Source organism: Salipiger marinus (genome assembly GCF_900100085.1).
GTDB lineage: Bacteria > Pseudomonadota > Alphaproteobacteria > Rhodobacterales > Rhodobacteraceae > Salipiger > Salipiger marinus.
In genome coordinates, this window is the sequence record NZ_FNEJ01000031.1 from 1 (window position 1) to 49,109 (window position 49,109).

Genomic DNA, 49,109 nt, shown 5'->3' on the forward strand with positions numbered 1-49,109 from the left:
CCCAGGGCTGAATGCGGGCGCTGATGGTTGTAGAAGGTCATCCACTTCCGGATGGCCGCCTTTGTCTCCGAACCGGTCTCCCAGGCATGCAGGTAGACGCACTCGTATTTGAGAGTGCGCCACAGCCTCTCGATGAAGATGTTGTCGAGGAAACGGCCCTTCCCATCCATCGATATGCGCACGCTGGACCGGCGGAGCCGATCCGTCCAGGCAAAGGACGTGAACTGGGATCCCTGATCCGTATTCATTATCTCTGGCGGGCCGAACTTGTGGATGGCCTCGTTCAGCGCCTCGACACAGAAGTCGGCCTCCAGCGTGTTCGAGATCCGCCAGGACAGGACCTTGCGGGTGTGCCAGTCCATGATCGCCACGAGGTATAGGAACCCGCGCCGCATGGGCAGGTAGGTGATATCCGAGCACCAGACCTGGTTCGGGCGTTCCACCCGCAGATCTCTGAGCAGGTAGGGATAGGTCTTGTGGCCCTTCGTCGGCCTGCTCGTGTTGGGCTTCTGGTAAATCGGCATGAGCCCCATCAGGCGCATCAGTCGCCGGATGCGCTTCTCGTTCACCAGGTGGCCGTCGTTGCGCAGGTGCCAAGTCATTTGCCGGACGCCGAAGAACGGCGTCTCCAAGAACTGCTCGTCGATCCGCCGCATCAGGCCGAGGTTCTGTTCGGTCTCGCCCTTGGGCGTGTAGTAGAAAGACGAACGCGCGATCGACAGCAACTTGCACTGCTGGCCGATCGACAGATCCGGGTGGTCAGGCTCGATCATGCCGCGCCTCACTTCCCGCCCCAGGGCTTCAGCTTTCGTTCCAAAAAAGAGTTGGCCACAGCCAGCTCCCCGATCTTGGCGTGGAGCTCCTTCACCTGCTCCTCGTCAATCTCCGGCTTCTTGCGGCCCCCGCGTTCGAACACACCGGAGGCGCCTTCGAGCAGGGCTCGCTTCCATTGATGGATCATCGTCGGATGCACCCCGAACCGGCTTGCCAGTTCGGCTGCCGTCTCCTCGCCTTTCAGGGCTTCCAGCGCGACCTTCGCCTTGAACTCAGGCGCGTGCTGCTTGCGTTTCGACATCTCTGATCTCCTTCTCGTCGAAGATCAGCAGACTGCAAATCGTAGCTTATGTCAGTGTCCGAATTTCGGGGGGTATGTATAACCGCGGTCATTTCATCGGGTCCGTGGTCTACATCCAAACTGGCGACAGCTCTGCCGGCTTCACCCGCTGGCTGCTGATAGACGGACAGCAGCGCGTCACGACCCTCACGCTCCTGCTGACGGCATTGCGCGATCACATCCGAGAAACGGGATGGCAGGGCAGCGACGATGGCCCGACAGTGAAGCGGATTGACGCATATTTTCTGCGCAACCTCCAGGAAGAGGGCGAACGGGAGGTCAAGCTGAAGCTGCGCCGCCATGACGACGCCACCCTGCAAGCCCTTGTCAACGGACAGTCAGAACCCGCAAACCCATCGGCCCGAATACGCGACAACTATGACCTCTTCCGCGAATTGCTCGAAGATGCCGACCCTGAGGCGGTATACCGTGGCCTCAATCGTCTCTTGCTCGTGGACGTCACGCTCGACCGCGGCATCGACGACCCGCAGCTGATCTTCGAGAGCCTCAACTCTACGGGGGTAGATCTGAGCCCGTCAGACTTGATCCGGAACTTCATCCTGATGCGACTTCCCGAGAAGGATCAGACGCGCCTCTATGAAACTTACTGGAGGCAAATCGAAGAGCTGTTCCGTGGCAGCGAGCGGGTATTCGACAATTTTATCCGCGACTATCTCGCCCTTCGATCCCACTCCACGAAGCTTGAAAGGTCCGACCGAGTCTACGATGCATTTCGGCGCGAGTTCGCGGGTATCGGCGAGGACATCGCGGCGCTTGAGGGACTTCTTACGGACCTGTTGCGTCGCGGGCGGCAGTATGCCGCCTTTGCCGTCGGGGGTGGCCAAGATGCTCGCGGCCGGGTTTTTGCAAGCTTGCGGCGTCTCGCCGATGTTCCGGCCATTCTCGTAATGCGGCTGCTTGAGGCGCAGGAAACTTCGGGCACGCTCGGCGATACGGAACTTCTTGAGGCTGTCGCTCTGTTGGAGAGCTATCTGTTGCGACGTGCCGTAATCGGTGCTCAGACGCGTGGCTATGGGGTGGAGTTCGCAAAGCTGGCCCAAAAGATCGACCAAACGCATCCGCTTGCCTCGCTCAAGGCGGCGATGGCGCGGATGCCTGCCTCCTATGCATTCCCGCAGGACGAGGCATTCAGGACTGCGCTCGAGGAGGGTGACATCTACCACAAGCGGGTATGTTTCCACCTGCTGGAAGCGCTCGAGAACCGCGGCAGCAAGGAACTCAGTGATACCAGTAAATACAGCATCGAACATGTGATGCCGCAAAACGAAAAGCTGGTCGAGGCTTGGCGCGATATGCTCGGACCGGAGTGGCAACAGGTTCAGAACACTTGGCTGCATCGCTTGGGCAATCTTACGTTGACGGGATACAATCCCAGCTACAGTGATCGTCCATTCGACGAGAAGAAGACGATCAAGGGCGGGTTCCAGCAGAGTTCTGTCCGGCTCAACCAGGATATCCGCGACGAGCAGAAATGGTCCCCGACCGAAATGAAAGCCCGCGGCGAGCGCTTGGCGGATCGGGCCTTGAACATATGGCCACGTCTGGAAGCCGACGATACTGTAATCAGAGCGATGGAACTCGAGGAGCTGAAGGTCAAAGCGCAGCGGCGCAGCATCTCCCAGGTGCCAATGAGCCCAGATGCGGCAGTGCTCTTTGAAACCCTGCGTGCCCAGTTGAAGGCTTCGTTCCCTAACGTGATTGAGGCAGCTGAGCACAAGTCGGTCAGTTATCATGATCCGGAATTCTTCTTGGAGGTAATTCCGCGCAAGCGCGGCCTTGTTCTGGTCGTCGACCTCGATTTCAACGAGATGGAAGCGAATGATGGATTGGCCGAGGACGCATCTGATTGGAGCTTTGTCATGTATGCGAGCCATAGAGGCGGGGTTCTTGTTAACTTTCGAAACCCGATACACATCGACCGTGTCATGGCGATTGTTGCCCAGGCTCGCGCGCTGACATAACGAGTAAAGACGGCGCATGCATGTGGCAAATTTATACGAACGCCCGAGAAGCGGAGACAGCAGTCACCGCGTGACGGATGATGGAGCGCGCGAGGCTGACGGACTTCTTCTGGAAACAGGTCGCGAACGCCTAGCCGAAGAAAATCTGAGCGATCCAGAGCATCCTCGACAAATAGCTCAGGAAAAACCGAAACTCGAAGAAGGCCATCACGTCTTCGCTGAAAACCGCAAAGGGATCAGCTACGACAGTCTTTTCGGATCATACATCGATGGTGCACAGCGCATCGTTGTGACCGATCCCTACATCCGATATTTCTACCAGATCAAGAACATGATGGAGTTCGTGGAAATGGTCATCCGGCGGAAAGCGCCGGAAGATCAGGTTGCCATCCATCTCGTCACCGGTCCTGATGACGGCAACATTCACAAGCAACGGGAACTGCTCGAGAGCATCACCGAGGCCTGCGTGGGGTCCGGCGTAGATTTTACCTGGGCTTTCGATACCTCCGGAACGGCTCATGCCCGCGACATCGTCACCGATGCAGGTTGGAAAATTGTTCTGGATCGTGGGCTCGACATTTTCCAGGCACCCCTTCGTCGAGACGGGTTTAGCCTTAGCGATCGCCTTCAAGAGCATCGGATGCTGAAAGGGTTTTATGTGACCTATGTCAGGCTTGGATAACAGAATATTTACCACGATGTTTAGGTCTTAGGCGAACGCCGACAGGCGGATAAGTCAGCATGTAGTCTCGCGGAGAAGCATGCGGTTTACGTTGCCAGGGGCTTTTTCATCGCCGCAGTGGACATGTTGTTTGCCGGCTGCCTGTCGGCGATGGCGATTTGGGGATGGATCGAACTGGCGCTTCTCAGTGGCGCCGTTACAACGACGCACGCGGCGCCGAAGAGCCTGGAGGAAGCGACATACCAATCGAAAACCACTCGACAGTCGCCGCCGGATCTTCAAGCAGATCGGTGGTTGGCTGGTATCCTACGCCATGTCACTGCCACCGCAGACAAATTTTCTTAGATATACTTTGGGTGGGTGACACACCCACCCTCATATTTTATCATTCAACTTCAAAGATTTGACAGTTGAATTGGCTCCGGCGGTAGGGATCGAACCTACGACCAATTGATTAACAGTCAACTGCTCTACCGCTGAGCTACGCCGGAACTTGTGCGGGGTATCTAGCAATCGGGTTCGGGGGTGTCCAGAGGCTTTTTCGATTTTCTGACGGGGTTTTTGAAATTCCTGCGCCGCGCGGTCAAAGCCGCTGGAACCGGGCGGTTTCCGCAAGCGGGCCAAGGGGTTGGATCACGCCGCGCTGGCTGAGATCGACCAGATGGGCCAACACGTTGCGGGTGGCGGCGGGCAGAAGGGCGGGCGGCGTGTCGGTGTAGATCCGTGCGGCAAGCCCTGCTGCGGTGGCGGCGCCCTCGGTCAGCGCGGCAAGGATCGCCTGTTCGCGGGCGCGGCGGTGGCTGGCAAGCTCGGCCATGCGGGCGGCGGGATCCTCCACCGGGGCGCCATGGCCGGGCAGGAAGCGGGACCAGCGCCGCCGCCCCAGCCTATCGAGCGAGTCCATGAAGGCCGACACGTCGCCATCGGGGGGCGAGACCAGCGAACTGGCCCAGCCCATGACCAGATCGCCGGAGAACAGCTGCCCCTGCCATTCAAGGCTCAGATGGTTGCCGAAATGGCCGGGCGTGTGATGCGCCGTGATCTGCCAGTCCGGCCCCGTGGTCACCGCGCCATCGGGCAGCGTCTCGTCGGGGGCGAATCCCGCATCGACCCCTTCGCCGCCCCCCGCAAGTCCGGACGCGGCCAGCGCCTCCATCGCGGGGCTGCGGCCCGTCTGCGGCCCGCCAAAGGCCAGCACCGGCGCGCCGGTCGCCTCGGCCAGCGGGCGGGCCAGCGGCGAATGGTCCAGATGGGCATGGGTCACGAAGATATGGCTGATCCGTGCCCCCGGCTCCAGCGCGGCAAGGATCGCCTCCAGATGCGGCTCCGACAGCGGGCCGGGATCGATCACCGCGACCGCGCGGCGGCCCAGCAGATAGGTGTTGGTGCCGCGAAAGGTCATGGGCGAGGGGTTGGGTGCCAAGAGGCGGCGCAGCCCCGGCGCAAGCGGGTCGGGCTGGCCGGGACGGGGGCGGAACTCGGGCTGGGGATCGGTCATCTCTCGGCTGGGGCTCTCTCGGCTGGGGCGCGTTTCGGCATGGCGGCGCGGATCGGGTCAGGCTAGGGTTAGCGCATGTTCTTTCAATGGCTCAAACGCTATATGCCCCGGGGCATCTATGCGCGGGCGGCGCTGATCCTCGTGCTGCCGGTGCTGACGCTGCAGCTTGTGGTGTCGGTGGTGTTCATCCAGCGGCATTTCGAGGGCGTGTCGGACCAGATGACCCGGGGCGTGGCGCGCGACATCAGCTATGCGCTGAGCAATCCCGATGCGGCGGGGCCGCTGGGGCTGAGCCTGCGCGAGGTGCCGCAGGCCGTGGTGCCCGAGGCTGACCTGCGCCGCTGGTTCGATTTTTCCGGCATCGTGGTCACCCGCACGCTGCGCCGCTTTGTGGACGGGGTGGAACATGTGGCGCTGCCCAATGACACCGATGTGTCGGTGCTGGTGCGCGGGCCCGGGGGCAGCCTGCGCGAGGTGGAGTTTTCGCGCGCGCGGGCCTCGGCCTCCAACCCGCACCAGCTTCTGGTGAACATGGTGTTCTTCGGGATGCTGATCACGCTCATCTCCTATCTTTACCTGCGCAACCAGCTGCGCCCGATCACCCGGCTGGCACAGGCGGCGGAGGCTTTCGGGCGCGGGCGGCATGTGCCCTATTCCCCCGGCGGCGCGGTGGAGGTGCGGGCGGCGGGCAGCGCCTTTCTGGACATGCGCAACCGGATCGAACGGCAGATCGAACAGCGCACCATGATGCTGTCGGGGGTCAGCCACGATCTGCGCACGCCGCTGACCCGGCTGCGGCTGGGGCTGTCGCTGCTTGAGGACGAGGACCGCGAGCCGCTGGAGCGCGATGTGGAGGACATGCAGCAGCTGATCGACGCCTTTCTGGATTTTGCGCGCGGCAATGCCCAGATGGGCGAACCCGAGCCCACCGATCCCGTGGCGCTGGCCCGGTCGGTGGTGGAGGATGCGCGGCGGGCCGGGCGTGCTGTGACGCTGGTGCGGGTCGAAGGCGCGGGGCAGGTGGTGCTGCGCCCTGCGGCGCTGCGCCGCGCGCTGGAGAATCTGGTGAACAATGCCGTGCGCTATGGCAGCCGCTGCGAGGTGTCGCTGACGCTTACCGACAAGTCGCTGCGCTTCCGGGTGGAGGATGACGGGCCGGGCATTCCGCCCGAAAGCCGCGATGACGCGATCCGCCCCTTCGTCCGGCTGGATCCGGCGCGCAATCAGGACCGCGGCACCGGGGTGGGGCTGGGGCTGGCCATCGCCGCCGACATCGCCCGCGCCCATGGCGGGGTACTGCGGCTTGGCAGCAGCGACACGCTGGGCGGGCTGCGCGCGGATGTGGTGATCGCGCGCTAGGGTGATCCGGGCGCCTCGGCGCCCGGGCTCAGGCGTCAGGCGGGCCTCAGCTTTCGCTCAGCACCTGCGCCTGTGCCACCAGCAGGAATTCGCCCCGCTTGGCGCGCACCGTGGCCGGATCCACATGCCCTTCCAGATCGGCATTGACCTTGCGCAGCACATCTTCGTGGCCTGCTTCCTCCAGATCGGCCTTCACCACGGAGGCGGCATAGGCATCGGCCTCTGTTCCGGTCTTGCCAAGGATTTCGGCGGCCCAGAGACCCAGCAGCCGGTTGCAGCGCGCTTCGGCGCGGAACCGCAACCCCTCGTCATGCATGAACTTGTTTTCGAACGCGCTTTCCCGATCTTCAAATGTCGTCATCGCTCTCGCTCCCAATAGGCTGGTGGTGCTGATGCCCGACATTTGCCCATAGCGCAGGCGCAAGCGCAACCCTGCTGCGGTGTCCGCTTGCGGCAGACACGCCCTTGATTTATGAGGTCGGTCGACACGCAGCGGCCGCAGGGGCGGTCCCGAAAGGATTCTCATGGCACGGCGCAAGAAGATTTACGAAGGCAAAGCCAAGATTCTCTATGAAGGCCCCGAGCCCGGCACGATCGTGCAGTATTTCAAGGACGATGCCACCGCCTTCAACGCGCAGAAAAAGGACGTGATCGAAGGCAAGGGCGTGCTGAACAACCGCCTGTCCGAGTTCTTCATGACCGGGCTGAACAGCATCGGCGTGCCCACGCATTTCATCAAGCGGCTGAACATGCGCGAACAGCTGGTCCGCGCCTGCGAGATCATCCCGCTGGAAATCATCGTGCGCAACTTTGCCGCAGGCTCGCTGTCCACCCGTCTGGGCATCGAGGAAGGCACGCCGCTGCCGCGTCCCATCGTGGAATATTGCTACAAGGACGACAAGCTGGGCGATCCGCTGGTCACCGAAGAGCATATCGCCGCTTTCGGCTGGGCCAGCCAGCAGGACATGGATGACGTGCTGAGCCTTGCGCTGCGCGTCAACGACTACCTGTCGGGGCTGATGTATGGCGTCGGCATCCGTCTGGTGGATTTCAAGATCGAGATCGGCCGCGTCTATGACGGCGATTACCAGCGCCTGATCGTGGCGGACGAGATTTCGCCCGACAGCATGCGGCTCTGGGACATGGAAACCGGCCAGAAGTTCGACAAGGACGTGTTCCGCCGCGATCTTGGCTCGCTGACCGACGCCTATACCGAGGTGGCGCGCCGTCTGGGGGTCATGCCGAAGCAGGCCACGCATGTGGCCAAGCCGAAGCTCATCAACTGAGTCCCGCCCCGGCGGGAAGGACAGAGGGGCGGCGCCCCTTGGAAGAACGGAGAGACAGCCATGAAGGCACGGGTGCATGTGATGCTGAAGGACGGCGTGCTCGACCCGCAGGGCGAAGCGGTGCGCCATGCGCTTGGCGGCATGGGCTTTTCCGGCGTGGAATCGGTGCGGCAGGGCAAGGTGATCGAGCTTGATCTGGCCGATGGCACCGGCGAGGACACGGTGCGCGACATGTGCGAGAAGCTGCTCGCCAACACCGTGATCGAAAGCTACCGCATCGAAATGCTCTGAGATCCCGCGCTTCTGGCGCGAGATGGCCCGGCTGCAGCTCCCGCTGCGCCGGGCTTTTTTGTGGAGAATGCCGTCAAGCGCGGCGGGATTGACGGGCGATTCATCTTTTTGGCGGAACAGTGCGGGGCAATCCTGTCCCTGACGGAGCCTCGAGATGAAATTTTCGCTGAAATCCCTGAAGGCCCGGCTGGCGCTGGGACTGTCGCTGCTGCTGGTGCTGATTTGCGCCGCGCTTCTGGCGGCCTTCGACCACCTGACCCGGCAGAACATGGTCGCGGCGGCGCAGCTCCGGCAGGACACGTCGCTGCGGATCCTCACCTCCCGCTTCGCGGAGACCTATCCTGACCTTGTGGTGGAGCATGATGCCGAAGGCCGGGTCAGCCGCGTGATCTGGCCCGCGCTGCCGGACCTGAGCGATGCCAGCCTGATCGACCGGGTGGGGGCCATTTCAGGCGAAACCGCCACGGTTTTCGGCTGGGACGCGGCGGAGGGGGATTTTATGCGCCTCGTCACCAATATCGTGAAGCCGGACGGCACGCGCGCGGTCGGCACATGGCTTGGCAAGCAGAACCCGGTGCATGCGGCGATGCTGCGCAAGGATGTCTATCATGGCGAGGCGGTGATCCTCGGCAACCCGTTCTACACGATCTACCAGCCGATCGAGGATGCCACGGGCGCGGTGATCGGCATCTTCTATGCCGGGGTCGACAAATCTCTGGTGGATGTCCGCGTGGCTCGGCAACAGATGACCGGGCTCGTGCTGTCGCTGGTGGCGCTGGCGCTTGGCATTCCCGCGCTGCTGCTGCTGCTGCTGAGCAGCAGTCTGCGCCCGCTTTACGCCATTTCGGCCCGGCTCGAAACCATGGCCACCGGGGATCTGCAGGCGCCGGTGCCGCATCTGCAGCGCGGTGACGAGCTGGGTGCCACCGCGCGCGCGGTCGAGGTTTTCCGCCAGCGGCTCACCGAGGCACGCGCGCAGGATGCCGCCGTTGCCACCCGGCGCGCCGAACAGGACCGGGTCGTGGGGGCGCTGCGCGAGGGGCTCGCGCGGCTGGCGCAGCGCGATCTGGCGGCACGGATCGAAACGGAGGGCGGCACGCCTTTCCCCGAGGAATACGAGGCGCTGCGTCACGACTTCAACGCCGGGATCGCCAGCCTCGAAGCGGCGATGGCAGAGGTGGCGGCGGTGGCTGCCGGGGTGCGGGGCGCCTCCGAAGAGATCGGCACAAGCTCGGATGACCTTGCCCACCGGGTGGAGGAACAGGCGGGCACGCTGGAAAGCTCTGCCGCCGCGCTGGACCAGCTGGCGCGCACCGGGCAGGAGATCGCCGAAACCGCAGAGCGCGCCGACGGGCTGGCGCAGACCAGCCGGCGGCTTTCTTCGGAAAGCGAACTGGTGCTGCGCAAGGCCATCGAAGCGATCCGCCGCATCGAGGATGCCTCGGTCAAGATCAACCAGATCATCTCGGCCATCGACGACATCGCGTTTCAGACCAATCTCCTGGCGCTGAACGCCGGGGTGGAGGCGGCGCGGGCCGGGGAGGCGGGGCGCGGCTTTGCCGTGGTCGCCTCGGAGGTGCGCAGTCTGGCCCAGACCGCCGCCGAAGCCGCGCAGGAGATCAAGACGCTGATCCGCGACAGCAATGACGAGGTGCGCGAGGGCAGTTCGCTGGTGCAGCAGACCGGCGCCTCGCTGGGGCAGGTGCTGGAACAGGTGGACGGGCTGGGTGCGCTGATCTCTGAAATTGCGCTGGCGGTGCGGGGCCAGACCAACGGCCTGTCGGAGATCAACGAGGGGGTGCAGCGGCTGGAAACTATGACCCAGCACAACGCCGCCGTGGTCGAAGAACTGAACGCCGCAGGTCAAAGCCTCAATACCGAGGCGCACAGGCTGTCCGACACGCTGGCGGTCTTCCGCTCTGACTCCGCCACGTCCGGCGGCTGGGGGGCGCCGGTTGCGCCGAAAAAGCCGGCGCGCGCGCCGGAGAAAGTGGCCGTCGCCTCGGCACCTTCAGCCGCCGCCGCAGAGATCCGCCGCAGCAGCGGGGTCATCGAAGGCTGGGATGAATTCTGAGCCGCACTTCCCGCTGCTGCAGCCTGAGCGTGAGGCGATTCCGAGACGTGACTCATCGCAGCGGAGATGTGCCTCCGCAGCCGGGATGTGAATGTCGCCTCACGCTCCGCCACGGGCGCGTCCTGGCCAAGAGCGTCTGGCCGCTCTCTTGCCCGAATTGGCACGAAGATGTCCTTGGTAAAGCGCCAGATAGCCGGAGATGGTACGGAACTCACCTGAAAGGTCAGGCGCGGCTGACATGCACCCGCACCCTGACCGCGCGGCAGGCGGACGACCGTTGCCACCACGCGGATCACACGCGGCGGCGCCCGCCTTGTGAGCAACCGCAGGGCTGACCACGCTGCAGGCAGACAGAAGGCCAGGTGAGCCGGCGACATTTGGCGGGGACGTGCCCCCGAACGGGGCATTCCGTCCGCGGTTTGTGGTCATGCCCGACTTGTGGTCATGCCCGACGCTCGTTGCAGGAGAGGGGTGCAGAACGAACACATGACCACCCACTGCGGCTTCTGTGCGCGGGACTGGGACGCTTATGGTTTCGGGGATGAACCTGACAGGGACTGCGGTCTCGCCATGAAGGCGGGTGACAATGGTTCCGCCGCAGACGCTGCGGAGCGCCACGTAAGCGGACCGCAGCCCGCTATGCCGCACGGCTTTTGATGCAGCGGCTATACCTGAAACTTGGATTGCCCGACCTCAGTGATGGAGCAGCGCAGGCGGGCCGAGCTGAAGACGATTCGCCGCGCCGGAACCCCAAGGCCCGCGCCACGCTGTTCAATCCGTCAGATGTCAGCGAATTGGTTCTGCCCGCGTGACAAAAGACGCCACATTCTGGCGGCGGCAGTCCCGGCGCGGCGACAGGTGGCGGAGCGAGGGATCTGTTTCCGGATCAGGATCAATCCAGTGAGCCCGGCAAACACCGGGCCGAGGTTTCAACTGGATTCACGTGATTTTCATAAAAGACGCAGCACTGCAGGGTTGAAATTTGGTGAAAATCAGAAACGTCCCAACCGCCCAACCAGCGACAAACTTTTCGGGTTGCCATCGCAAAGAGGTCACGCTGCCTGCCATGCCGCCCGTTTTACGCCATTTTTTGCTTTGACCGGCGAACGGCTGCCTTTATTCACGGTCTCAAGCCCGTCACCGGGCGAAGAGATCTGGCCACGGGGGCGGCCGCCGAACTTGAAGTCATCCTCAGGGATGCGAGAGGACGCGACAGGGGGACACCCCCGCCGCCACCGGCAGGCAGCTTCGCCCGCAGATAACGCGCGGGCATCAGAGGTGCGGTGGTCTCACGCAGTCTTGCAGGCATGACGAGCAATGAAACCGTCGGCGCGTGGCGCCGGTGCCGCCTTGCGGCATGGGGCATGCCCCGTCTGATGTGAAAGGGTCGAACAATGGCTGATTTGGTTTTGGACTGGGCCGCTCTGGGTGGATTTGGCACCAACCTCGAAACTCCGCCCGCGGGGGGCGTGTCCACCACAGTGGATACGGGCGGCATCGCGGTGGACATCACCTTTACCGCGCAGGATGCGGGGGCCGAGGCTTTTACCGCCAATTATGACGGCTATGTGCCCGCGGGTTCGGATGTGGATCCCAATTCGCACCTGAAGCTTTACGGCGATGGCGGTGACGGCGGCGCGGTTTCCGCCACCTCGACCACGGTGATGGATTTCCGCTCCACCGATGCGCTTTATACCGGCTCGGTGCAGAACGTGTCCTTCCTGCTCAATGACGTAGATGGCGGCGCGGGCGCGGATCTGGGCGATCTGGCCGACGACTCTACCAGCGGCACCCCGACAGCAGGCACCTCGTTTCAGGACAATGTGACGATCCTTGCCTATGATGCGGAGGGCAACAGCCTGCCGGTCGATCTGCAGCCCTTCGGCAGCGCCTCGGTCAGCGGCGGCACCGCCACCGGCACCGAAGTGACCTCGTTCGACGCGGCGTCGGGCAGCCTGCAGGTGACCATTCCCGGCCCCGTGGCCCGGATCGAGGTGGTCTATGCCAATGGCGGCGACAGCGCGCAGGGCGTGCTGATTTCCGATGTCGCCTTTTCCACCGTCGATGTGGGCGATGGGGGCAACACGCCGCCGGTGGCCGTGGACGATCTGGCCGACACGCCGGTCGACACTGCCGTCACCATCGACGTGCTGACCAATGACAGCGACCCGGACGGCGATCCGCTGACCGTGACCGGCGTGACCCAGCCCGCCAATGGCACCGTCACGATCAACGAAGACGGCACGCTGAGCTATGTCCCCGCCACCGGCTTCACCGGCGAAGACACGATCACCTACACGATCACCGATGGCAATGGCGGCACCGCGACCGGCGAGGTGGTGGTGACGGTGGAGGATGGCGACGGCGCCAACACGCCGCCCGTCGCCGTGGATGACGACATCACCACCGGCACCGACACCCCGGTGACCTTCGATCCCACCGACAATGACACCGATCCGGATGGCGATCCGCTGACCGTGACCGATGTCACCGATCCGGACAATGGCACCGTCACCGTGGGCGACGATGGCAGCGTGACCTACACCCCCGATACCGGCTTCATCGGCGAGGACACGATCACCTACACCGTCGATGACGGCAATGGCGGCACCGATACCGGCGAGATCATCGTGACCGTGGGCGATGACACCGTGCCCGGCGGCAACACGCCCCCCGTCGCCGTGGACGATCTGTTCACCACCGATGACGAGACGGCGATCACCTTCGATCCGACGCTGAACGACACCGATGCGGATGGCGATCCGCTGACCGTCACCGGGATCGGCAGTTCCGAAAACGGCACGGTCGTGCTGAACGAGGATGGCACGGTCAGCTACACGCCCAATGGCAGCTTCACCGGGTTCGATTCCTTCAACTATACCGTCACCGATGGCAATGGCGGCACCGCCGAGGCCAATATCACGGTCGAGGTTTTGGATGGCGGCGTGGTGCCCTGTTTCACCCCCGGCACCCTGATCGCCACGCCGCAGGGCGAACGTCTGGTCGAGGATCTGCAGGTCGGCGACCGGGTCATCACCCGCGACAACGGCATTCAGGAAATCCGCTGGATCGGGCGCAAGGATCTGACCGGCTTTGATCTGGCGCGCAGGCCGCAGATGGGCCCGGTGCTGATCCAGAAGGGGGCGCTTGGGAAAAACATGCCCATGCATGACCTGCTGGTGTCGCCGAACCACCGCATCCTTGTCGCCAATGACAAGACCGCGCTTTACTTCGAAGAGCGCGAGGTGCTGGCCGCAGCCAAGCATCTCACCGGGCTTGATGGCGTGGACGAGGTGGGGACGCTGGGGGTCAGCTACATCCACTTCATGTTCGACCAGCACGAGGTGGTGCTGTCGAACGGCGTCTGGAGCGAAAGCTTTCAGCCCGGCGATTACACCCTGCGCGGCATCGACGAGGCGCAGCGCTCGGAAATCTATGAACTGTTCCCCGAACTGGAACAGGCCGAAGGTCTGCGCGCCTATGGCGCCGCCCGCCGGTCGCTGAAGAAGCACGAGGCACAGCTGCTGACCCGGTCCTGAGACCCGGTTGGTTCGATTAGGCAGCTCGTCCCGGTGCAACCGACCCTTGCACCGGGGCGGACAGGGAAGCGGAGCGGCGCAGGCCGCTCCGTTTTCTTTTGTGGCAGGAGGTCAGGAGGGCTGGCGCGCCTGCCATTCGGCCCATGCCTCGGGCGTGTCCAGATCGGTCAGCGCGTGGCGGTCGGGCAGCGTCACAAGGCGCAGGCGGTGCCGGTTCGCCGCCAGCACGGCGCGCGCGCCCTGATCGCCGGAGAGCGCCAGCATGGCCGGGAAACAGTCGGCGGGGAACAGCACGGGATGGCCGGGAATGTCCTTGTCGCTGCAGCCCTGCAGCAGCATCGGACGGGGCAGGGCCCGGAACAGCGCGATCAGCGCCTGCAGATCCTCGACGGTGAGGTCGGGCATGTCGGCGGGCAGGATCATTGCCGCGTCCATGTCCTCGGGCAGCAGGCCGATGCCCCGCCGCAGCGAGGCGGACATGCCGCTGTCAGCATCGGGCACAAAGACCAGCTGCACCGGCAGACCCGCCAGCGCGGCGGCGCGGGGGTGGTCGGGGTCGGGCAGGGTGACGGTCACATGATCCGCCGCCTGCAGCGCCTGCCGGGCCTGACGGCGCAGCAGCGGCTCGCCGCCGACCTGCATCAGCAGCTTGTCAGTGCCGCGCATCCGGCGGCTGGCCCCGGCGGCGGGAATCAGGACGGCAATCGCTCCCATGCGCACAGCTATAGCGTGTCCCGGGGGCGGGGTCTGCGGTTTTTGTCCGGAATGCGTGCCATCAGCAGCTAAAGCCGGGGTTTTTCCTTGACACTTTGGGTAACAGATTACCTCAAATCGAAAATAAACCAGAGACACGACAGATGCGGCGGCCCGGATGACGGGCTGGAAAGGACAGTACAGCCTATGGGACTAGCGCGACGTTCGGAGGACGAGCAGGAGCGGCTTGCCGAATTGCGCAGCTTCCGCATTCTTGACACCGGGCGCGAGCCCGCGTTCGACGAGGTGGTGGAGCTGCTGGCGGCCCAGCTCGACATGCCGGTGGCGCTGATCAGTCTGGTCGACGAGGACCGGCAGTGGTTCAAGGCGGCGCATGGGCTGGAGCTGGACGGCAGCCCGCTGGAGCAGTCGATCTGCGCCCATGCCATCCTGCAGGACGGGGTTCTGGAAATCGAGGACACGCTGCTGGATCTGCGCAGCGCCGACAACCCGCTGTGCTGCGGGCTGAGCGGGACGATGCGCTATTATGCCGGGGCGCCGCTGGTCACCCGCAGCGGCCACCGCATCGGCACGCTCTGCGTGCTGGACCATCATCCGCGCAAGCTGGCCCCGCTGCAGCGCCGCCTGCTGGAGGTGATGGCCGGGCAGGTGATGCGGCAGCTGGATCTGCAGCGCGCGCTCGCCAACAAGGAAGTGCTGCGCGAGGAAATCGACCACCGCGTGAAGAACTCGCTGCAGACCGTCGCCTCCACCATCCGGCTCTACCGCGGACGGTCGGGCAATGACGAGACCCGCGAGGCGCTGGACGCCATCGCGCGTCGGGTCGATTCCGTGTCGCAGCTGCATGCGGCGCTGAACCAGACCTCCAAGATGCATTTTGTGCGCATCGACACCTATCTAGGCCGCGTCGCCACGCTGCTGCAGCGCCACGCGCCCGAAGGCGTGGTGCTGCATGTCGAAGCCCCCGATCTGGAGGTGGAGTCGCGCGTCGCGGCCTCCATCGGGGTGATGGCCAGCGAATTTGCGGCCAATGCCGGGAAATATGCGTTTCGCGGCCAGTATGCCGGGGCAGAGGTGCGCTTCACGCTGGAGCGGCACGGCCCCAACGCGCTGGTCTTTACCTGCCGCGACAACGGCCCGGGGCCGGAGCCGGGGTCGCGGCTGGACGTGCTGGCAAGCTCGGCGCTTGGCGCCCGGCTGCTGGAGGCGGCAGCGCAGCAGGTGGGCGGGTTGCTGACGCAGGGGCGGGAGCCGGGCGGCTTCGTGCTGCGCGCCGAACTGCCCGTCGATCCCGCCGAAGAGGTGCCTTTTACGTCCGAATCGGGGTTTGCGGCCGCACCCGCAGCCGAGTGATGCGGTTGTTCTCGCGCTCCATGACCTCCATCCGGAAGCCGTGGAAGCTGAACTTCTGGCCCACGGTCGGGATCATCTGCGCCTCGTGAATGACCAGCCCCGCGATGGTGTTGGCCTCGTCATCGGGCAGCGCCCAGTCGGTGGCACGGTTCAGGTCGCGGATCGTGGTGCCGCCATCCAGCCAGAACCAGCCTTCCTCGTCGGCGCGCACCTGCTGTTCGGCGGCGGGGTCGTGTTCGTCGGTGATCTCGCCCACGATCTCTTCAAGGATGTCTTCCAGCGTGATGAGACCTTCGAGCGAGCCGTATTCGTCCACCACCAGCGCAAAATGGGTCCGGCGGCGCAGGAAGTTGCGCATCTGGTCGGCCAGCGTGGTGGTGTCGGGCACGAAATAGGGTTTCATCATCACGTCGGTGATGCGGAAATCGTCCAGCGCGTCAAAGCCCTGCGCGCCGGCCTTCGCCATGAAATCATACATCGCCCGCAGCAGATCCTTGGCATGGACGACGCCGATGATGTTCTCGTGCTCGCCGCGAAAGATCGGCAGGCGGGTGTGGCTGCTGTCCAGACATTGCTGCAGGATCGCGCGCGGATCGGAATCGGCATTGATCATCTCGATGCCGGACCGGTGCAGCATGATCTCCTCGACCGTGCGTTCGGCCAGATCCAGCGCGCCAAGAATGCGGTCGCGGTCCTCGCGGTCCACCACGCCTTCGGAATGGCCAAGCTGCAGCGCGCCCGCGATTTCTTCACGCACGGCAAGGATATGGCTGTCGGGGTCGGTCTTGACCCCGAACACCCGCAGCATCAGCCGCACCAGCGCCCGGATCGCGGCCACCACCGGAGAAAAGATCAGGATGACCACCCGGATCGGGGGCGCCACACGCGCCGCCGCCGCTTCGGGATTGGTGATCGCATAGGTCTTGGGCAGCACCTCGGCAAAGATCAGCACCAGAAAGGTCATCGCCAGCGTGGCAATGGCCACGCCGCTGTCGCCCAGAAGCCGGGTGAACAGCGCGGTGGCCAGCGAGGTGGCAAGGATGTTGACAAGGTTGTTGCCCAGCAGGACCGAGCCGATCAGCCGTTCATTGTCCTCGGTGATCTTCAGCGCCATCTCGGCGCTTTTGGAGCCACGGTCCTGCGCCGCGCGCAGCTTCCCGCGCGAGGCGGCGGTCAGCGCCGTCTCGGATCCGGAGAAGAAGGCGGAGAACAGGATCAGCACGAAGATCGCGCCGGTGGTCATCCAGAAAGTGGCGTCAAGCATCGCGGCGTCGGGCATGTCCATGGGATCTGTCTATTCCGTCTTTTTTCTAGATATGCGGCCCGGATCGGGCGGTTTCAAGCGCGCTTAGCGGTCGCGGGCCAGCGGGTGATGGTCCAGCACCAGATCGCGCAGCCGTTCCTCCAGCACATGAGTGTAGATTTCGGTGGTGGCGACATCGGCATGGCCGAGAAAGGTCTGGATCGCGCGCAGATCGGCGCCATTGGCCAGCAGATGGGTGGCAAAGGCATGGCGCAGCGTGTGCGGCGTGACCTTGGCCGGAGACACGCCCGCCGCCACGGCAATGTCCTTGATCAGCAGGTAAAAGGCGTGCCGTGTCAGATGCCCGGCCTTCCCGCGCGAGGCAAAAAGAAAGCCGGAGGCGGGCTTGCCCGCCAGACGCGCCCGGTCTTCCTGCCCGTCGCGGCAGGCCAGCCAGCCAGCCAGCGCCACGCGGGCAGGGGGGGACAGCGGCACCATGCGTTCCTTGCCGCCCTTGCCGCGGATCAGCAGCATGCGCGGATCGCCCCGCGCCGAGGACAGCGGCAGCGTCACCAGCTCGCTGACCCGCATGCCGGTGGCGTAAAGCAGCTGCATCAGGCAGGCATTGCGCAGGTGATCCTCGGGCGTGCGGCCATGGCTCTGTGCCGCGACCAGCATCTGGTCCACCTCCTCCACCGACAGCGTCTTGGGCAGGCGCTTGGCCCGGCCCGGCCCGGTGATCTGCACCGCCGGGTTGTCCAGACGCAGCCCTTCCTCGAAGGCGAAGCGGTAAAGCTGCTTGATGGAGGAGAGCCGCCGCGCGCGGGTCGACAGCGCCAGCCCCTCGGCTTCGCAGCCGATCAGATAGGCCTCGACATCGGCGCGCTGCGCGCTGGCCAGATCCAGCTGCCGCGCGGCCAGCCAGCCGGTGAAATCCAGCAGATCGCGGCCATAGGCCAGCTGGGTGTTGTCGGCAGCCCCCCGTTCGGCGGCCTGCGTTTCCAGAAAGGCCGAGACCCAGTGCGCGGCACTCATAGCGGCGCGCCTTCGTCGGAGAGGATCATCAGCTGGATCGCGGCGCGGCGCGCGGTGTCCTCCAGCCCCATGGCGCGGAACGTGGCCAGCGCATCGGTCAGATCGGCATGATTGCCCTCCGCCCCCGAGGCAAACAGCGCCATGGCGCGCAGGATGACCTCGCCCAGACGGCCCTCGCGCAGCTGGGTGGCGAGCGGTTCGGGCGGCAGGCTGTCTTCGGCCCATGCAGCGGCGATGGCCAGCCGCTGCGCGGTCTGCGGCGGGCTGTCGGGGGCGCGGCCCCGCGCGATGGCCGCGGCGTCGTGCAGCAGCCCCGGGGCAGGATCCATCCCGGCGGCGGCAGTCTCGTAGCCATCGGCCAGCAGCCTTGCGCGCGGCACCAGATCTGCCGCGCGCCCCTCCAGCGGCAGACCGTCAAGACGGTCGGCAAAAAGCTGGGCAAAGGGCACCAGCAGCCCGGCGCTGCGCATCTGCGGCCAGACCGCCAGCAGCGCGGGGGCCACCTCTTCGGTCCGGTTCTGTGCCAGCGCGCGGTCCAGCGCCTGCACCGCTGCGACCCGGTCCCAGACCCCGCCAGAGGCGGCGGGGGCGCGGTCGGTATAGATGCCCAGAAGCCGGTTTTCCGACACGGTGCCGCGCCGCGCCAGCCGTTCGGCGGCAAGGATCTGCGCCCGCCAGCCGCTGGTGCCGCCCAGATCGGCGGCGGCGAAGGCGCGCTGCAGCGGCTGGGTGGGCAACGCCTCGCCGATGGTTTCGAACAGGCGGAATTCCAGCGGCGTGGGGCGCGCAGGCGGGGGCACCGGTTCCGCGCCCTCGATCAGGTCGGGATCCAGAAACCGCGCCAGCAGGTCGGCTTCGCGCGCGTCGATCTGGCCCAAGGCCCGCGCGCTGCCAAAGATCGTGACGGCATGATCCCAGCTGCCGCCGCGCGCCTCGCAGAAGATGCGGGTGGGCAGATCATCGCTGAGATGCGGATTGCGGCGCAGCGCCGCACAGGGCGCGTCGGGTTCGCCCGCGATCAGCGCCAGATCGCGCCAGCGGGCAAAGATCTGCGGATCCCCGGCCCCGCCCGCCTGATCCACCAGTGCAAGCGCGGCATCCACTGCGCCTTCCTGCATCAGCCGGTCCAGCCGGGCGGCCAGAAAGCTGGCGCCCGCGCCGCCGCTGCCGCGCGGCGCGTCGGCCTCGGCCAGAAGCAGCGTCAGAAGCTGGGCGGCGAGGGCGGGCACCACCGGATCCACCGCCCCCAGCAGCGGGATCAGCACCGGCCCGTCGCTGCGCGACCACAGGCTGCGTGGCAGGCCGGTCACCGACATCGGCAGCAGCCCCGCCGCATCCTGCGACGGCGCGTCCAGCGGCGCGCTGTCCACCGCAGGCACGGTGCCGGTGGCGGCCACCGGCGGCTCGCTGCGCGGGGGGGCCATGTGCTGCGGGATGGCGGTCAGACCCCGCGGGGCGGAGTGCAGCCAGTCGATGGCCGACAGCGGATCCTGCGCGGCAAGCGGAGAGGCGAGCAGGCACAGACCCGTCAGAAGAAGGGTCTCAGTTCGCATCAAGCTCCACAGGCTGGCGGATTTCGGTCTGCGGCGGCGCGAAGTTGGCGCCGAAGAACGGCCCCACATACGCATAGGCCACCAGAGCGATCCCGCCGAGGATCAAAAGAATAAGCAGCCATTTCACCAGTCGTCCCATGCCGTTCGTTATCCTGCCTCGTGATTTTTGGCACTTATACCTAGCCTTTTTCGCAAACTCACGTCATTCACGGCCCACAGGAGGCAGAATTGGCGATGGATGGCCGAGAAACAAGGGCATTGCTCCCGAAGTTGAAGAAGACTGTGGTGCTGGTGGGCATGATGGGTGCGGGAAAATCGGCCGTGGGCCGGGCTTTGGCCACGCAGCTTCACGTGCCGTTCCGCGATTCGGACACCGAGATCGAGAAGGCGGCCAACATGAGCATCGCCGAGATCTTTGCCCGCGACGGCGAGCCCTTCTTCCGCCGCAAGGAAAGTCAGGTCATCGCGCGGCTGCTGGAGGCGCGGCCCGCCGTGCTGTCCACCGGCGGCGGCGCCTATATGGCCGAGGAGAACCGGCGCCTGATCACCGAAAAGGGCGTGGCGGTGTGGCTCGATGCCGATCTGCCGGTGCTCTGGGGCCGGGTGCGTCACAAGGACAGCCGCCCGCTGCTGCGCACCCCCGATCCGCAGGCGACGCTGGCCGAGCTTTTTGCCCGCCGCGTGCCGGTCTATGCGCTGGCGGATGTGGCGGTGAAATCGGAGCAGGGCCTGTCGGTGGAGGCCATGGCGCGGCGTGTGGTCGACACGCTGCTGACGCGGCCCGATGTCTTGGAAGAGGAAAAGTCATGACGACAACCGTGCATGTGGATCTGGGCGCGCGCGCCTATGACGTGCGCATCGGCGCGGGCCTGATCGCGCGGGCCGGGGCCGAGATCGCGCCGCTGCTGCGCCGCCCGCGCGTGGTGGTGGTCAGCGATGCCACCGTGGCCGCCGCACATCTGGTGCCGCTGCAGGCGGGGCTTGCCGCCGAGGGCATCGCATCCGAGGCGCTGCTGCTGCCGCCGGGCGAGGCCACCAAATGCTGGCGCGAGCTGGAGCATGTGACGGAATGGCTGCTGTCGCAGAAGGTCGAGCGCAGCGATGTGGTCGTGGCGCTGGGGGGCGGGGTGATCGGCGATCTGGTGGGCTTTGCCGCCGCGATCCTGCGCCGGGGCGTGCGGTTCGTGCAGATCCCCACCTCGCTGCTGGCGCAGGTCGACAGTTCCGTGGGCGGCAAGACCGGCATCAACTCGCCCGCAGGCAAGAATCTGGTCGGCGCCTTCCATCAGCCCGCGCTGGTGCTGGCCGATACCGGCGCGCTGCAGACGCTGGCGCCGCGCGATTTTCTGGCGGGTTACGGCGAGGTGGTGAAATACGGCCTGCTGGGGGATGCGGAATTTTTCGGCTGGCTGGAAGCCCATGCCGGGGCGTTGCGCGGGCGCGATCCGGCAGCGCTTGACCATGCGGTGACTCGGTCGGTGGAGATGAAGGCGGGCATCGTCATGCGCGACGAGACCGAGCAGGGCGAGCGGGCGCTGCTGAACCTTGGCCATACCTTCTGCCACGCGCTGGAGGCCGCCACCGGCTATTCGCAGCGGCTGCTGCATGGCGAGGGCGTGGCCATCGGCTGCGCGCTGGCTTTCGAGCTGTCGGCGCGGCTGGGGCTCTGCGCGCAGGAAGACCCCTCGCGGTTGCGCGCCCATCTGCGCGAGATGGGGATGAAGGCCGATCTGGCCGAAATCGACGGCGCGCTGCCCGACGCGGAGCAGCTTTTCGAGCTGATGGGGCAGGACAAGAAGGTGGTGGATGGCGCCATCCGCTTCGTGCTGGCCCGCCGTATCGGCGAGGCCTTTGTCGGCGCCTCGGCCCCGCGCGAGCGGGTGCTGGAGGTGCTGCGCGACTCGGCGCGGGGCTGAGCCGGGCGCTGCCTGCCGTCCGGCGGCGATGGGCTGATGGGGCGCGGGGGCTCTGCCCCCGTCCGCGTGCCGCGGACTCCCCCGGGATATTTGCGGCCGCTGGAAGCGCGGATCGCGGCGCCTCTGCAGGCTGTCCCAAGCCGCGGCGGATTGTATCAAGACAGTCGTGACACAAAAGGGGCGCGAGGGGGTGCCTCGCGCCCTAGGGGAAGAGGTTCCGGCAGGTCCGGGGATCAGCCCTGCCAGAACATGCGGCGCGCCTCGGCCTGCGCGACGTGCCGTTCCAGTCCCAGATCGCGCAGCAGATGGTCATCCAGCTGTTTCAGCGCCTGTCGGGTGCGGCGGCGCTGCGACCATTGCGCGAAGACCACCGCGAGCCGCAGCGTCAGCGCCGCGACGGGCGGCAGCGGGCGCTGCGCGTCGAGATAGGCGAGAAGCGGGGCGTGGGCGGTCAGTGCCATGGGAAGTCCTCGAGTTTGTATTGACACAATGTAGTTGTAATCTGTGATCTATTGATACATTGTGCCGGAATGGACGTCGACAAGAACATTGTGACCGATACAATATTCGAGCTCTTTGCGGCGGAAGCTGCGGGGCCGAAATACCGCGCGCTGGCCGCCGCGCTGCGGGCCGGGATCGGATCGGGCCAGCTGCCCCCCGCCACGCGGCTGCCGCCGGTGCGTGATCTGGGCTGGCGGCTTGGCATGACGCCGGGCACGGTGGCGCGCGCCTATACGCTGCTGACCGACGAGGGGCTGCTGGTGGCGGAGGTGGGGCGCGGCACGTTTGTGCAGGGGCCCGCCGGTCCGCGCCCGCCGCTGCTGGTGGGGGCGGCCCCCGAGGAGGCGGCAGGCGACGGCATGGTGAGCCTGTTCACCGCGCGTCTGCCGGATCTGGGGCAGGTGGCGCTGATCCGCTCCGGCTTTGCGCGGCTGGCCGAACGCCCGGCGCCCGAGCTGCTGGATTACCCCTCGGGCCGGGCCTTTGCTCCAGCGCGGCAGGTGGTGCTGGACTGGCTGCGCGAGGTGCCGCTGGGGCCGGTGGATCACGAGGATGTGGTGCTGAGCCATGGCGCGCAGAACGGCATCTCGCTGGTGATGCAGGCGGTGCTGCGCGGGCGGCGTCCGGTCGTGCTGGTGGAGGATCTGTGCTATCCCGGCTTCCGCCGCGCGGCGGAACTGCTGCGCGCCGAACTGGTGGCGGTGCCCATGGATGCGCAGGGGCTGATCCCGGGGGCGCTGGCCGATCTGGCGCGGCGGCACGAGGCGCAGTTGCTCTGCACCTCGCCCGAACTGCACAACCCCACCGCGCTGGTCACGCCCCCCGAGCGGCGGCGCGAGATCGCCGAGGTGGCGCGGGCCTGCGGGCTGCATGTGCTGGAGGATGACAGCACCTCGCTGGGGGATCCGCGCACCGAAAGCTACCGCGCGATGCTGCCCGATCTGGGCTGGTTCGTCTCGTCGATCTCCAAGACGCTGACGCCGGGGCTGCGGGTGGGGTTCACCATCGCGCCGCAGGCCCGGCGCGGCGATCTGCGGCGGGTGGCGGAATACGGCTTTTTCGGGCTGGCGCTGCCGCTGGCGGAACTGCTGGGCGATCTGCTGGCCCGGCCCGAAACCCGCGAGATCGTGCGGGCGGTGCGGGCGCGCAACGGCCAGTATGTGCGCGCGACGGTCAATGCGCTTGGCGGTCACGATCTGAGCTGGGACGAGCAGGCGCCCTTTGTCTGGCTGCGGCTGCCTGCGGGCTGGCGGGCGGCGGCTTTCTGTCTGGCGGCGGAGGCGCAGGGGGTGCAGGTGCGCGCGGCAGAGGAGTTTGCTCTGCGCGACACGTTTGCGCCACATGCGGTGCGGCTGGGGATGAACACCCGCGTGCCGATGCCGGAATTCGAGGCGGCGCTGGGGCGGCTGCGGCGGCTGCTGGACGATCCGCCGGGGCAGATTCTGGTCTGACTCCCCCTGTTCGGGGGGGCGGAGGCGCGCGCGCGGGTTGCTACTGTGACGCGGCGTCGCCTGTCCCTGTGCCGGGCCGGAGGAGGTCTGAGGCCGCCCGGGGCATGGCTGCGCGAAGAAGTCAGGAGTGTTTCATGAAAGCCATTCATCTGTCTGCCGCGCTGTGCGCGGTCTCCCTGCTTGCCGCCTGCGATACCAGTTCCGGCGGCGGTTCCGGTGGCGGCGGAGGCGGCGGCGGGAGCACCCCGCCCGCAACCGCGACCACGCTGGAAGAGTTCGAGGCCATCGTCTCTGACGTGGCGGGCACCGGTCCCACCACCGACCCGCTGAGCGGCACCGCCTCTTATGCCGGGCGCACCTTCATTCCGATGGTCGACAACACCACCGGCGAAACCCGCGGCCATGTGACCGGCGATCTGGCGGTCGACGTGAATTTCGACGCCGCCGTGAACCCGATGTCGGGCACCGCGACCAATTTCGCCGGCACCTATGACGGCACGGAGTTTACTGCCACCGGCACGCTGAGCAGCGCCAACACCACCGCGTCGAACGACATCAACGAAATCGGCCGCGCGCCGATCGTGGTGCCGGGCCTGTTCGAGGGGGAGACCACCCAGATGTCGCTGGCTCTGGCCGGCGAGCTGGAAGAAGCCTCCGGCGCCACCGGGCTGACCGGCGAGACCTACATGACCCTGCAGGGGCAGTTCATGGGCGAGGGCGGGGCTGCTGCCACCGGTGCGGCCAGCCTGAACACCAGCGATCCCTCGGGCGTGGGCGGCGTGATCCGCGGCGGTCCGTTCTACCTCGAACGTCAGTAAAGGCATGCGCCCTCCGGCAGGTCCGGGGGGCGCGTCAGGTCAGACTCATGTCCCCGATCCGACGGCTGCTGCGCGCGGCCCTGTTCGTTTTTGCTCTGAATGCTCCCGTGGCGGCTCTGGCCCAGTCCGAGGCCGAGGTTGCCCAGTGGAACCGCGCCGTGACGCTGATGCAGGCGGGCGATGTGGCGGCAGCGCTGCCGCTGCTGGAACGTCTGGTGTCAGAGGAGCCGGGCAAGGCGGTCTACCGGCTGGAACTGGCGGCGGCGCTGTTCCGGCAGGGCCGCTATGGCCGGGCGCGCTATCACGCCGATCTGGCGGCGCTTGGCGATCTGGCCCTCGAGGCGCGGCTTGCGGCGCGGCGCATCGCAAGCACCGCCGCCGACCGCCAGCCGCTCACCGGGTATTTCCAGCTCAATATCCTGCCCGAGACCAATCCGGGCCGCCAGACCAGCCAGTCCAGCGTCGACATCAACGGCGTCGAGTTTGGCCTGAACGAGGATGCGCGGGCCGAAGCCTCGACCTCGGTGATCGTGGTGGCGGGGGGCACCTACATGCACCCTCTGGGCGACCGGCTGCGCCTGCGGTTTGGCGCCGATCTTTGGGCGCGGCACAACCCGGACGAGCGGCTGCAGGACCGCCAGCTGACCCTGCGCGTCGGGCCGTTCTGGCAGGGCGCGGATGGCAGCCGCTTCGGCATCGATGTCACGCGCGGGCGCAACTGGAATGCGGGCGTGCCGGTCGATGAAACCCACGGCCTGCGGCTGGAGGCGGGCCGCCCGCTGGGACAGCGCAGCTATCTGGCCTTTGCCGCCGCGCGGACATGGGCCAGCGCCACCGACGGCACCGGCGACGAGGTCGATGACCGGCTGGTGCTGGGCCTGTCGCATATGCAGAGCGACACGCTGCTGCTGCGCGGCAACCTGTCGGTGCTGCGCAAGGAGGCGCGGTTTGCCACGCAGGATTACACCGAACGCGGCCTGTCGGTGGGGGCGCAGAAATTCTGGTCCGGCGGCTGGACCGTGCAGGGCGACCTGTCGGTGGCGCGGCGCAGCTATGGCGGGCGCGACCCGCTGTTCGGCATCGCGCGGCAGGATGACCGGCTGCGGCTTGACCTGTCGGTCATGGACCGCGACCTGCGCATCGGGCCTTTCGTGCCCGAACTGCGGCTGGGTCTGGAACGCGCCCGCTCCAGCATCGACATGCGCAGCTATGACAACCGCGCGCTGCAGATCAGCTTCACCCGGCGCTTCTGAACCGTCCGATTTGTGGGGTAAAATGATACCTATTTATCAAGCCATTGTTTTTATTGTAAAAAATCGGAAAACTGTCGCTTGACTGTGCGCGCGGCAAGCTTATAACCCGCCCATCGGAATACGAGGCCTGCGGGCCTCTGGAACAAGCTCAAGGGCACCGCGATGAAAACCTACTCTGCGACTCCGGCAGACATCGACAAGAAATGGATCGTGATCGACGCGGAAGGCGTCGTTCTGGGCCGTCTCGCGTCGATCGTCGCCATGCGTCTGCGTGGCAAGCACAAGGCCACCTTCACCCCGCATATGGACATGGGTGACAACGTCATCATCATCAACGCCGACAAGGTGCAGATGACCGGCAAGAAGCGCGAAGAGCACTTCTACTGGCACACTGGCCACCCCGGCGGGATCAAGTCGCGCACCAAGGCCCAGATCCTTGAAGGCGCGCATCCCGAGCGTGTGGTGATCCAGGCCGTCAAGCGCATGCTGCCGGGCAACCGCCTGTCGCGCAAGCAGATGACCAACCTGCGCGTCTATGCAGGGGCGGCCCACCCGCACGAGGCGCAGGCGCCCGAAGCGCTGGACGTCAAGTCGATGAACAAGAAAAACACCCGGGTGTAATCATGGCTGAACAGATCAACTCCCTGGAAGAACTCGGCACCGCCGCAGGCATCGAGTCCACCGCTCCCGTGGCAGCCCCGCGTGAGCCCGTGCGCGACTCGCTGGGCCGGTCCTATGCCACTGGCAAGCGGAAGGACGCGGTCGCCCGCGTCTGGATCAAGCCGGGCTCCGGCAAGGTCACCGTCAACGGCAAGGAAATCAACGCGTATTTCGCCCGGCCCGTGCTGCAGATGATCCTGCGCCAGCCCTTCACCATCGCTGGTGTCGAAGGTGAATTCGACGTGATGGCCACCGTCAAGGGCGGCGGCCTGTCCGGTCAGGCCGGCGCGGTCAAGCACGGCATCTCGAAAGCGCTGCAGCTTTACGATCCCGCCCTGCGCGGCGCGCTGAAAGCGGCAGGCTTCCTGACCCGCGACAGCCGCGTTGTGGAACGGAAGAAATACGGCAAGCGCAAAGCACGCCGCAGCTTCCAGTTCTCGAAGCGCTGATCCTTACCGGATCGCAGGACATCGAAACGCACCGGGGCAACCCGGTGCGTTTTTTCTTGGGCGCAGTTGGCGGGGCGGGCGGCCTGCGCTACTCCAATCCGGCAAGCGCAGGAGTTCGGTGATGCGGGTGTTCATCTTCAGCTACAATCGCGGCGCCTATCTGCGCAACGCCGTGGAGTCGGTGCGGCGGCACATGCCCTTTGCGCAGGTCACCGTGATGGATGACCGCTCTGACGATCCGGACACGCGGGCGGTGCTGGCGGCGCTGCCGGTCGAGGTGCTGACCGCACCCGCGCCCGGGGCGGAACATGCGGTGACGGGCGGCCTGCATGGCGGGATGAACCGCGCGCTGGATCTGGCCGAGGCAGAGGGGCAGACCGTGGTCCTGATGCTGCAGGATGACATGATGCTGGTGCGCGACGTGGCGCAGGCAGATCTGGACGCCGCCGTGGCGCAGTTCGACCGGGCCGATGCGTCCTTCGTGCTGGGGGTGACCTTCGCCAAGACCCGGCGCGGCGCGCGCGACATCGGGCTTGTGCTGGACGGCGGCGTGTACCGGCGCCCCGAAGCAGCGGCGGTGTCCGGCGCGCATTGCGCCTATGGCGATACCGGGCTGTTCCACATCCCCCGGCTGCGCGCCACGCTCGGCCGACTGGAGCAGGGCGAAAAAGGGAACGAGGCACGGGCGCGCGCGCTTGGCCTGCGCATGGGCAGTCTGGTCTTCCCCTTTGCCCACTGGCTGCCCTTTCCGGTGTCGTGGCGGGGACGCAAACGGGTGTGGCGGCTGCGGCTGCTGGATCTGGTCTGTGGCGCGGGTGTGCATGTAATCGCGCCGCTGCAGGGCGAGCGTCTGCGCCGCTTTCTGGACCGGGATCCCGGCGATCTGCCCTTTGCCGAGGACTGGCTGACCGCCCCCACGGCGCCGCAGGCGCTTTACTGGTCGCTGCGCGGCGGCGCGCAGAACGGGCTGGCACGCGGCGGCTGGCGCAGCACGCTGGCACGGCGGCTGCGCTGATGCGGATGGCCTATATTGCCCGTTCCGTGCTGCCGTCAGAGGCGGCGAATGCCGTCCATGTGGCGCGGATGTGCGCGGCGCTGGCGGGCGAGGGCGCGGATCTGCGGCTTTTTGCGCATCAGGGCAGGCCAGCGTCCGACATGGCGGGGCTTGCGCAGATCTACGGGCTGCGCCACCCGTTCGCGCTGCGGCTTTACGACATGAAGCATCCGCTGGACCGGCTGGGCTGGCGGGCCCGCGCGCTGCTGCAGGCGTGGCGCGAGGGGCGGCGCACGGTGCTGACGCGGGATGTGCCCACGGCGGCGCTGGCCACGCGCTGGGGCTTTGCCACGGTGCTGGAACTGCACCACCCGCCCGCGCCCGACAGCGACAAGGGCCGCGCGCTGGCCCTCGCGCAGGCGCGGGGGGCACGGCTGGTGGCGATCACCGCACAGCTTGCCGCCCATCTGGAGGCGCAGCTGAACCTGCCTGCGGGCGCGGTCGCGGTGCTGCAGGATGGCGCCGATCTGGCGCCCGAGCCCGCGCCGCCGCCGCCCGGGCGCCGTCTGGTCGCGGGCTATGCCGGATCGCTGCTGCCCGGCAAGGGGGTGGAGCTGATCGCGGCGCTGGCGCCCTTGGTGCCGGAGGTGGCGTTTGTCGTGCTTGGCGGGCCGGAAACCGCGCGGCGCGACTGGCAGGCGCGCGTCTCTGCGCCCAACCTGAGCTTTCTGCCCCGCGTCGCCCCTGCCGAGGTGGCGCGACATATCGCGGGGTTTGACGTGGCGCTTTTGCCCAATGCGCGGCATGTCGGCACCTCGGGCGGTGGGATCACCGATATCGGGGCCTGGACCTCTCCGCTGAAAGCCTTTGAATACATGGCCTTGGGGCGGGCGATCCTTGCCTCGGACCTGCCGAACCTGCGCGAGGTGTTCAGCGACGGGCGCAATGCCCTGCTGTGTCCGCCCGAGGATCCCGAAGGCTGGGTCGCGCCGCTGCGGGCCTTGGCGGTGGATGCCGGGCTGCGCACGCGGCTGGGGGATGCCGCACGGCAGGATCTGGCGACGCGCTATTCCTGGGCGGCGCGGGCGCGGGCGATGCTGACGCTACTGGCGCAGAGGCCCTAGCGGTCCGGCGGGATCAGTCCCAGTCCGCGCAGGTAGATGCCGATGCCCGATTCCAGCAGCGCGTCGGCGGGGAAGGGCGCCTGTGCGCCGGGGGAGTTGCGGGCGAAGAGTTCCACCACGCCGTGGCTCATTGCCCAGATATGGGCCGAGAACATCGAGGCGGGGGGGCGCTTGTCTGCCGGGATATGCTGCGACAGATCCGAGGCCGCGCGTTCCAGCACGTCGCGGGCGCGGCGCGCGGCGGCGGCAAGTTCCGGCGAATGGTTGACCGAAATGCCGGATTCGAACATCGCGATGTAATGGCCGGGATGGCGGCGGGCAAAGGCCAGATAGGCGCGGCCCGTCGCCTCGAACGCGCCAAGCGCCGAGGGCTGGCCACTGTCATAGGCATATTGCATGAGATCGGCAAAGATCTCGTAGCCCTGTTTCGAGGCCTCGGCGATCAGATCCTCGCGCCCGCCGAAATGGCGGTAGACGGCGGCGGGGGTGACGCCCGCAAGCTTCGCCGCCTCCGAGAGGGTAAAGCCGGTGGGGCCTTTTTCCTCGATCAGCGCCAGCGCCGCCTCGACCAGCGCCTGCCGCAGGTTGCCATGGTGATAGCCCCGCTTAGGCATCCCAGATCTCGGGGCCTCCGGCGATGCAGGGATCGGGCGTGCCGATGGCGCGGGCATCCTTGTTGTCGTAATCCAGATGGCTCAGCACATGGCGGATCGCGGCCAGCCGCGCGCGTTTCTTGTCATCCGACCGGATCACCGTCCATGGCGCCTCGGGGGTGTGGCTGCGCGACAGGGTCTCCTGAATGGCGGCGCTGTAGGCGTCCCATTTCTTCAGCCCCTCCACGTCGATGCGGCTGAGCTTCCACTGCTTCAGCGGATCGCCCTCGCGCGCCAGCATCCGGCGCAGCTGTTCGGCACGGCCCACATTCAGCCAGAACTTGAAAAGGTGGATGCCATCCTCCACCAGCATCTTTTCGAAATCGGGCACCTGCGCAAAGAAATGTTCGCGCTGCGCTTCGGTGCAGAAGCCGAAGACCTTTTCCACCACGCCCCGGTTATACCAGCTGCGGTCATAGAACACGATCTCGCCACCTGCGGGCAGATGCGCGATGTAGCGCTGGAAATACCATTGCGAGGCTTCGGTATCCGAAGGCGCGGGCAGCGCCACCACCCGCGCGCCGCGCGGATTGAGGTTTTCGCGGAACCGCTTGATGGTGCCGCCCTTGCCCGCCGCGTCGCGGCCTTCGAACACCATGGCGATGCGGCGACCGGAGGTCTTGATGCAGGCCTGCAGCTTCAGCAGTTCCACCTGAAGGGCGGCCATGTCCTTGTCGTAGGTCTTGCCGCGCATCTCTTCGGAATAGGGGTAGCTGGGTGACAGGATGTCGTCCTTGTCGGCGCGGCGCAGCGCGGCGCGGATCGGCTCTGGCGCTTCGGTGTCGAAATAGGCGCTGATGGCGCCGTCAAAGGGCAGGCTCACGACCGCGTTCCTTCTGTCTGTCCGGGCTGTCTGTCCGGGGGTCCACTATGGGCGCTATGTCGCGTCAACGCAAACCCGCCCGCCGCGCCACACGGTCGATGGCAGCGTCCATCACCCCCGGCGCGACATGCTGGGGCATGTGGCCCACATCCGGCAGCAGCGTCAGCCGCGCGCCGGGGATGGCGCGGGCGGTGGGAACGGAATGGATCTGCGGCCCGACGATGCGGTCGGCCTCGCCATGGATCAGTTCCACCGGCAGGTCGAGGGCGGGATAGCGCGGCAGCAGGGCGGCGATCTCGGCCTTGAGGCTGGCGCGCTGGCGGGCATTGGCGCGCAGCGTCGCCGGGCGCAGCGCCAGTTCGGCGCCGATATGCTCGGCATAGCCGGGCGGCACCGGGTTTGGCGCAAACACCTCGCGGATGGCGTCCTGCACGCGGGATTCGGGGGCCAGTGCCGAAATGGCGCTGTTGGCCAGCGGTGCGAGCGGCCCGCCGGTCAGCCGGTAGAAGGCGGGCAGGCTGTCCTCCCATGTCTGCGAGGCGGCCCCCAGCAGCACCAGCCCCGCGCTGTGGCGCGGATGCTCCGCCGCCCATGCCAGCGCCACGGCGCCGCCATAGGACTGGCCGACCACGATGGGCCGGTCGGCGCCAAGCTGCCGCGCCGCCGCCACCAGCAGGTCGGCCTGATCGAAGATGCTGTCGCCCGAGGCCGAAAGCGCGGGCGTATAGCCAAGCCCGGGCCGGTCAAAGGCGATGACCCGGTAGCGCGGCGCCAGCCGGTCCACCGCCTGATAGGTCCAGTCGCGCAGGTTGCCGCTGGCGCCGTGGATCAGCACCAGATCCGGGCCGGAGCCCTTTTCGACATAATGCACGCGATGGCCGTCCACCTCCAGAAAGCGGCCCTCTGGCGGGTAGGCTTCGACCGCCCCCCGCGCCGAGCGGTCAGACGCGATGCCCGTGGCGGCACAGCCTGCCAGAGCCAGAACAGCAAGCGAAATCAGGACTTTCCAAGGCATTGTTGCAAACCTTTACCGGGTATTCTTGCGCCAGTCGGTCAAGGTGGTGCCGATGCGATCCACCTCGAACGGAGTCGTCAGGTAGATCTCGTTGATCCAGTTGCCATAAAGCAGATGGGCATGGCTGCGCCAGCGGTTGAGCGGGCGCTTCGACGGGTCGTCCTCGGGGTAGTAATTGGCGGGCACGTTGATGGCTTTGCCCGCCGCCACGTCCCGGTCGTATTCTTCCTTCAGCGTGTGGCTGTCATATTCCAGATGGTTGAAGATATAGAGCGCGCGATGCCCCGGATCCTCGACCAGCGCCGGGCCGGTTTCCGGCGAATGGATCAGCACCGGCAGGCCCGCCGCCTCGACCTCGGCGCGGCGCACCTCGGTCCAGCGCGACACCGGCATCACCATGTCATCGGAAAAGCCGCGCAGATAGGGCGAGGCGGGGGCGAGGTTCTGGTGCCGGATGCAGCCGAAGGCCTTGTGGTCGAGGATGTGTTTCGGCACGCCGTGGAAATGGTGGATCATCGCCATGCCGCCCCAGCAGACGCCGAAGGTGGCGTGGACATGGCTCTGCGTCCAGGCAAACACCCGGGTCAGTTCGTCCCAATAGGTCACCTCCTCATAGGGCAGGTGTTCGATGGGCGCGCCGGTGATCACCAGCCCGTCGAATTTCTCGCCCGAGGCCTCGACCTCGGCGAAGGGGCGGTAGAAGGCCTCCATATGTTCGGCGGCGGTGTTCTTGGTCTGATGCTCGGTCATGCGGATCAGCGAGAATTCGATCTGCAGCGGCGTGGCGCCGATCAGCCGGGCGAACTGGTTCTCGGTCTGGATCTTCTTGGGCATCAGGTTCAGCAGGGCGATGCGCAGCGGCCGGATGTCCTGCCGCGAGGCGCTGTCCTCGGACATGACCATGACGCCTTCGCGCGAGAGCACGTCATAGGCGGGCAGGTCTTCGGGCAGCTTGATGGGCATGACAATCATCCTCTGGTCAGGGCAGGAGATGTAGACGCGCAGGGCGCCGGGCTCAAGGGTGGCGATGACCGCCGGGGCGTCTGGTCGGTGATCACGGCAGAAGGGGGCTCTGCCCCCATCCCCCTGCGGGGGAGTCCCCCGGGATATTTTTGCCAAGAAGAAGCGGCGCGGGGCTTGCGGTTGCCGGAGCGGTGTCGTTCTGTGATCTCACATTGACCCGGAGGAGAGACGACATGCGCGCTGCCGTGCTGAGAACCTATAACGCGGATCTGTCCATCGAGGAGGTTCCGGTTCCGGACTGCCCCGCCGATGGCGTGGTGCTGAAGGTGCTGGCCTGCGGCGTCTGCCGGTCGGACTGGCATGGCTGGTCGGGCGAGCATCCGCGCGTCAAGCCGGGCCAGATTCAGGGCCATGAATATTGCGGCGAGGTGGTGGCGGCGGGCCCCGGCTCGCACTGGCAGGTGGGCGATCTGCTGGTGGCGCCGTTCATCCTTGCCTGCGGCACCTGTCCCTCCTGCCGCGAGGGCAATCAGCATACCTGTTTCGACCAGCGCCTGCCCGGCTTTGTCGAGCCGGGCGCCTTTGCCGAATACGTGGCGGTGCCGCGCGATTTCAACCTTGCGCGGCTGCCCGAGGGCATGTCGCCGACGCTGGCGGCGGGTCTGGGCTGCCGCGTCACCACCGCATGGCATGCGCTGACCGGGCGCGCGGCGCTGGCGGGGGGCGAATGGCTGGCGGTGCATGGCACCGGCGGCATCGGGCTGTCGGCGGCGATCCTTGGCCGGGCGCTTGGCGCGCATGTGATCGTGGTTGATGTGGTGCAGGAAAAGCTCGACCATGCGCTGAGCCTTGGCATGGATGCGGCGGTGAATGCCAAGGATGGCGACGTGGCGGCGCAGATCCGCGAGATCACCGGTGGCGGCGCGCATGTGAGCGTGGAGGCGCTGGGGATTCCGCAGACGGTCAATGCCTCGATCCGCTGCCTGCGCCCGCTTGGGCGGCATGTGCAGGTGGGCATGCCGGTGGGGCATCATGCCGTGCAGGAAGTGGACATGAACGCCGTCTACATGGCCAATCTGGCGCTTTACGGCACCCGGGGCATGCCGTCGCACCGCTATCCGTCGCTGCTTGGATTGATCACGCGCGGAAAGGTCGATATGAGCCCGCTCATCGCGCGCGAGATTCCCCTCAGCCAGGCCGGGGCGGAGCTTGCCGCTTTCAACGGGCCGACGCCGCCGGGCGTGGCCGTCATCACCGACTTCAGCCGCTGAGGTCGCATGGCATCAGGAGATCGCCCATGAAAGCCGCCGTCATCGTCTTCCCCGGGTCCAACTGCGACCGCGACATGAAGACCGGCTTCGAGACCGCCGGGATCGAGGTGGAGATGGTCTGGCACAAGGACACGGCGCTGCCTGCGGGCATCGACATCGTGGGCCTGCCGGGCGGCTTCTCCTTTGGCGATTACCTGCGCTGCGGGGCGATCGCCGCCAATTCCCCGATCTGTCACGAGGTCAAGGCCCATGCCGCGCGCGGCGGCTACGTTCTGGGCGTGTGCAACGGCTTCCAGATCCTGACCGAGACCGGGCTGCTGCCGGGGGCGCTGCTGCGCAATGCCGGGCTGAAATACATCTGCCGGACGGTGGATCTGCAGGTGGCGGAAAGCCAGTCGGTCTATACCCGCGGCTATGAGGCGGGGCAGGTGATTTCGGTGCCGATCGCGCATCATGACGGCAATTACACCGCCGATGCCGCCACGCTGGACGCGCTGGAGGGCGAGGGCCGCGTCGCCTTCCGCTATGTCGCCAACCCCAACGGGGCGGCGCGCGACATTGCGGGCATCCTGTCGGAGAACCGCCGGGTGCTGGGCATGATGCCGCATCCCGAGCGCGCCTGCGTGCCCGCGCAGGGCAATACCGACGGTGCGCGCCTTTTCGCCCATCTGGGCGAGGCGCTGGCCGAAGCCTGAGCCGCGCGGCTTGAGACCCGGCGGCGCGGCGCGTAGATTGGCCGCCATGTCGCATTCCAGCCCAGACCGGACGGACCAGCACCGCTCGAACCCGCTCAGCTGGCGGGTGCGGGTGGCGCTGTTGGTGCTGCTGGTTCTGGCGGTGATCACCGTCTGGACCACCAATGTCCTGCTCACCGACCGCTCCACCACCGCGACGCGCAACCGGGCGGAGCTGCGGCTGGCGCTTTATTCCGGCAACATCCTGTCGGAGCTGCGCCGCAACGCCATCGTGCCACAGCTGCTGTCGCGGGATCCCGCGCTGATCGGGGCGCTGAATTCCGGCGATTTCAGCCAGTCCACCCAGCGGCTGATCGGCTATGTCGACGAGATCGGCGCTGCCTCGCTGATGCTGCTGGACAAGGACGGGCGCACGGTGGCCGCCACCGACCGCAACCGGCTTGGCCAGAACCACCGCAACGAGCCCTCCTATGTGGATGCGCTGCGGTCCAACACCACCGTCTTCACCATCAAGGCGCGCGAGGCGGGGGGCTATGCCTTCAGCTATTCGCGGCGGCTGGAAAGCCAGAATGACGTGATCGGCGTCATCGTGGTGGAGGTGGATCTGGCCAAGTTCGAACGGGCCTGGGCCGGGATCACCGATGCGGTGGCGGTGATGAATTCCGAAGGCACCATCATTCTGGCGACCGAACCGCGCTGGCGCGGGCTGACCATGACCGAGGCGCTGAGCCGCCAGCCCCCCGAAAGCGCCATCGAACGCGCCATCAAGGCCACCGCCGACTGGACCGCGCTGCCTGCTGACGCCTACCTCAAGGGCGAGGCGGTGATGCGCATCGACGGGCGCATCCCGTTCCGTGGCTGGACCATGGCGACCTTCACCACCTATGCCTCGGTCCGCGAGCGGGTGAACGCGGTGCTGGCGCTGGAGATCATGGGCTTTGCGCTGCTGGCGGCGCTGGCCTTTTACGCGCTGTCGCGCAAGACCGCGCTGCGCATGGCGCTGTTCCAGCGCGAAAGCGCCGAGCTGCGGCGGCTCAACGCCCGGCTGCAGCGCGAGATCGCGGAGCGCGAGAAGGTGCAGAAGGATCTCTCCGCCGCCGAGCAGACGCTGGAGCAAAGCTCCAAGCTGGCCGCCCTTGGCGAGATGTCGGCGGCGGTCAGCCACGAGCTGAACCAGCCGCTGGCCGCGATGAAGACCTATCTCGCGGGGGCCCGGCTGCTGCTGCGCCGCAACCGCCCCGAAGAGGCGATGACCGCCTTTGCCCGCATCGATGACCTGATCGACCGCATGGGCGCCATCACCCGGCAGCTGAAAAGCTACGCCCGCAAGGGGCAGGCGCAGTTCAGCCCGGTGGACATGGGCGAGGCGCTGGCTTCCTCGCTGTCAATGATGGAGCCGCAGCTGAAGGCGCGGCGGGTGCGCATCTCCAAGATCCTGCCTGATCGCCCGGTGCGGGTGATGGGCGACCGCATGCGCATCGAACAGGTTCTGGTGAACCTGCTGCGCAATGCCATCGACGCCACCAAATCCGTGGCCCAGCCCGAGATCGAGATCCTGCTGGCCAGCGGCGAGACCGCGACGCTGAGCGTGCGCGACAACGGCCATGGCATCGAGGATCTGGAATCGCTGTTCGAGCCCTTCTACACCACCAAGCAGCCCGGAGAGGGCACCGGGCTGGGGCTCGCCATCTCTTCGGGGATCGTGACCGAGCTTGGCGGACGCCTGACCGCGCGGAACGGATCCGACGGGGGGGCTGTTTTCGAGATGCAGCTGCCTATCTTGAACGAAACAAGCGAAGCTGCGGAATGACCCGCCGGCCCAGCCGGATGACGACGTGACGACCTGAGAAAGGCGACCCAGAACAATGACAAAAGCCATGAAGATCGCCATCGTGGACGACGAGAAGGACATGCGCCAGTCGATCAGCCAGTGGCTGGCGCTGTCGGGCTACGACACAGAGACCTTTTCCAGCGCCGAGGAGGCGCTTGGCGCGCTTGGGCCGGATTACCCCGGAATCGTGATTTCCGACATCCGCATGCCCGGCATGGACGGGATCCAGTTCCTGAAAAAGCTCATGGGCAGCGACAGCGCCCTGCCGGTCATCATGATCACCGGCCATGGCGACGTGCCGATGGCGGTGGAGGCGATGCGGATCGGCGCCTTTGATTTCCTTGAAAAGCCGTTCAATCCCGACCGCATGTCGGAACTGGCCAAGAAGGCCACCAATGCCCGCCGCCTGACGCTGGACAACCGAGCGCTGCGGCGCGAGCTGTCCGATGGCGGCCAGCTGATGCGCAAGCTGATCGGCCAGAGCCCCGCGATGGAGCGGCTGCGCGAGGACGTGCTGGATCTGGGTCAGGCCGATGGCCATGTGCTGATCGATGGCGAGACCGGCACCGGCAAGACGCTGATCGCCCATGCGCTGCATGCGGTGGGATCGCGCGCGGGCAAGAAATTCGTGCTGATTTCCTGTGCCGCGATGGATCAGGACGCGCTGCTGCAGCGGCTGTTCGGGCCGATGCAGCCCGATGACAGCCGTCTGCCCGCCATCGAGGAGGCCCGTGGCGGCACGCTGGTGCTGGAAGACATCGAATCGCTGTCGGATGCGGCGCAGGCGCGGCTGCTGTCGGTGATCAACGATCAGGGCACGCCGCCCGAAACCCGGATCATCGCCATCTGCAACCTGCAGGACGAGGGCCGCACCTGCGAAACCGCGCTGCGCCCTGATCTGTATTACCGGCTGGCGGCGCTGAAGATCACCGTGCCGCCGCTGCGCCAGCGCGGCGAGGACATCCTGACGCTGTTCACCCGGTTCTCTGACCAGTTTTCCGATGAATATGGCTGCGACGCCCCGCAGGTCAGCGCACAGGAGGCGGCACAGCTGCTGCAGGCGCCATGGCCGGGCAATGTGCGTCAGCTCATCAATCTGGCCGAACGCGCCGTGCTGCAGTCGCGCCGGGGCACCGGCACCATCGCCTCGCTGCTGATGAACGACCACGAGGACATGCAGCCGGTGATGACCACCGAAGGCAAGCCGCTCAAGGAATATGTCGAGGCGTTCGAGAGGATGCTGATCGACAACACCATGCGGCGGCACAAGGGCTCGATTTCGGCGGTGATGGACGAGCTGTGTCTGCCGCGCCGCACGCTCAACGAGAAGATGGCCAAGTATAACCTGCAACGCGCCGATTATCTCTAGCGGCGCAGGGGGGCCGTTTACCCTTTCTTAAGGCCTCGTCCCGCAGGCTTGCCCCGCGACTGGGGTCGGGGGGGAAGGCGGGGATTTGGGCGGTTCAGGGGCATCGGGGCATCAGGCCGACGCGGCAGGCATGGCCTTCGCCGCGGCGGAGCTGGAGCGGTTGGCGGCGATGATTCAGGCGGCGGCGGAGCCTTTGTGCGGCGCGTGGTTCTGCGCGTTGCGCCTTGCGCCACAGCCGGACCGGCTCTGCGCGCCGGTCACCTCCCGTCTGCCCGACTGCGGCACGGGGCGCGCGCTGGACCAGATGCTGGATCAGGTCTGCGCACAGCCCTGCGATGCCGACAGTTCCGGCCTTGTGGTGCGCGAGGATCTGTCGGGCCATCCCCGCGTGCTGGTGGCGCTGCCGCTCTGCAGCGCGCGGGGCCGCGTGCTGGGGGCCATGGCGCTGGTGTTCGAGGCGGCCCGCTGGGGCGGGCGGGGCAGCGTGATGTGTCAGGAGGTGGCGCGGATCGCGGCGGCGCTGCTGGACGCCACCGCAGTGCGGCTGCGGCTGGAACGGGAGCTGCGGGACATGTCGCTGCGCGTCGCCCGGCTGCAGCGGCTGTCACAGATCGACCCGCTGACCGAGCTGGAAAACAGCGCCTCTTTCGAGCGCAAGGTGCGGGACCGTCTGGGGGAGACAGCGCAGCCTGCGGTGCTGATCCTGCTCGACATCGACCATTTCAAGCAGATCAACGATCTTTACGGTCATCAGTTCGGCGACCGCTACCTGCGGATGATTTCCGGCGCGCTGGCGGGCTGTGCGCCCGAAGGTGCCGTGGTGGGACGGATCGGCGGGGATGAATTCGGGGTCTTTGCCGATCTGGATCCCGGCGCGCTTGGCTGGTCCGAGGCGCTGATGCTGCGGCTGCGCGATGCGGTGCAGCGTGCGGCAAGCCTGACCGGCAAGCCCGATCTGGGGCGCGTCAGCATGGGGGCCAGCCTGTTTCCGGCGCAGGCCACCGACTATGTGACGCTGTTCAAGCTGGCGGATGCCGCTCTTTATGCGGCCAAGGATGCGGGGCGGGGCACGCATGCGATCTTTGACGCGCTGGCGCCGCAGCCTTTCGTGCCCCGGGATCTGTCGCGCCGCTTTGCCCGCGCCATGGCCGGGGACGAGGTGCTGCCGCATTTTCAGCCCATCGTCGACCTGCAGACCGGGCGCTGCACCGGCTACGAGGTGCTGGCGCGCTGGAAACAGCCGGGCCGCGATCCGCTGGCCGCCGGATCCTTCGCCGCCGTGTTCGAGGATCAGGATCTGGCCGCGACCCTGACCCGCAGCATGCTGCTGCAGTCGCTGGAAGCGGTGCGCGGCACGCCGGGATTCTGCGCCAAGGACCAGCGGCTGAGCCTCGGGCTCAACGTCACCTCCTTTGACCTGCTGAACCCCGGGTTCCTGTCCGATCTCGACACGGCGCTGGCCGCCGCCGCCATGGGCTGGGAGGCGCTGACCATCGAGGTGACCGAACGCATCATGCTGGGCGAACCCGAAGGACAGGTGTTCCGCGCGCTGGCCGATCTGCGCCGCAGGGGCGCGCGCATCGCGCTGGATGATTTTGGCATGGGCTATGGCGGGCTGCGCCATCTGGCGGGATGGCCGGTCGACGTGCTGAAGATCGACCGGCATTTTGTGCGCGATCTGGGTCGCACCCCGCGCGACGGCGCGGTGATCGAGGCGGTGCTGGGGCTGGCGCGGCGCATCGGCTGCCGTGTCGTGGCCGAAGGCATCGAAACCCCGTCACAGCTGGCCTGTCTGCGCCTGATGGGCTGTGATGCCGGGCAGGGCCATGTCTTTGCCGCAGCGCTTGACGCCGCAGCCTTGGCCACGGCGCCGCTGAGTTACGATCTGGACCGGCTGTCGGACCTGATGACGGCGGCTCAGTAGCCGCGCCAGATCCAGCCGCCGCCAAGGATGCGGGTGCCGCCGGTTTCATAAAACACGCAGGCCTGACCGGGGCTGACGCCTTCTTCCGGGGTCAGCAGTTCGACCTCGGCGGTGCCGTCGGGCCGCGCGCGCAGGATCGCCTCCCGCGGGGGGCGGGTGGAGCGCACCTTGACGGAGACATGCCATTCGGTGCGCGAGGCGAGCGGCACGTCGCCCAGCCAGTTGATCTCGCGCACGGGGACGGTGCGGGTCGACAGCATCTCCTTGGGGCCCACCACGACGCGGCGGCTGTCCACGTCCAGCTTGACCACGTAAAGCGGCTCGTCCAGCCCGCCGATGCCCAGCCCGCGGCGCTGGCCGATGGTGTAGTGGATCACGCCCTTGTGATGGCCCAGCACCCGCCCGTCGGCATGCACGATCTCGCCCGGGGCCACCGAGCCGGGCCGCAGCTTCTCGATCACCCCGGCATAATTGCCGTCGGGGACAAAGCAGATGTCCTGACTGTCGGGCTTGTCCGCCACCGTCAGCCCGTATTTTGCCGCCAATGCGCGGGTTTCAGCCTTGCTCTGCAGATGGCCCAGCGGGAATCGCAGGAATTCCAGCTGGTCGGGCGTGGTGGAAAACAGGAAATAGCTCTGGTCGCGATTGGCATCGGCGGCGCTGTGCAGCTCCGGCCCGTGCTCGCCCAGCTTGCGCTGGATGTAATGGCCGGTGGCCATGCAGTCGGCGTCCAGATCCTTGGCCGTCTCCAGCAGATCCTTGAATTTCACCCGCTCGTTGCAGCGGATGCAGGGCACGGGCGTGGCGCCGCCCAGATAGCTTTCGGCAAATTCCTCGATCACTGCATCCTTGAAGATGTTTTCGTAATCAAGCACATAGTGCGGAAAGCCCATCTGTTCGGCCACGCGCCGCGCATCGTGAATGTCGACCCCCGCGCAGCAGGCGCCCTTCTTGGCCAAGGCGGCGCCATGGTCGTAAAGCTGCAGCGTGACACCCACCACGTCATAGCCTTCTTCCGCCAGCATCGCAGCCACGACGGAACTGTCGACGCCGCCGGACATGGCCACGACCACCCGCGTTTCTGCGGGCGGCTTCGGCAGGCCGAGCGAGTTGAGCTTTTGCGTATCGAGGGGCATGGCAGTCACCTTTCGGGAATCCCGCAGGAATATAGGAAAATGCGTCCTACTCTCAAGAGTGGGTTTTAGACAGCGTTAAAGGCCGGGCGGTCAAATGACGTTCTGCGGGGCATCCCTGCATGAACAGGATGACGGCCATGTATCTGAAAAAAGTCGACGGTCCACGCGCGGTGACGCTGCCTGACGGCAGCATCATGACCCGTGCCGATCTGCCCCCGCCGGAGACGCGGCGCTGGGTCGCCTCGCGCAAGGCCGCCGTGGTGCGCGCGGTGCGCTACGGGCTGCTGTCAGAGGTGCAGGCGCAGGACCGCTACGGTCTGAGCGAGGAGGAACTGCAGGAATGGATGCGCGCCGTGACCGCCCATGGCGAGGAGGCGCTGAAGGCCACTCTGGTGCAGAGATTCCGCAGCGTTTCCGAGTAAATCGGCGCAAATCGGAAGGAAATCATTCCCGTCTCCGGTAAAGAAGCATTAACCTATTTCCGACAGGGTCGGCGTAACAGTTCAAAAGCGGAGACAGTCATGCGAATCCTCCTCGTTGAAGACGATCCGACCACGTCGAAAAGCATCGAATTGATGCTGACCCATGCCAACCTCAATGTCTATGCGACCGATCTGGGGGAAGAAGGCATCGATCTGGCGAAGCTCTATGATTACGACCTGATCCTGCTCGACCTGAACCTGCCGGATATCCATGGGCACGAGGTGCTGCGGCAGCTGCGGCTGGCCCGCATCAACACGCCCATTCTGATCCTGTCCGGCTCTGATGACACGGACAACAAGATCAAGGGCTTCGGCTTCGGCGCCGATGATTACATGACCAAGCCCTTTCACCGCGACGAACTTGTGGCCCGAATCCACGCCATTATCCGCCGGTCCAAGGGGCATTCGCAGTCGGTGATCCGCACCGGCAAGGTGTCGGTCAATCTCGACGCCAAGACGGTGGAGGTGGGCGGCAAGGCCGTGCATCTGACCGGCAAGGAATATCAGATGCTGGAGCTGCTGAGCCTGCGCAAGGGCACGACCCTGACCAAGGAGATGTTTCTCAACCATCTTTATGGCGGCATGGACGAACCCGAGCTGAAGATCATCGATGTGTTCATCTGCAAACTGCGCAAGAAGCTGTCAGAGGCGACGGGCGACGAGAATTACATCGAAACCGTCTGGGGCCGCGGCTATGTGTTGCGCGATCCCGACCCGCGTGCCGACCAGCAGTTTGCGGTAAACGGCTGAGCGTCTGGACGCCGCGGGGCGCGCGCCCTATCACTCTGGCAAAACGACGTCAGCAAGGATGGGGCCATGGCGCAGGGAATGGCGGAAAAGCCGGTGGAGGCTCTGACAGAGGCCGAGGCGCGGGAAGAACTGGCCCGTCTGGCCCGGGAACTGGCGGAGGCGAACCAAGCCTATCATACCGAAGACGCTCCGAAGATCCCGGATGACGTCTATGACCGGCTGAAGCTGCGCAACCTCTCGATCGAGACGCAGTTTCCGCAGCTCAAACGCGAGGACAGCCCGACCGAACAGGTGGGTGCTGCTCTGGCCGAGGGCTTTGCCAAGGTGCGGCATGCGCAGCGCATGATGTCGCTGTCCAATGCCTTTGATGCCGAAGAAGTGCAGGCCTTTGACGCTGGCATCCGCCGCTATCTGGGCCTGTCTGGCAGCGATGATCTCGCCTATACCGCCGAGCCGAAAATCGACGGCCTGTCGCTGTCGCTGCGCTATGAACAGGGCGTGCTGGTGCAGGCCGCCACCCGGGGCGACGGCGCCGAAGGTGAAAATGTCACCGCCAATGCCCGCACCATCGATGACATCCCCGAACGGCTCGCCAATGCCCCTGACGTGCTGGAGGTGCGGGGCGAGGTCTATATGAGCCATGCCGATTTTGCCGCGCTCAACGACCGGCAGGCGGCGCGCGGGGCCAAGACCTTTGCCAATCCGCGCAATGCCGCCGCCGGATCGCTGCGCCAGCTTGACGCCGCCATCACCCGCGACCGGCCACTGCGCTTTTTCGCCTATGCCTGGGGTGAGCTGTCAGAGCCGCTGGCGCAGACCCAGATGGAGGCGATCGAGAGGCTCAACGCCTTGGGATTCCAGACAAACCCTCTGACCCGGATCTGCCCCGACACAGACGCGCTGCTGGCGCATTACGCCCGGATCGAGACGCAGCGCGCCACGCTCGGCTATGACATCGACGGCGTGGTCTACAAGGTCAACGATCTGGCGCTGCAGGGGCGGCTTGGCTTCCGCTCGACCACGCCCCGCTGGGCCATCGCCCATAAATTCCCCGCCGAACTGGCCTGGACCCGGCTGGAGGCGATCGACATTCAGGTGGGCCGCACCGGCGCGCTGTCACCGGTGGCGCGGCTGACCCCGGTGACGGTGGGCGGCGTCGTCGTCGCCAATGCCACGCTGCACAACGAGGATTACATCGCCGGGCGCGATGCCACCGGCACCCCGATCCGCGACGGCAAGGACATCCGTGTCGGCGACTGGGTGCAGGTCTATCGCGCGGGCGACGTGATTCCGAAACTGGCCGATGTCGATCTGGCACAGCGGCCCGCCGAGGCGGAGCCTTACGTCTTTCCCGCCACCTGCCCGGAATGCGAATCCGAAGCGGTGCGCGAGCCCGGCGATGCGGTGCGGCGCTGCACCGGCGGGCTGATCTGCCCCGCGCAGGCGGTCGAAAAGCTGAAACATTTTGTCTCCCGCGCGGCGTTCGACATCGAAGGGCTCGGCGCCAAACAGGTGGAGCAGTTCTATCGCGACGGCTGGATCCGCGAACCGGCAGAGATTTTCACCCTGCAGGACCGCTATGGCTCCGGCATGCAGCAGGTGAAGAACCGCGAGGGCTGGGGCGAGAAAAGCGCGCAGAACCTGTTCGACGCCATCGAGGAACGGCGGCACATCCCGCTGGCACGGCTGATCTTTGCGCTTGGCCTGCGTCATGTGGGCGAGGTGGGCGCCGCCGATCTGGCCCGGCATTTCCGCAGCTGGGACGCGCTGCTGCTGGCAGTGGATGCCGCGCGCCCCGCGATGGAGCGGCATCGCGCCGCCGAGGCCGCACTGCTGGAGGAACGCGCCGCCGCCGCCGCTGAAGGCCGTCGCGCCCGCATCGCGCCGGTGCGCGACGCGGTCTGGTCCGCCGATCCGCCGCTGCCCGAAGAGTCGCGCGCAGCTTGGGACGATCTGGTCGGGGTCGACGGCATCGGCACCGTGGTGGCGGAGTCGCTGGTGACCTCCTTTGCGCAGGAGGCGGAGCGCGCCTCCATCGCGCGGCTGGTCGCCCATCTGACCGTAGAGAAGGCCGAGCCCGCCGTCGCGCAGGACAGTCCGGTGGCGGGCAAGACCGTGGTCTTCACCGGCACGCTGGAAAAGATGAGCCGGGCCGAGGCCAAGGCGCGGGCGGAAGCTCTTGGCGCCAAGGTGGCGGGGTCGGTGTCGAAAAAGACCGACATCGTCGTGGCGGGCCCCGGCGCGGGCAGCAAGGAAGCGAAGGCGCGGGAACTGGGCGTGCAGGTGCTGGACGAAGACGGCTGGCTGGCGCTGATCGGGTCATGAGCGGGCGGCCGGAACTGCTTTGGCCGCTTTTTGCCGAGCCGAAGGTGCTGGACGGCGTCGGTCCGAAGACGGCGCAGGCGCTGGCCGGGCTCGACATCGCCTCGCCGCGGGATCTGCTGTACACCCTGCCGCAGGGCTGCATCGACCGGCGGCCCCGCGCCAGCGTGGCTGGCGCCGATCTGCCCGGCGTCGTGACGGTCGAGGTGCAGGTGATCCGCCATCTGAAACCCGCCATGAAGGGCCGGCCGTGGCGCATTCAGGTGGAAGATGCCGAGCAGAGCTTCCAGCTGGTCTATTTCCACGGGCGCGAGGAGTATCTGACCCGGCTGCTGCCCGAAGGGTCACGGCGGCTGGTGTCGGGCAAGGTCGAATGGTTCGATGGTGCGGCGCAGATGGTGCATCCCGACCATGTGCTGCCGCTTGACGAGGCGGGGCGGCTGCCTGCCTTCGAGCCGGTCTATCCGCTGACCGGCGGGGTCACGCAGAAGCTGATGGCGCGCGCCGCCGCCGATGCGCTGGCCCGCGCGCCCGAACTGCCGGAATGGATCGACCCGGCGCTGAAGGCGCGCGAGGGCTGGCCGGACTGGCGCGCGGCGCTGGCGCTGGCGCATCTGCCGCAGGGGGCGCAGGATCTGGCCGCCACCGCACCCGCGCGCGCGCGGCTCGCTTATGACGAACTGCTGGCGCATCAGCTGACGCTGGCGCTGGCACGGCTCCACCGGCGGCGCGGCAAGGGGCAGGCGACGGAGGGGCGCGGCCAGCTGCGCCGCCGCGTGCTGGCCGCGCTGCCGTTCCGCCCGACCGGCGCGCAGGCCCGCGCCATGGACGAGATCGCCGCCGACATGGCCGCGCCCGACCGCATGAACCGGCTGCTGCAGGGCGATGTCGGCTCCGGCAAGACGCTGGTGGCTTTCATGGCGCTGCTGATCGCGGTGGAGGCGGGCAGGCAGGGCGTGATGATGGCCCCCACCGAAATCCTCGCCCGCCAGCATCTGGACGGGCTCGCCCCGCTGGCCGAGGCGGCGGGCGTGGTGGTGGAGATCCTGACCGGGCGCGACAAGGGCGCCGAGCGCCGCGCCAAGCTTGCGGCGCTGGCGGCGGGGGACATCCAGATCCTCGTGGGCACCCATGCCGTCTTTCAGGACGATGTCGCCTTCCGCGACCTGCGGCTTGCCATTGTCGACGAACAGCACCGGTTTGGCGTGCGGCAGCGGCTGGAACTGGGGCGCAAGGGGCAGGGCGCCGACGTGCTGGTAATGACCGCCACGCCGATCCCGCGCAGTCTGGCGCTGGCGCAATATGGCGACATGGACGTGTCGGTGCTGGATGAAAAGCCGCCCGGGCGCAAGCCGGTGCGCACCGCGCTCGTCTCCACCGAACGCATGGAGGAGGTGGTGGAGCATCTGCGCCGCGCCGTGGCCGAGGGGCGGCAGGCCTATTGGGTCTGCCCGCTGGTGGAGGAAAGCGAGGTGTCGGATCTGACCGCTGCCGAAGACCGCTTCCGCCATCTGCGCGCGCTGCTGGGGGAGCGGGTGGTGGGGCTGGTGCATGGCCAGATGCCGCCTGCGGAAAAAGACGCGGCCATGGCGGATTTTGTCGCCGGGCGCACGCAGGTGCTGGTGGCGACCACGGTGATCGAGGTGGGGGTGAACGTGCCCAATGCCTCGATCATGGTGGTGGAGCGCGCCGAAATCTTCGGGCTGGCGCAGCTGCACCAGCTGCGGGGCCGGGTCGGGCGCGGTGCGGCGGATTCCACCTGCCTGCTGATGTACCAGCCGCCTCTGGGCGAGACCGGGCTGCGGCGCCTGACCACGCTGCGCGAGACCGAGGACGGGTTCCGAATCTCGGAAGTCGATCTGGAGATGCGCGGCGCGGGCGACCTGATCGGCACGGCGCAGTCGGGCCTGCCCCGGTTCCGGGTGGCGGATCTGGACCACCAGTTCGGGCTGATGGAGCTGGCGCAGAGCGATGCGCGGACGCTGCTTGCCATGGATCCCGGCCTTGCGGGCGCGCGCGGCAAGGCGGCTCGGCTGCTGCTGTGGCTGATGAAGCAGGACGAGGCGATCCGGCTGATCAGCGTCGGCTGAATTTTTTCCTGTCTGACAGGCATTTGGCCGATTCTCCGCGACTGTTGTGTATTTGTTCGCGTATGTTCCTAAAAAGTGCTTTACAGAGGTTAAGAAATATGGGAACAAAGAAGCAACAGGTATAGAGAGGACGACGCCATGTTCAAGACGATCAAATCCACACTCGCCCGTGACCACGCTCTGCTTGTGCAGGATCTGCTTGGTGTCGTTGCCCTGATTGTTCTTCTTTTGAGCGCGCTGCATCAACCGCTACTCTAGATCTGCCTGCGGTCTTGTTGCGATGCTGCCGCATCACCTGTCCGATGCGTGGCGCTGTCCCCGGTCCGGGCTGCCTGATCCCCGGACCTGCGCCGCAGCTCGCTGATCCCACAAGACTCGCACCTTGCCGCCGCCTCCTTCCGGAGTGCGGCGGTTTTTTTTGAGCGTAGCGCAGCGGTTCAGAACCGGTAGGCCAGACGCAGCCCGCCCCAGTGCCGGCTGTTGACGACGATGGGGGCGGAGAGATCCTTCATCATGGTGAATTTGCCGCCGCCCATGTCCCGGCGATAGACCTGAAGCAGGAAGGGCCGGGTGTTGCGCCCCGCCTTCAGCCCGACCCGGTCGTTGAACATCCGGCGGTTGCGGCAATGCGCGGCATTCCACAGCGGATCGGCGCTGAGCGGTCGGGAAAACTGCGCGTTATGGGTCGGCAGATAGCCGTTGCGGTCCACCGCCGCACAGAAGACGATTCGCGGATCCCGCGCCAGCACCGGTTCCTGCACGGCAGGCAGGATCTGGTCGGTGAGCCGGGTGAAGCCGGTCACCACCTGCGGCGGATCGCCGCCGGGCACGGGCCGGTAGCGGCTGTCGAAAAGATCGGCCTCGGTTATCCGCCGCTCCGCCAGCGCGGCGGCGAACAGGCCCGCGATCTGCCGCGCCAGATCCTGCACCAGCGTGATCATCGCGCTGTCGGCCCCGGTGCCCCCCAGCGCCACCGCCTGCTGCAGGATCGCTTCGGAGAGGTCGATCAGCCCGTCGCAGCGGCGCGCGGCATCCTCGACGCCCTTGGCCACCCGTCCGATCGACTCATGGGTGGCATGCACCACCGGGCGCAGATGATCCACCGCCGCCCGCACCTCGCCCATATCCTCGGCCACCTGCCGCGTCCCCCGCCGCAGATGCCCGATCCCGTCACGGATGCCGCCCAGCGCGCGGTCGGCCTCCTCGGCGCCGGCGAGGATGCTTTCCGCCTCCCGCGAGGTGCGCAGCGCCCCGGTGTTCAGCCCGCCGATCCAGCCCGACATGCCGCGCACCGTGTCGGAAATGGCCGCCACCGCGCCGCTGGTCTGCTGGCTGAGATCGTTGATCGCCTCCGCCACGATGGCAAAGCCGCGCCCGGCCTCCCCGGCGCGGGCCGCCTCGATCTTGGCATTGACCGCCAGAATGGTCACCTGCGTGGCGATGGCGGAGATCTGGCCGTTCGACCGCTTCACCGCCTCCAGCATCTGCTCGACGCGGGCATTGTCGGCATGCACCGACTGCACCCATTGCGCCAGCGCGCGCGCCGCATCGCCGGACTGCGCCAGCAGGCCCAGCGATCCCTCGACCTGCTGCGCCGTCGCCTCCGCGCCTTCGGCCATGCTGGTGGTGGCGGCAAAGACCCGGCCGGTCAGCGCGGCGATCTGGTCGGTGGCGCTGGCGATCTCGGCCAGCCCGCCCAGCTGGTCCCGCGACCGCTGCTGCAGCGCCTGCAGGAAGGCGTCGATCTCCACCACCTTCTGGCCCAGCCCGCTGGCATCGCGGGTGATCTGTGACAGGGGATGCGAACGCCCGGTCTTCGCCTGTTCCGCCTCGTCCTTCATGCTCTCCTCCGCGCTTGCCTCACGGGCATAGCGTGGGGAGGGTGAAGACAGGGTTTACGCGCGGGCGCGCGCCTCGATCTGCGCCGCGGCTTCTGTCGCGGCGTCAAGCGCCAGCAGGATCGAGGCATGGCGGTTCTTGTAGGCTCCCGCCGGGCGCAGCACCTCCAGCCCGTCAAAGGGCGCGGGCGGGGTGGGGCCATCCTCCTTGAGCAGCGCGCGCAGCGCATCGCGCGCCACAGCGATCTGATCCGCGCTGCAGCCGACAATCGCCGAGCCCACCACCGAAGCCGCCGCCTGTCCCAGCGCACAGGCCTTCACGTCCTGCCCGTACTCGGCGACCCGCCCGTCGCGCATCACCAGATCCACGGTCACGGTGGATCCGCAGAGGGGCGAACGCTTCTTCACCGTGGCCTCCGGCGCATCCAGCCGGTCGGTCCGCGGGATGTCGGCCGCCAGCGCAAGAATGCGGGTGGAATAGAGCTTGATCAGATCGGTTTCGGCAGACATGGCTTTCCCTTTCGGCGCGTCCCCCATAGATAGGGTGCGCCCCCCGCTCCTGCAAAAGGGAATTTGCCATGACGTTTGATCCCGCCACCCTGACCTTCGACCAGAACGGCCTGATCCCCTGCATCGCGCAGGAGGCGGAGACGGGCGAGGTGCTGATGCTGGCCTGGATGAATGCCGAAGCCGTGGCGCGCACGCTCGAGACGGGCCGCGTCACCTACTGGTCGCGGTCGCGGCAGGCATTCTGGATCAAGGGCGAAAGCTCCGGCCATGTGCAGACTCTGGTGGAACTGCGGCTGGACTGCGACCGCGACTGCCTGCTGGCGCTGGTGCAGCAGACCGGCCCCGCCTGTCACACCAACCGCCGCAGCTGTTTCTACACTGCCCTGCGCGACGGGCAGGAGACAGAGATCATGACCCCCCTGCGTGACGCCTGACCCGCCTGCGCGTTCCAGCGGCCCCAAATATCCCGGGGGAGTCCGCGTCAGCGGACGGGGGCAGAGCCCCCTTTGACCTTACATGTCCGCCTGTGGCGGACGGGGGCAGAGCCC

The 49,109-nt window shown here is 66.8% G+C and carries 43 protein-coding genes and 1 tRNA gene; 27 read left to right on the forward strand and 17 right to left on the reverse strand.

The features are described from left to right. Window positions 1–1,075 (reverse strand): IS3 family transposase gene (locus tag BLR51_RS23805; RefSeq protein ID WP_089851693.1). Its coding sequence is split into 2 segments (ribosomal slippage), with 1,076 coding nucleotides annotated over them: window positions 1–823 and window positions 823–1,075; the frame shifts between segments, so codons are not numbered across the junction. This gene is flagged as partial in the annotation. Window positions 1,076–1,149: 74 nt separating this feature from the next. On the opposite strand from BLR51_RS23805, the gene BLR51_RS23810 reads away from it, so the two are divergent. After that, entirely contained in the window at window positions 1,150–3,096 is a 1,947-nt protein-coding gene (locus BLR51_RS23810) for a DUF262 domain-containing protein (protein WP_089851695.1), read from the forward strand. 70 nt (window positions 3,097–3,166) lie between these two features. Next, window positions 3,167–3,778, forward strand: a complete 612-nt coding sequence (locus BLR51_RS23815) for an MIT C-terminal domain-containing protein (protein WP_242656831.1) — start codon at window positions 3,167–3,169, stop codon at window positions 3,776–3,778. A 416-nt stretch (window positions 3,779–4,194) separates the two neighbouring features. Here the strand turns inward: BLR51_RS23815 and BLR51_RS23820 are convergent. Continuing rightward, window positions 4,195–4,269: transfer RNA gene (locus BLR51_RS23820), tRNA-Asn, on the reverse strand. A 92-nt stretch (window positions 4,270–4,361) separates the two neighbouring features. Continuing rightward, entirely contained in the window at window positions 4,362–5,276 is a 915-nt protein-coding gene (locus BLR51_RS23825; protein WP_089851697.1) for an MBL fold metallo-hydrolase, read from the reverse strand. 75 nt (window positions 5,277–5,351) lie between these two features. On the opposite strand from BLR51_RS23825, the gene BLR51_RS23830 reads away from it, so the two are divergent. Then, entirely contained in the window at window positions 5,352–6,635 is a 1,284-nt protein-coding gene (locus tag BLR51_RS23830) for an ATP-binding protein (protein WP_089851699.1), read from the forward strand. A 46-nt stretch (window positions 6,636–6,681) separates the two neighbouring features. On the opposite strand, the gene BLR51_RS23835 is transcribed toward BLR51_RS23830, so the two are convergent. Further along, a complete protein-coding gene (locus BLR51_RS23835; RefSeq protein WP_089851701.1) occupies window positions 6,682–6,996 on the reverse strand; it encodes a DUF1476 domain-containing protein in 315 nt (104 codons plus the stop codon). Window positions 6,997–7,159: 163 nt separating this feature from the next. On the opposite strand from BLR51_RS23835, the gene purC reads away from it, so the two are divergent. The 4 genes from purC to BLR51_RS23855 all read left to right on the forward strand — a co-directional run bounded on the left by purC (window position 7,160) and on the right by BLR51_RS23855 (window position 13,825). Continuing rightward, window positions 7,160–7,921, forward strand: a complete 762-nt coding sequence (gene purC, locus BLR51_RS23840) for a phosphoribosylaminoimidazolesuccinocarboxamide synthase (RefSeq protein ID WP_089851703.1) — start codon at window positions 7,160–7,162, stop codon at window positions 7,919–7,921. A 60-nt stretch (window positions 7,922–7,981) separates the two neighbouring features. Beyond that, entirely contained in the window at window positions 7,982–8,212 is a 231-nt protein-coding gene (purS, locus tag BLR51_RS23845) for a phosphoribosylformylglycinamidine synthase subunit PurS (protein WP_089851705.1), read from the forward strand. Between the two features lie 154 nt (window positions 8,213–8,366). Further along, window positions 8,367–10,286 (forward strand): methyl-accepting chemotaxis protein, encoded by a 1,920-nt coding sequence (locus BLR51_RS23850; protein WP_110506221.1) that lies wholly within the window; start codon window positions 8,367–8,369, stop codon window positions 10,284–10,286. Between the two features lie 1,394 nt (window positions 10,287–11,680). Then, on the forward strand, window positions 11,681–13,825 hold the full coding sequence (locus BLR51_RS23855; RefSeq protein ID WP_089851707.1) for an Ig-like domain-containing protein: 2,145 nt from the start codon (window positions 11,681–11,683) through the stop codon (window positions 13,823–13,825). A gap of 111 nt (window positions 13,826–13,936) precedes the next feature. Here the strand turns inward: BLR51_RS23855 and BLR51_RS23860 are convergent, their stop codons facing one another. Next, on the reverse strand, window positions 13,937–14,539 hold the full coding sequence (locus BLR51_RS23860) for a nucleotidyltransferase family protein (RefSeq protein ID WP_089851709.1): 603 nt from the start codon (window positions 14,537–14,539) through the stop codon (window positions 13,937–13,939). A gap of 186 nt (window positions 14,540–14,725) precedes the next feature. Here BLR51_RS23860 and BLR51_RS23865 point away from each other — a divergent pair, with 186 nt between their 5' ends. Then, a complete protein-coding gene (locus BLR51_RS23865) occupies window positions 14,726–15,892 on the forward strand; it encodes a sensor histidine kinase (RefSeq protein WP_089851710.1) in 1,167 nt (388 codons plus the stop codon). On the opposite strand, the gene BLR51_RS23870 is transcribed toward BLR51_RS23865, so the two are convergent. The 4 genes from BLR51_RS23870 to BLR51_RS27870 form a co-directional block, all read right to left on the reverse strand. After that, window positions 15,849–17,177, reverse strand: a complete 1,329-nt coding sequence (locus BLR51_RS23870) for an HlyC/CorC family transporter (protein ID WP_165616919.1) — start codon at window positions 17,175–17,177, stop codon at window positions 15,849–15,851. The two genes, BLR51_RS23865 and BLR51_RS23870, sit on opposite strands and share 44 nt — an antisense overlap. 63 nt (window positions 17,178–17,240) lie before the next feature. Next, window positions 17,241–18,170 (reverse strand): site-specific tyrosine recombinase XerD, encoded by a 930-nt coding sequence (locus tag BLR51_RS23875; protein WP_089851712.1) that lies wholly within the window; start codon window positions 18,168–18,170, stop codon window positions 17,241–17,243. After that, window positions 18,167–19,723: a hypothetical protein gene (locus BLR51_RS23880; RefSeq protein ID WP_089851714.1), complete on the reverse strand. Its 1,557-nt coding sequence runs from the start codon at window positions 19,721–19,723 to the stop codon at window positions 18,167–18,169. The genes BLR51_RS23875 and BLR51_RS23880 overlap by 4 nt, the downstream gene beginning before the upstream one ends. Continuing rightward, window positions 19,713–19,862, reverse strand: coding sequence for a hypothetical protein (locus BLR51_RS27870; RefSeq protein ID WP_165616920.1), 150 nt, complete (start codon window positions 19,860–19,862; stop codon window positions 19,713–19,715). The genes BLR51_RS23880 and BLR51_RS27870 overlap by 11 nt, the downstream gene beginning before the upstream one ends. A 95-nt stretch (window positions 19,863–19,957) precedes the next feature. Between BLR51_RS27870 and BLR51_RS23885 the strand changes: the two genes are divergently transcribed. Both BLR51_RS23885 and aroB read left to right on the forward strand, forming a co-directional pair. Beyond that, window positions 19,958–20,533 (forward strand): shikimate kinase, encoded by a 576-nt coding sequence (locus BLR51_RS23885; RefSeq protein ID WP_089851716.1) that lies wholly within the window; start codon window positions 19,958–19,960, stop codon window positions 20,531–20,533. Further along, window positions 20,530–21,639 (forward strand): 3-dehydroquinate synthase, encoded by a 1,110-nt coding sequence (aroB, locus tag BLR51_RS23890; protein ID WP_089851717.1) that lies wholly within the window; start codon window positions 20,530–20,532, stop codon window positions 21,637–21,639. Before BLR51_RS23885 ends, aroB begins: the two co-directional genes overlap by 4 nt. A gap of 233 nt (window positions 21,640–21,872) precedes the next feature. Here the strand turns inward: aroB and BLR51_RS23895 are convergent, their stop codons facing one another. Continuing rightward, window positions 21,873–22,100, reverse strand: coding sequence for a DUF1127 domain-containing protein (locus tag BLR51_RS23895; protein ID WP_089851719.1), 228 nt, complete (start codon window positions 22,098–22,100; stop codon window positions 21,873–21,875). A 69-nt stretch (window positions 22,101–22,169) separates the two neighbouring features. Between BLR51_RS23895 and BLR51_RS23900 the strand changes: the two genes are divergently transcribed. The 7 genes from BLR51_RS23900 (at window position 22,170) to BLR51_RS23930 (ending at window position 28,889) form a co-directional block, all read left to right on the forward strand. After that, window positions 22,170–23,591: an aminotransferase-like domain-containing protein gene (locus BLR51_RS23900; protein WP_089851722.1), complete on the forward strand. Its 1,422-nt coding sequence runs from the start codon at window positions 22,170–22,172 to the stop codon at window positions 23,589–23,591. Window positions 23,592–23,725: 134 nt separating this feature from the next. Then, window positions 23,726–24,409: a hypothetical protein gene (locus BLR51_RS23905; protein ID WP_089851723.1), complete on the forward strand. Its 684-nt coding sequence runs from the start codon at window positions 23,726–23,728 to the stop codon at window positions 24,407–24,409. Between the two features lie 47 nt (window positions 24,410–24,456). Continuing rightward, window positions 24,457–25,662 (forward strand): porin family protein, encoded by a 1,206-nt coding sequence (locus BLR51_RS23910; RefSeq protein ID WP_089851725.1) that lies wholly within the window; start codon window positions 24,457–24,459, stop codon window positions 25,660–25,662. A 162-nt stretch (window positions 25,663–25,824) separates the two neighbouring features. After that, window positions 25,825–26,283, forward strand: coding sequence for a 50S ribosomal protein L13 (rplM, locus tag BLR51_RS23915; RefSeq protein WP_089851727.1), 459 nt, complete (start codon window positions 25,825–25,827; stop codon window positions 26,281–26,283). Between the two features lie 2 nt (window positions 26,284–26,285). Next, a complete protein-coding gene (gene rpsI, locus BLR51_RS23920) occupies window positions 26,286–26,771 on the forward strand; it encodes a 30S ribosomal protein S9 (protein WP_089851729.1) in 486 nt (161 codons plus the stop codon). Window positions 26,772–26,892: 121 nt separating this feature from the next. Beyond that, the gene (locus BLR51_RS23925; RefSeq protein ID WP_089851730.1) at window positions 26,893–27,786 is read left to right on the forward strand and encodes a glycosyltransferase family A protein; all 894 of its coding nucleotides are present in this window, start codon (window positions 26,893–26,895) and stop codon (window positions 27,784–27,786) included. After that, on the forward strand, window positions 27,786–28,889 hold the full coding sequence (locus BLR51_RS23930; RefSeq protein ID WP_089851732.1) for a glycosyltransferase family 4 protein: 1,104 nt from the start codon (window positions 27,786–27,788) through the stop codon (window positions 28,887–28,889). The genes BLR51_RS23925 and BLR51_RS23930 overlap by 1 nt, the downstream gene beginning before the upstream one ends. On the opposite strand, the gene BLR51_RS23935 is transcribed toward BLR51_RS23930, so the two are convergent. The 4 genes from BLR51_RS23935 to BLR51_RS23950 form a co-directional block, all read right to left on the reverse strand. Continuing rightward, window positions 28,886–29,503 (reverse strand): TetR/AcrR family transcriptional regulator, encoded by a 618-nt coding sequence (locus BLR51_RS23935; protein WP_089851734.1) that lies wholly within the window; start codon window positions 29,501–29,503, stop codon window positions 28,886–28,888. The two genes, BLR51_RS23930 and BLR51_RS23935, sit on opposite strands and share 4 nt — an antisense overlap. Next, window positions 29,496–30,365 carry a polyphosphate kinase 2 gene (gene ppk2, locus BLR51_RS23940; RefSeq protein WP_089851736.1) on the reverse strand — a complete coding sequence of 290 codons (870 nt, stop codon included), beginning with the start codon at window positions 30,363–30,365 and terminating at the stop codon, window positions 29,496–29,498. Before ppk2 ends, BLR51_RS23935 begins: the two co-directional genes overlap by 8 nt. 64 nt (window positions 30,366–30,429) lie before the next feature. Next, on the reverse strand, window positions 30,430–31,380 hold the full coding sequence (locus tag BLR51_RS23945) for an alpha/beta fold hydrolase (RefSeq protein ID WP_089851738.1): 951 nt from the start codon (window positions 31,378–31,380) through the stop codon (window positions 30,430–30,432). Between the two features lie 12 nt (window positions 31,381–31,392). Then, window positions 31,393–32,343: a homoserine O-succinyltransferase gene (locus BLR51_RS23950; protein ID WP_089851740.1), complete on the reverse strand. Its 951-nt coding sequence runs from the start codon at window positions 32,341–32,343 to the stop codon at window positions 31,393–31,395. Window positions 32,344–32,576: 233 nt separating this feature from the next. Between BLR51_RS23950 and BLR51_RS23955 the strand changes: the two genes are divergently transcribed. The 5 genes from BLR51_RS23955 to BLR51_RS23975 all read left to right on the forward strand — a co-directional run bounded on the left by BLR51_RS23955 (window position 32,577) and on the right by BLR51_RS23975 (window position 39,433). Then, window positions 32,577–33,614: a zinc-dependent alcohol dehydrogenase family protein gene (locus BLR51_RS23955; protein WP_089851742.1), complete on the forward strand. Its 1,038-nt coding sequence runs from the start codon at window positions 32,577–32,579 to the stop codon at window positions 33,612–33,614. A 26-nt stretch (window positions 33,615–33,640) separates the two neighbouring features. Then, window positions 33,641–34,309, forward strand: a complete 669-nt coding sequence (gene purQ / locus BLR51_RS23960) for a phosphoribosylformylglycinamidine synthase subunit PurQ (RefSeq protein ID WP_089851744.1) — start codon at window positions 33,641–33,643, stop codon at window positions 34,307–34,309. A gap of 46 nt (window positions 34,310–34,355) precedes the next feature. Then, window positions 34,356–36,119: a sensor histidine kinase gene (locus BLR51_RS23965; RefSeq protein WP_089851746.1), complete on the forward strand. Its 1,764-nt coding sequence runs from the start codon at window positions 34,356–34,358 to the stop codon at window positions 36,117–36,119. A 55-nt stretch (window positions 36,120–36,174) separates the two neighbouring features. After that, complete coding sequence (locus BLR51_RS23970) at window positions 36,175–37,509, forward strand: sigma-54-dependent transcriptional regulator (RefSeq protein WP_089851748.1); 1,335 nt, start codon at window positions 36,175–36,177, stop codon at window positions 37,507–37,509. 130 nt (window positions 37,510–37,639) lie between these two features. Then, on the forward strand, window positions 37,640–39,433 hold the full coding sequence (locus BLR51_RS23975) for a putative bifunctional diguanylate cyclase/phosphodiesterase (protein WP_089851750.1): 1,794 nt from the start codon (window positions 37,640–37,642) through the stop codon (window positions 39,431–39,433). Here BLR51_RS23975 and mnmA read toward each other — a convergent pair. Beyond that, entirely contained in the window at window positions 39,427–40,569 is a 1,143-nt protein-coding gene (gene mnmA / locus BLR51_RS23980) for a tRNA 2-thiouridine(34) synthase MnmA (protein ID WP_089851752.1), read from the reverse strand. The genes BLR51_RS23975 and mnmA overlap by 7 nt on opposite strands. A gap of 137 nt (window positions 40,570–40,706) precedes the next feature. Here mnmA and sciP point away from each other — a divergent pair, with 137 nt between their 5' ends. The 4 genes from sciP to recG all read left to right on the forward strand — a co-directional run bounded on the left by sciP (window position 40,707) and on the right by recG (window position 46,213). Continuing rightward, window positions 40,707–40,991: a CtrA inhibitor SciP gene (sciP, locus tag BLR51_RS23985; RefSeq protein WP_089851754.1), complete on the forward strand. Its 285-nt coding sequence runs from the start codon at window positions 40,707–40,709 to the stop codon at window positions 40,989–40,991. A gap of 99 nt (window positions 40,992–41,090) precedes the next feature. Then, window positions 41,091–41,801 carry a response regulator transcription factor CtrA gene (ctrA, locus tag BLR51_RS23990; RefSeq protein WP_089851756.1) on the forward strand — a complete coding sequence of 237 codons (711 nt, stop codon included), beginning with the start codon at window positions 41,091–41,093 and terminating at the stop codon, window positions 41,799–41,801. 66 nt (window positions 41,802–41,867) lie between these two features. Beyond that, window positions 41,868–44,126, forward strand: coding sequence for an NAD-dependent DNA ligase LigA (ligA, locus tag BLR51_RS23995; protein ID WP_089851758.1), 2,259 nt, complete (start codon window positions 41,868–41,870; stop codon window positions 44,124–44,126). Continuing rightward, the gene (gene recG, locus BLR51_RS24000; protein ID WP_089851760.1) at window positions 44,123–46,213 is read left to right on the forward strand and encodes an ATP-dependent DNA helicase RecG; all 2,091 of its coding nucleotides are present in this window, start codon (window positions 44,123–44,125) and stop codon (window positions 46,211–46,213) included. Before ligA ends, recG begins: the two co-directional genes overlap by 4 nt. A gap of 437 nt (window positions 46,214–46,650) precedes the next feature. On the opposite strand, the gene BLR51_RS24005 is transcribed toward recG, so the two are convergent. Continuing rightward, on the reverse strand, window positions 46,651–48,054 hold the full coding sequence (locus BLR51_RS24005) for a methyl-accepting chemotaxis protein (RefSeq protein ID WP_089851762.1): 1,404 nt from the start codon (window positions 48,052–48,054) through the stop codon (window positions 46,651–46,653). 54 nt (window positions 48,055–48,108) lie between these two features. Next, complete coding sequence (locus BLR51_RS24010) at window positions 48,109–48,561, reverse strand: iron-sulfur cluster assembly scaffold protein (protein ID WP_089851764.1); 453 nt, start codon at window positions 48,559–48,561, stop codon at window positions 48,109–48,111. 68 nt (window positions 48,562–48,629) lie between these two features. Between BLR51_RS24010 and hisI the strand changes: the two genes are divergently transcribed. Beyond that, complete coding sequence (hisI, locus tag BLR51_RS24015; protein WP_089851766.1) at window positions 48,630–48,995, forward strand: phosphoribosyl-AMP cyclohydrolase; 366 nt, start codon at window positions 48,630–48,632, stop codon at window positions 48,993–48,995. Window positions 48,996–49,109 lie beyond the last annotated feature (114 nt).

Excerpts from the sequence above, each read along its gene's own strand:
- purQ (WP_089851744.1), top strand. The coding sequence starts at position 33,641 with ATGAAAGCCGCCGTCATCGTCTTCCCCGGGTCCAACTGCGACCGCGAC.
- BLR51_RS23850 (WP_110506221.1), top strand. The coding sequence starts at position 8,367 with ATGAAATTTTCGCTGAAATCCCTGAAGGCCCGGCTGGCGCTGGGACTG.
- BLR51_RS24005 (WP_089851762.1), bottom strand. The coding sequence starts at position 48,054 with ATGAAGGACGAGGCGGAACAGGCGAAGACCGGGCGTTCGCATCCCCTG.
- BLR51_RS23825 (WP_089851697.1), bottom strand. The coding sequence starts at position 5,276 with ATGACCGATCCCCAGCCCGAGTTCCGCCCCCGTCCCGGCCAGCCCGAC.
- BLR51_RS23860 (WP_089851709.1), bottom strand. The coding sequence starts at position 14,539 with ATGGGAGCGATTGCCGTCCTGATTCCCGCCGCCGGGGCCAGCCGCCGG.
- BLR51_RS23945 (WP_089851738.1), bottom strand. The coding sequence starts at position 31,380 with ATGCCTTGGAAAGTCCTGATTTCGCTTGCTGTTCTGGCTCTGGCAGGC.
- BLR51_RS23810 (WP_089851695.1), top strand. The coding sequence starts at position 1,150 with ATGTATAACCGCGGTCATTTCATCGGGTCCGTGGTCTACATCCAAACT.
- rpsI (WP_089851729.1), top strand. The coding sequence starts at position 26,286 with ATGGCTGAACAGATCAACTCCCTGGAAGAACTCGGCACCGCCGCAGGC.
- BLR51_RS23835 (WP_089851701.1), bottom strand. The coding sequence starts at position 6,996 with ATGACGACATTTGAAGATCGGGAAAGCGCGTTCGAAAACAAGTTCATG.
- BLR51_RS23830 (WP_089851699.1), top strand. The coding sequence starts at position 5,352 with ATGTTCTTTCAATGGCTCAAACGCTATATGCCCCGGGGCATCTATGCG.
- BLR51_RS23870 (WP_165616919.1), bottom strand. The coding sequence starts at position 17,177 with ATGGACATGCCCGACGCCGCGATGCTTGACGCCACTTTCTGGATGACC.
- BLR51_RS23865 (WP_089851710.1), top strand. The coding sequence starts at position 14,726 with ATGGGACTAGCGCGACGTTCGGAGGACGAGCAGGAGCGGCTTGCCGAA.
- mnmA (WP_089851752.1), bottom strand. The coding sequence starts at position 40,569 with ATGCCCCTCGATACGCAAAAGCTCAACTCGCTCGGCCTGCCGAAGCCG.
- BLR51_RS23975 (WP_089851750.1), top strand. The coding sequence starts at position 37,640 with ATGGCCTTCGCCGCGGCGGAGCTGGAGCGGTTGGCGGCGATGATTCAG.
- BLR51_RS24010 (WP_089851764.1), bottom strand. The coding sequence starts at position 48,561 with ATGTCTGCCGAAACCGATCTGATCAAGCTCTATTCCACCCGCATTCTT.
- BLR51_RS23965 (WP_089851746.1), top strand. The coding sequence starts at position 34,356 with ATGTCGCATTCCAGCCCAGACCGGACGGACCAGCACCGCTCGAACCCG.
- purC (WP_089851703.1), top strand. The coding sequence starts at position 7,160 with ATGGCACGGCGCAAGAAGATTTACGAAGGCAAAGCCAAGATTCTCTAT.
- BLR51_RS23910 (WP_089851725.1), top strand. The coding sequence starts at position 24,457 with ATGTCCCCGATCCGACGGCTGCTGCGCGCGGCCCTGTTCGTTTTTGCT.
- sciP (WP_089851754.1), top strand. The coding sequence starts at position 40,707 with ATGTATCTGAAAAAAGTCGACGGTCCACGCGCGGTGACGCTGCCTGAC.
- BLR51_RS23950 (WP_089851740.1), bottom strand. The coding sequence starts at position 32,343 with ATGCCCATCAAGCTGCCCGAAGACCTGCCCGCCTATGACGTGCTCTCG.
- ctrA (WP_089851756.1), top strand. The coding sequence starts at position 41,091 with ATGCGAATCCTCCTCGTTGAAGACGATCCGACCACGTCGAAAAGCATC.
- hisI (WP_089851766.1), top strand. The coding sequence starts at position 48,630 with ATGACGTTTGATCCCGCCACCCTGACCTTCGACCAGAACGGCCTGATC.
- BLR51_RS23895 (WP_089851719.1), bottom strand. The coding sequence starts at position 22,100 with ATGGCACTGACCGCCCACGCCCCGCTTCTCGCCTATCTCGACGCGCAG.
- BLR51_RS23970 (WP_089851748.1), top strand. The coding sequence starts at position 36,175 with ATGACAAAAGCCATGAAGATCGCCATCGTGGACGACGAGAAGGACATG.
- BLR51_RS23955 (WP_089851742.1), top strand. The coding sequence starts at position 32,577 with ATGCGCGCTGCCGTGCTGAGAACCTATAACGCGGATCTGTCCATCGAG.
- BLR51_RS23855 (WP_089851707.1), top strand. The coding sequence starts at position 11,681 with ATGGCTGATTTGGTTTTGGACTGGGCCGCTCTGGGTGGATTTGGCACC.
- ligA (WP_089851758.1), top strand. The coding sequence starts at position 41,868 with ATGGCGCAGGGAATGGCGGAAAAGCCGGTGGAGGCTCTGACAGAGGCC.
- purS (WP_089851705.1), top strand. The coding sequence starts at position 7,982 with ATGAAGGCACGGGTGCATGTGATGCTGAAGGACGGCGTGCTCGACCCG.
- recG (WP_089851760.1), top strand. The coding sequence starts at position 44,123 with ATGAGCGGGCGGCCGGAACTGCTTTGGCCGCTTTTTGCCGAGCCGAAG.
- BLR51_RS23875 (WP_089851712.1), bottom strand. The coding sequence starts at position 18,170 with ATGAGTGCCGCGCACTGGGTCTCGGCCTTTCTGGAAACGCAGGCCGCC.
- BLR51_RS23930 (WP_089851732.1), top strand. The coding sequence starts at position 27,786 with ATGCGGATGGCCTATATTGCCCGTTCCGTGCTGCCGTCAGAGGCGGCG.
- BLR51_RS23885 (WP_089851716.1), top strand. The coding sequence starts at position 19,958 with ATGGATGGCCGAGAAACAAGGGCATTGCTCCCGAAGTTGAAGAAGACT.
- BLR51_RS23905 (WP_089851723.1), top strand. The coding sequence starts at position 23,726 with ATGAAAGCCATTCATCTGTCTGCCGCGCTGTGCGCGGTCTCCCTGCTT.
- BLR51_RS27870 (WP_165616920.1), bottom strand. The coding sequence starts at position 19,862 with ATGGGACGACTGGTGAAATGGCTGCTTATTCTTTTGATCCTCGGCGGG.
- BLR51_RS23900 (WP_089851722.1), top strand. The coding sequence starts at position 22,170 with ATGGACGTCGACAAGAACATTGTGACCGATACAATATTCGAGCTCTTT.
- BLR51_RS23935 (WP_089851734.1), bottom strand. The coding sequence starts at position 29,503 with ATGCCTAAGCGGGGCTATCACCATGGCAACCTGCGGCAGGCGCTGGTC.
- aroB (WP_089851717.1), top strand. The coding sequence starts at position 20,530 with ATGACGACAACCGTGCATGTGGATCTGGGCGCGCGCGCCTATGACGTG.
- BLR51_RS23880 (WP_089851714.1), bottom strand. The coding sequence starts at position 19,723 with ATGCGAACTGAGACCCTTCTTCTGACGGGTCTGTGCCTGCTCGCCTCT.
- rplM (WP_089851727.1), top strand. The coding sequence starts at position 25,825 with ATGAAAACCTACTCTGCGACTCCGGCAGACATCGACAAGAAATGGATC.
- BLR51_RS23925 (WP_089851730.1), top strand. The coding sequence starts at position 26,893 with ATGCGGGTGTTCATCTTCAGCTACAATCGCGGCGCCTATCTGCGCAAC.